Annotated in this window: 54 protein-coding genes (1 of these 54 only partly in view); 35 read left to right on the top strand and 19 right to left on the bottom strand. The window is 64.4% G+C overall.

Features of this window, described 5'->3' with window-relative positions; translation table 11 throughout:
• Positions 1-187: 187 nt before the first annotated feature.
• From nhaA to BN1233_RS05520, 11 genes are all read left to right on the top strand, one after another.
• Positions 188-1,408: a Na+/H+ antiporter NhaA gene (nhaA, locus tag BN1233_RS05470; protein ID WP_046862565.1), complete on the top strand. Its 1,221-nt coding sequence runs from the start codon at positions 188-190 to the stop codon at positions 1,406-1,408.
• A 396-nt stretch (positions 1,409-1,804) separates the two neighbouring features.
• Positions 1,805-4,015 (top strand): hydrogen gas-evolving membrane-bound hydrogenase subunit E, encoded by a 2,211-nt coding sequence (gene mbhE, locus BN1233_RS05475; protein ID WP_197094615.1) that lies wholly within the window; start codon positions 1,805-1,807, stop codon positions 4,013-4,015.
• On the top strand, positions 4,012-4,410 hold the full coding sequence (locus BN1233_RS05480) for an MnhB domain-containing protein (RefSeq protein WP_046862567.1): 399 nt from the start codon (positions 4,012-4,014) through the stop codon (positions 4,408-4,410). The genes mbhE and BN1233_RS05480 overlap by 4 nt, the downstream gene beginning before the upstream one ends.
• Before the next feature lies 1 nt (position 4,411).
• Entirely contained in the window at positions 4,412-4,816 is a 405-nt protein-coding gene (locus tag BN1233_RS05485; RefSeq protein WP_046862568.1) for an NADH-quinone oxidoreductase subunit K, read from the top strand.
• A complete protein-coding gene (locus BN1233_RS05490) occupies positions 4,816-6,360 on the top strand; it encodes a Na+/H+ antiporter subunit D (protein WP_046862569.1) in 1,545 nt (514 codons plus the stop codon). The genes BN1233_RS05485 and BN1233_RS05490 overlap by 1 nt, the downstream gene beginning before the upstream one ends.
• Complete coding sequence (locus tag BN1233_RS05495) at positions 6,357-6,689, top strand: Na+/H+ antiporter subunit E (protein ID WP_046862570.1); 333 nt, start codon at positions 6,357-6,359, stop codon at positions 6,687-6,689. The genes BN1233_RS05490 and BN1233_RS05495 overlap by 4 nt, the downstream gene beginning before the upstream one ends.
• Positions 6,686-6,979 (top strand): MrpF/PhaF family protein, encoded by a 294-nt coding sequence (locus BN1233_RS05500; RefSeq protein ID WP_046862571.1) that lies wholly within the window; start codon positions 6,686-6,688, stop codon positions 6,977-6,979. Before BN1233_RS05495 ends, BN1233_RS05500 begins: the two co-directional genes overlap by 4 nt.
• Entirely contained in the window at positions 6,976-8,169 is a 1,194-nt protein-coding gene (gene mnhG / locus BN1233_RS42610) for a monovalent cation/H(+) antiporter subunit G (RefSeq protein ID WP_082145206.1), read from the top strand. Before BN1233_RS05500 ends, mnhG begins: the two co-directional genes overlap by 4 nt.
• A gap of 57 nt (positions 8,170-8,226) precedes the next feature.
• Positions 8,227-9,639, top strand: a complete 1,413-nt coding sequence (locus BN1233_RS05510) for a sensor histidine kinase (RefSeq protein WP_048709405.1) — start codon at positions 8,227-8,229, stop codon at positions 9,637-9,639.
• On the top strand, positions 9,636-10,949 hold the full coding sequence (locus tag BN1233_RS05515) for a sigma-54-dependent transcriptional regulator (RefSeq protein ID WP_046862573.1): 1,314 nt from the start codon (positions 9,636-9,638) through the stop codon (positions 10,947-10,949). The genes BN1233_RS05510 and BN1233_RS05515 overlap by 4 nt, the downstream gene beginning before the upstream one ends.
• Positions 10,950-11,205: 256 nt before the next feature.
• A complete protein-coding gene (locus tag BN1233_RS05520; RefSeq protein ID WP_147707001.1) occupies positions 11,206-11,550 on the top strand; it encodes a hypothetical protein in 345 nt (114 codons plus the stop codon).
• Between the two features lie 13 nt (positions 11,551-11,563).
• Here BN1233_RS05520 and BN1233_RS05525 read toward each other — a convergent pair whose 3' ends face one another.
• From BN1233_RS05525 to BN1233_RS05540, 5 genes are all read right to left on the bottom strand, one after another.
• Entirely contained in the window at positions 11,564-12,484 is a 921-nt protein-coding gene (locus BN1233_RS05525) for a metal ABC transporter substrate-binding protein (protein WP_046862575.1), read from the bottom strand.
• Between the two features lie 24 nt (positions 12,485-12,508).
• On the bottom strand, positions 12,509-13,375 hold the full coding sequence (locus tag BN1233_RS05530) for a metal ABC transporter permease (protein ID WP_046862576.1): 867 nt from the start codon (positions 13,373-13,375) through the stop codon (positions 12,509-12,511).
• A gap of 72 nt (positions 13,376-13,447) precedes the next feature.
• Positions 13,448-14,182 carry a zinc ABC transporter ATP-binding protein AztA gene (gene aztA / locus BN1233_RS05535; RefSeq protein ID WP_046863099.1) on the bottom strand — a complete coding sequence of 245 codons (735 nt, stop codon included), beginning with the start codon at positions 14,180-14,182 and terminating at the stop codon, positions 13,448-13,450.
• A gap of 5 nt (positions 14,183-14,187) precedes the next feature.
• Entirely contained in the window at positions 14,188-14,340 is a 153-nt protein-coding gene (locus BN1233_RS46625) for a hypothetical protein (protein WP_154678251.1), read from the bottom strand.
• 257 nt (positions 14,341-14,597) lie between these two features.
• Positions 14,598-15,761 carry a mandelate racemase/muconate lactonizing enzyme family protein gene (locus BN1233_RS05540; protein ID WP_046862577.1) on the bottom strand — a complete coding sequence of 388 codons (1,164 nt, stop codon included), beginning with the start codon at positions 15,759-15,761 and terminating at the stop codon, positions 14,598-14,600.
• Positions 15,762-15,861: 100 nt separating this feature from the next.
• Here BN1233_RS05540 and BN1233_RS05545 point away from each other — a divergent pair, with 100 nt between their 5' ends.
• From BN1233_RS05545 to BN1233_RS05565, 5 genes are all read left to right on the top strand, one after another.
• The gene (locus BN1233_RS05545) at positions 15,862-16,770 is read left to right on the top strand and encodes a LysR family transcriptional regulator (RefSeq protein WP_046862578.1); all 909 of its coding nucleotides are present in this window, start codon (positions 15,862-15,864) and stop codon (positions 16,768-16,770) included.
• A 263-nt stretch (positions 16,771-17,033) separates the two neighbouring features.
• On the top strand, positions 17,034-18,287 hold the full coding sequence (thiO, locus tag BN1233_RS05550) for a glycine oxidase ThiO (protein WP_082145207.1): 1,254 nt from the start codon (positions 17,034-17,036) through the stop codon (positions 18,285-18,287).
• The gene (gene thiS, locus BN1233_RS05555; protein ID WP_046862579.1) at positions 18,284-18,496 is read left to right on the top strand and encodes a sulfur carrier protein ThiS; all 213 of its coding nucleotides are present in this window, start codon (positions 18,284-18,286) and stop codon (positions 18,494-18,496) included. Before thiO ends, thiS begins: the two co-directional genes overlap by 4 nt.
• A gap of 2 nt (positions 18,497-18,498) precedes the next feature.
• Complete coding sequence (gene thiG / locus BN1233_RS05560) at positions 18,499-19,269, top strand: thiazole synthase (protein WP_046862580.1); 771 nt, start codon at positions 18,499-18,501, stop codon at positions 19,267-19,269.
• Positions 19,266-19,913 (top strand): thiamine phosphate synthase, encoded by a 648-nt coding sequence (locus BN1233_RS05565; protein ID WP_046862581.1) that lies wholly within the window; start codon positions 19,266-19,268, stop codon positions 19,911-19,913. The genes thiG and BN1233_RS05565 overlap by 4 nt, the downstream gene beginning before the upstream one ends.
• 29 nt (positions 19,914-19,942) lie before the next feature.
• On the opposite strand, the gene BN1233_RS05570 is transcribed toward BN1233_RS05565, so the two are convergent.
• Positions 19,943-21,520, bottom strand: coding sequence for an OpgD/OpgG family glucan biosynthesis protein (locus tag BN1233_RS05570; protein ID WP_046862582.1), 1,578 nt, complete (start codon positions 21,518-21,520; stop codon positions 19,943-19,945).
• Positions 21,521-21,675: 155 nt separating this feature from the next.
• On the opposite strand from BN1233_RS05570, the gene BN1233_RS05575 reads away from it, so the two are divergent.
• Both BN1233_RS05575 and BN1233_RS05580 read left to right on the top strand, forming a co-directional pair.
• On the top strand, positions 21,676-22,644 hold the full coding sequence (locus tag BN1233_RS05575) for a TAXI family TRAP transporter solute-binding subunit (protein WP_046862583.1): 969 nt from the start codon (positions 21,676-21,678) through the stop codon (positions 22,642-22,644).
• 166 nt (positions 22,645-22,810) lie between these two features.
• A complete protein-coding gene (locus tag BN1233_RS05580; protein WP_046862584.1) occupies positions 22,811-23,185 on the top strand; it encodes a DUF1850 domain-containing protein in 375 nt (124 codons plus the stop codon).
• Between the two features lie 32 nt (positions 23,186-23,217).
• On the opposite strand, the gene BN1233_RS05585 is transcribed toward BN1233_RS05580, so the two are convergent.
• Complete coding sequence (locus tag BN1233_RS05585; RefSeq protein ID WP_046862585.1) at positions 23,218-23,436, bottom strand: hypothetical protein; 219 nt, start codon at positions 23,434-23,436, stop codon at positions 23,218-23,220.
• 131 nt (positions 23,437-23,567) lie between these two features.
• On the opposite strand from BN1233_RS05585, the gene BN1233_RS05590 reads away from it, so the two are divergent.
• The 4 genes from BN1233_RS05590 to BN1233_RS05605 all read left to right on the top strand — a co-directional run bounded on the left by BN1233_RS05590 (position 23,568) and on the right by BN1233_RS05605 (position 26,919).
• Complete coding sequence (locus BN1233_RS05590; protein ID WP_046863101.1) at positions 23,568-25,166, top strand: gamma-glutamyltransferase family protein; 1,599 nt, start codon at positions 23,568-23,570, stop codon at positions 25,164-25,166.
• A gap of 94 nt (positions 25,167-25,260) precedes the next feature.
• Positions 25,261-25,890 (top strand): nitrile hydratase subunit alpha, encoded by a 630-nt coding sequence (gene nthA / locus BN1233_RS05595; RefSeq protein WP_046862586.1) that lies wholly within the window; start codon positions 25,261-25,263, stop codon positions 25,888-25,890.
• On the top strand, positions 25,887-26,546 hold the full coding sequence (nthB, locus tag BN1233_RS05600; protein ID WP_046862587.1) for a nitrile hydratase subunit beta: 660 nt from the start codon (positions 25,887-25,889) through the stop codon (positions 26,544-26,546). Before nthA ends, nthB begins: the two co-directional genes overlap by 4 nt.
• Positions 26,533-26,919, top strand: coding sequence for a nitrile hydratase accessory protein (locus tag BN1233_RS05605; protein WP_425311680.1), 387 nt, complete (start codon positions 26,533-26,535; stop codon positions 26,917-26,919). Before nthB ends, BN1233_RS05605 begins: the two co-directional genes overlap by 14 nt.
• 112 nt (positions 26,920-27,031) lie before the next feature.
• Here BN1233_RS05605 and BN1233_RS05610 read toward each other — a convergent pair whose 3' ends face one another.
• From BN1233_RS05610 to BN1233_RS05620, 3 genes are all read right to left on the bottom strand, one after another.
• Entirely contained in the window at positions 27,032-27,427 is a 396-nt protein-coding gene (locus BN1233_RS05610; RefSeq protein ID WP_046862588.1) for a hypothetical protein, read from the bottom strand.
• Between the two features lie 120 nt (positions 27,428-27,547).
• Positions 27,548-28,567, bottom strand: a complete 1,020-nt coding sequence (locus tag BN1233_RS05615) for a nickel/cobalt transporter (protein WP_046862589.1) — start codon at positions 28,565-28,567, stop codon at positions 27,548-27,550.
• On the bottom strand, positions 28,558-29,211 hold the full coding sequence (locus BN1233_RS05620) for a DUF1007 family protein (RefSeq protein ID WP_046863103.1): 654 nt from the start codon (positions 29,209-29,211) through the stop codon (positions 28,558-28,560). The genes BN1233_RS05615 and BN1233_RS05620 overlap by 10 nt, the downstream gene beginning before the upstream one ends.
• A gap of 258 nt (positions 29,212-29,469) precedes the next feature.
• On the opposite strand from BN1233_RS05620, the gene BN1233_RS05625 reads away from it, so the two are divergent.
• From BN1233_RS05625 to BN1233_RS05645, 3 genes are all read left to right on the top strand, one after another.
• Positions 29,470-29,655, top strand: coding sequence for a hypothetical protein (locus tag BN1233_RS05625; protein ID WP_046862590.1), 186 nt, complete (start codon positions 29,470-29,472; stop codon positions 29,653-29,655).
• Positions 29,656-29,967: 312 nt separating this feature from the next.
• Positions 29,968-30,975: a DUF4142 domain-containing protein gene (locus BN1233_RS49060; protein ID WP_052763704.1), complete on the top strand. Its 1,008-nt coding sequence runs from the start codon at positions 29,968-29,970 to the stop codon at positions 30,973-30,975.
• A 403-nt stretch (positions 30,976-31,378) separates the two neighbouring features.
• Positions 31,379-32,185, top strand: a complete 807-nt coding sequence (locus BN1233_RS05645) for a hypothetical protein (RefSeq protein ID WP_046862592.1) — start codon at positions 31,379-31,381, stop codon at positions 32,183-32,185.
• A 489-nt stretch (positions 32,186-32,674) separates the two neighbouring features.
• Here BN1233_RS05645 and BN1233_RS05650 read toward each other — a convergent pair whose 3' ends face one another.
• Positions 32,675-33,535, bottom strand: coding sequence for a glucose 1-dehydrogenase (locus BN1233_RS05650; RefSeq protein ID WP_046862593.1), 861 nt, complete (start codon positions 33,533-33,535; stop codon positions 32,675-32,677).
• 274 nt (positions 33,536-33,809) lie between these two features.
• Between BN1233_RS05650 and BN1233_RS05655 the strand changes: the two genes are divergently transcribed.
• Positions 33,810-34,277, top strand: coding sequence for an HAD family hydrolase (locus tag BN1233_RS05655; RefSeq protein ID WP_046862594.1), 468 nt, complete (start codon positions 33,810-33,812; stop codon positions 34,275-34,277).
• A 253-nt stretch (positions 34,278-34,530) separates the two neighbouring features.
• On the opposite strand, the gene BN1233_RS05660 is transcribed toward BN1233_RS05655, so the two are convergent.
• Positions 34,531-35,409, bottom strand: coding sequence for a manganese catalase (locus BN1233_RS05660; protein WP_046862595.1), 879 nt, complete (start codon positions 35,407-35,409; stop codon positions 34,531-34,533).
• Positions 35,410-35,870: 461 nt separating this feature from the next.
• On the opposite strand from BN1233_RS05660, the gene BN1233_RS05665 reads away from it, so the two are divergent.
• A complete protein-coding gene (locus BN1233_RS05665; RefSeq protein ID WP_046863106.1) occupies positions 35,871-39,356 on the top strand; it encodes an indolepyruvate ferredoxin oxidoreductase family protein in 3,486 nt (1,161 codons plus the stop codon).
• A gap of 218 nt (positions 39,357-39,574) precedes the next feature.
• On the opposite strand, the gene BN1233_RS05670 is transcribed toward BN1233_RS05665, so the two are convergent.
• Positions 39,575-40,501 carry a bifunctional helix-turn-helix transcriptional regulator/GNAT family N-acetyltransferase gene (locus BN1233_RS05670; protein WP_046862596.1) on the bottom strand — a complete coding sequence of 309 codons (927 nt, stop codon included), beginning with the start codon at positions 40,499-40,501 and terminating at the stop codon, positions 39,575-39,577.
• Positions 40,502-40,803: 302 nt separating this feature from the next.
• Here BN1233_RS05670 and BN1233_RS05675 point away from each other — a divergent pair, with 302 nt between their 5' ends.
• From BN1233_RS05675 to BN1233_RS05705, 7 genes are all read left to right on the top strand, one after another.
• A complete protein-coding gene (locus BN1233_RS05675) occupies positions 40,804-42,786 on the top strand; it encodes an AMP-dependent synthetase/ligase (protein ID WP_046862597.1) in 1,983 nt (660 codons plus the stop codon).
• Entirely contained in the window at positions 42,786-43,586 is an 801-nt protein-coding gene (locus BN1233_RS05680; protein WP_046862598.1) for an ABC transporter ATP-binding protein, read from the top strand. The genes BN1233_RS05675 and BN1233_RS05680 overlap by 1 nt, the downstream gene beginning before the upstream one ends.
• 191 nt (positions 43,587-43,777) lie before the next feature.
• Positions 43,778-44,692 carry a branched-chain amino acid ABC transporter permease gene (locus BN1233_RS05685; RefSeq protein WP_197094617.1) on the top strand — a complete coding sequence of 305 codons (915 nt, stop codon included), beginning with the start codon at positions 43,778-43,780 and terminating at the stop codon, positions 44,690-44,692.
• An 8-nt stretch (positions 44,693-44,700) separates the two neighbouring features.
• Positions 44,701-45,786, top strand: a complete 1,086-nt coding sequence (locus BN1233_RS05690) for a branched-chain amino acid ABC transporter permease (protein ID WP_046862599.1) — start codon at positions 44,701-44,703, stop codon at positions 45,784-45,786.
• A 99-nt stretch (positions 45,787-45,885) separates the two neighbouring features.
• Positions 45,886-47,208 carry an ABC transporter substrate-binding protein gene (locus tag BN1233_RS05695; protein WP_046862600.1) on the top strand — a complete coding sequence of 441 codons (1,323 nt, stop codon included), beginning with the start codon at positions 45,886-45,888 and terminating at the stop codon, positions 47,206-47,208.
• 98 nt (positions 47,209-47,306) lie between these two features.
• Entirely contained in the window at positions 47,307-48,155 is an 849-nt protein-coding gene (locus tag BN1233_RS05700; RefSeq protein WP_046862601.1) for an ABC transporter ATP-binding protein, read from the top strand.
• Between the two features lie 144 nt (positions 48,156-48,299).
• Complete coding sequence (locus BN1233_RS05705) at positions 48,300-49,532, top strand: phenylacetate--CoA ligase family protein (RefSeq protein ID WP_046862602.1); 1,233 nt, start codon at positions 48,300-48,302, stop codon at positions 49,530-49,532.
• 81 nt (positions 49,533-49,613) lie between these two features.
• On the opposite strand, the gene BN1233_RS05710 is transcribed toward BN1233_RS05705, so the two are convergent.
• The 3 genes from BN1233_RS05710 to BN1233_RS05720 form a co-directional block, all read right to left on the bottom strand.
• The gene (locus tag BN1233_RS05710; protein ID WP_046862603.1) at positions 49,614-50,351 is read right to left on the bottom strand and encodes a hypothetical protein; all 738 of its coding nucleotides are present in this window, start codon (positions 50,349-50,351) and stop codon (positions 49,614-49,616) included.
• Between the two features lie 105 nt (positions 50,352-50,456).
• Positions 50,457-51,161 (bottom strand): uracil-DNA glycosylase, encoded by a 705-nt coding sequence (ung, locus tag BN1233_RS05715; RefSeq protein WP_046862604.1) that lies wholly within the window; start codon positions 51,159-51,161, stop codon positions 50,457-50,459.
• On the bottom strand, positions 51,158-52,687 hold the full coding sequence (locus BN1233_RS05720; RefSeq protein WP_046862605.1) for a bifunctional metallophosphatase/5'-nucleotidase: 1,530 nt from the start codon (positions 52,685-52,687) through the stop codon (positions 51,158-51,160). Before BN1233_RS05720 ends, ung begins: the two co-directional genes overlap by 4 nt.
• A gap of 244 nt (positions 52,688-52,931) precedes the next feature.
• Between BN1233_RS05720 and hemH the strand changes: the two genes are divergently transcribed.
• Positions 52,932-53,996: a ferrochelatase gene (hemH, locus tag BN1233_RS05725; RefSeq protein ID WP_046862606.1), complete on the top strand. Its 1,065-nt coding sequence runs from the start codon at positions 52,932-52,934 to the stop codon at positions 53,994-53,996.
• Positions 53,997-54,023: 27 nt separating this feature from the next.
• Here the strand turns inward: hemH and BN1233_RS05730 are convergent, their stop codons facing one another.
• The 3 genes from BN1233_RS05730 to BN1233_RS05740 form a co-directional block, all read right to left on the bottom strand.
• Positions 54,024-54,344: a hypothetical protein gene (locus BN1233_RS05730; RefSeq protein ID WP_046862607.1), complete on the bottom strand. Its 321-nt coding sequence runs from the start codon at positions 54,342-54,344 to the stop codon at positions 54,024-54,026.
• Between the two features lie 522 nt (positions 54,345-54,866).
• Positions 54,867-55,742, bottom strand: a complete 876-nt coding sequence (locus BN1233_RS05735) for an NAD(P)-dependent oxidoreductase (RefSeq protein WP_046862608.1) — start codon at positions 55,740-55,742, stop codon at positions 54,867-54,869.
• Between the two features lie 90 nt (positions 55,743-55,832).
• Positions 55,833-56,494, bottom strand: partial view of an amidohydrolase family protein gene (locus tag BN1233_RS05740; protein ID WP_046862609.1) — the 3' portion only. The gene runs 256 nt beyond the window's last position; only the last 662 of its 918 coding nucleotides appear in the window; its start codon lies beyond the right edge, outside the window — the gene reads right to left on this strand; it ends in the stop codon at positions 55,833-55,835.

Genomic DNA, 56,494 nt, shown 5'->3' on the forward strand with positions numbered 1-56,494 from the left:
GAGCACCTGGCGCGGGACGCGACGGTCGAAATCCTCTCCTTCGACGAGGCGCTCGTGCGCGCGCAGGATCTGCTGGGCCTCCGGATAGGCCTCATGGCCGCCTGACAGCGCCGTCGCCCACGGACCGAACAAATCCCGATCCACGATGATTTCAGGGGCTTTTGCCCCGCTGAGGTCGCCTTTTCACATGGATGCTCCCGCCCACCGCCCGCCGCCTTCGGTCCTTCGTAGATTCCTCGACAACGAGGCCTCGGGCGGTCTGGTGCTGATGGCGGCGGCCGCCCTGGCCCTGGTTGTTGCGAACTCGCCGCTGGCCCCGGCCTATTTCGGCCTGCTCGAGACCGAGGTGTTCGGCCTCAGCGTCCTGCACTGGATCAACGATGCCCTGATGGCGGTGTTCTTCCTGCTCGTCGGGCTCGAGATCAAGCGCGAGGTCCTGGACGGGCAGCTCTCCACCTGGCCGCGGCGCATCCTGCCCGGGGTCGCGGCGCTCGGCGGCATGCTCGTGCCGGCCTTGATCTATGTGGCCTTCAACCGGAGCGATCCGGCCACCCTGCGGGGCTGGGCCATTCCCACCGCCACCGACATCGCCTTCGCGCTCGGGGTTCTGTCCCTGCTCGGCTCGCGGGTGCCGGTCTCGCTCAAGGTGTTCCTGACCGCCCTGGCGATCATCGACGACCTCGGGGCGGTGGTGATCATCGCCCTGTTCTACACGGGGGATCTGTCGCGGCTCGCCCTCGGGAGCGCGGCCGCCGTGGTGGCCGCCCTCGTGGTGATGAACCGGAGCGGCGTCGTGTGGCTCTGGCCCTATCTGCTGCTTGGCCTCGTGCTCTGGTTCTTCGTGCTGCGCTCGGGGGTGCACGCGACCATTGCCGGGGTGGTCCTGGCCCTGACGATCCCCTTGCGTCGGTCGCCCGCCCGCCCCGACGACCTGGCGGGCTCGCCCCTGCACCGGCTCGAGCACGGGCTGCACAACGGGGTGGCGTTTCTCATCATCCCGCTCTTCGGCCTCGCGAATGCCGGCGTGTCGTTCGCGGGGGTGACGGCAGACGTGCTGTTCAACCCCCTCACGCTCGGCGTGGCGATGGGGCTCGTCTTCGGCAAGCTCATCGGCGTGTTCGGGAGCGGCTATCTGGTCATCCGTCTGGGCCTCGCGGATGTCCCCATGGGGGCCGGCAAGCTCCAGTTCCTGGGCATCGCGCTGCTGTGCGGGATCGGCTTCACGATGAGCCTGTTCATCGACATGCTCGCCTTCGCGGAGGACCCGCTGCTCCAGGAGGAGGCGAAGATCGGCATTCTGAGCGGTTCGCTGATCGCCGGCCTGGCGGGATGGGCCGTGTTGCGCGTCGCGCCCCGCGAGATCCCCCCGCCCGGATCCAGGAAGGGAGGCGTGATCCACAAGGCCTGAGTGCCGCGGACGCGCCGGGTCGGATCGCGTCGCGCATCCGCCATTGGGGCGAGGCCCCGGTGAGACCCGATGAAGCATGCCTCCATGGACCAGCGTCGACCCGGAGTCCTTCGATCGGACATCCGTTCAACTTCGTGAACACCGCTGCCCGGGGCCGTTCACTTTCGTGAACATCGTCATGTGCAGGTGCGGAGCGCGCTGCGCGGAAATGGGCCGAATTCCAGTGTTTCCCGGCCTGATTGCCTCCCGGGCATGAACTGGCACGAAAATTTCTAGGGGCTTGTCGAATGACGAAAGCCTCCGTTGATGGTCCTCCTTGCGTTAGTCGCCTTCTGCTTTGTCGCTGCACCCCTGGTGGGATGGCTAGGCCGACGCTCATCGCCACTGGTGGCGGTCGTGCCCGGGTTGCTGTTCCTGGGGTTCTGCACGTTGCTGCCCGCAGTCAGTGCCTGGGCAGTCGTCCAGGAGGCGCACGCCTGGATTCCGAGCCTCGGCGTCGCGGCCTCGTTCCGGGCGGATGGCCTGTCGCTGCTGTTCGCGTTGTTGATCAGCGGGATTGGGGCGGCAGTCTTCCTCTACGCCTCGTCCTACCTGCGGGGCTACGAACGTCTGGCCCGCTTCTACGTCGTGCTGACCCTCTTTATGGGATCGATGCTCGGTGCCGTGCTGGCCGACGATCTCGTCCTCCTCGTCGTGTTCTGGGAACTCACCAGCCTGACCTCCTTCCTGCTGATCGGATTTTCACCCGAGCAGGCTGAATCGCGCCGGGCGGCGCAGCAGGGCTTCCTGGTCACATTCGCGGGTGGGCTGGCGATGCTGGCCGGGGTCATTCTCCTCGGCCATGCGGCCGGCACATTCTCGATCTCTCAAATCCTCGCACGGGGCGACGTCATCGCCGCGCACCCGCTCGCGTCGGTCATCATCGTCCTGATCGCCGCGGGCGCGTTCGCCAAGTCGGCGCAGGCGCCGCTCCATTCATGGCTGGCCAATGCCATGGTTGCGCCGACGCCAGTGTCGGCCTTCCTGCATTCGGCGACCATGGTGAAACTCGGCGTCTACCTGCTGGCGCGCCTGAGTCCCGTCTTCGAGGGACACGGGCTCTGGGTCCCTCTGCTCATGACCTTCGGAGCCGCGACCATGCTGGTGGGCGCGGTGCTGGCACTGCGCGAGACGGACCTTAAGCGTGTTCTCGCCTATTCCACGATCGTCTCGCTCGGGACGATGGTGCTGATGATCGGCATTCCCGGCGACCTGTCGGCCATGGCCGTCGTCACCTTCCTGACCGTCCACGCGCTCTACAGGGCCTGCCTGTTTCTCGTCGCGGGCATCATCGATCACGAGACCGGCACGCGTGACAGCTCCGCGCTCGGCGGCCTGCGTCACTCCATGCCGGTCACGGCTGCAGCGGCCCTGCTCGGCGGGCTCTCCATGGCGGGGCTGCCGCCCTTCATCGGCTTCGCGGCGAAGGAACTCGTCTACGAGACGAGCCTTGGCGCCTCCGCATCGTGGCTGGTTGTAGGTGTGGCGCTCCTCGCCAACGTCGTCATGGTGGTGGTCGCCGGCATCGTGACGGTGCGCTGTTTCCTCGGCGGAGCCGCGCCAACCCCGAAGGCTCCGCACGACCCAGGGGCTGCCATGCTGGCAGGCCCGGTGGCGCTGGCGCTGCTGGGACTCACCTTCGGCATCGCACCCTGGCTGGCCAGCGGCAGCCTCGTGGTGCCGGCCGCGAGCGCGATTGCGGGCCACCCGATCGAGTACAGGCTCTCGCTCTGGCACGGCTTCACGCCGATGATCGCCTTGAGCGTGCTCACCCTCGTCTTGGGCGTGCTCATGTTCCGGCGGTGGGATGGCATGCGGGCGGCACTTGCGGGCGTCGTGCAGATCGATCTCTGGGGACCGGATCGGCTCTACGACCGAGGCATGGACGCGCTGCAGCGCCTCGCGCGCTGGCAAACCGGGGTGATCCAATCGGGAAGCCTGCGGACTTATGCCGGCCATACACTCACGGTCACCGCGCTGGCCGGGGCCGCGATGCTCTTCCTGCGAGATGGATGGGCGCTGCCCTCCTTCTCGGGAAGTCTGGCGCCCGATCTCGTGCTCGTCGTCCTGCTGGCGGCATCGGCCCTGGCCGTCACCGGCGCACGCAATTTCGTGTCCGGAATCGTGGCCGCCGGCATGGTCGGTTTCGCCATCGCCCTGGTCTTCCTGTTCAATGGTGCTCCGGATCTTGCGTTCACCCAGTTCTCGGTGGAAGCCCTCGCCATCGTCATCCTGCTCGCCATTGTCGGCCGCCTGCCGTTCCGCGAGCGGGACTACCGAAGCCGAGACGAGCGCCTGCGTGATGCTGCCATAGCGATCGGCACCGGCCTGGTGGCGACGCTCGTGCTCCTGAGCGTTCTGGCGCAACCCTTCGACGAGAGGCTCTCCGACTTCTTTCGGCAGGCGAGCGTCCCGCAGGCACACGGGCGCAACCTCGTCAACGTCATCATCGTGGATTTCCGCGCCCTCGACACGCTGGGCGAGATCACCGTGCTCGGGCTCGCGGCAATCGCGGCTGCCGCCGTGATCGTCGGATTGAGGCGCAAGACGGAAGGACGGCCATCATGAACTCCCTCATCCTGCGAACGACCAGCCGGGCGGTCCTGCCGACTGCCCTGATCTTCTCCATCTACGTGCTCCTTCGAGGGCACAACGAGCCCGGCGGCGGCTTCATCGGAGGGCTGATCGCGGCGGCGGGGCTGGCGGTCCACGCGCTGCCACGCGGCGGAGATGCGCTCATGTCGCTCCTGCGCGTCTCTCCGAAGGCGATCATCGGAACCGGTCTCTCCCTCGCGCTGATCTCCGGGCTGCCAGCCCTCCTCATGGCCGAGCCGTTCCTCACGCATCAGTGGGCGTTTCCCGGCGGGATCGCGATCAGCACGACGCTCATCTTCGACACCGGCGTCTATCTCGCGGTCATCGGCTCCGTCCTGACCTTCCTGTCCTACTACTTGGAGAACTGAGTTGGAGCCCGCCTTCGCTCTCGCCTTCGGGATTATGGTGTCGGTCTCGGCCTACCTGATCCTGTCGCGCAACGTGCTCAGGATCGTGCTGGGGCTGCTTGTCCTCGGCAACGCCGCCAATATGGCGATCTTCCTGTCGGGAAGGATCGGCACGCGCATCCCGCCTCTCGTCCCGGATGGCGGGATAACGATCGCAGCGAGCGCCAATCCGCTGCCGCAGGCCCTCATCCTAACGGCGATCGTCATCTCGTTCGCGTTGGTGGCCTTCACCGCCGTCCTCTTCGAGAGTGCGAACCGTCGCCTCGGGACGGTCGATACGGAGGCCATGCGCGAGGCCGAGCCGCGCGAAGACAGTGTGGCAGAACCCGAGAGAAGAGTGCCCATCCCGTTGCGGGAGCTGGCATAATGAACGCTCATCTGCTGCTCACCGCACCGATCGCATTTCCGCTCGGTGGCATCGCGCTGTGCGCCATGCTGTGGAGCCGTCCGCTTGCACAGCGCGCCGTCAGTCTGCTGGCGAGCCTGGGGCTGCTCCTGGCGTCCATCGCCCTGCTGGCGTCAGTTCGTGATGGGACGGTGCTCGCGACGCAGTTCGGCGCATGGTCGGCACCGTTCGGCATCACGTTCGTCGCCGACATGTTCGCGGCTGCCATGGTGCTGATCACCGGACTTATGGCAGTCGCCGTCAATATCCACGGAATGGTCGACGGCGCACAGGCACGCGAGCAGGCCTTCTTCCATCCGCTCTATCAGGGACTGTTGCTTGGAGTGACTGGCGCATTCCTGACCGGCGACATCTTCAATCTTTACGTCTGGTTCGAGGTGATGCTGATCGCTTCGTTCGGGCTTCTGACACTCGGCGGCACGCGAGCGCAGCTCGATGCCGGCGTCAAGTACGTGACGCTGAATCTCCTCGCGACGACGCTGTTCCTGATCGTCGTGGCGTTTCTCTACGGTGTCTCCGGAACCCTCAACATGGCCGATCTGGCTCGGGTTCTACCGACCCTCGAGAACCAGGGCCTGGTCACGACGATCGCCGTCCTGTTCCTGGTCGCCTTCGGCGCCAAGGCAGCGGCATTCCCGCTCTTCTTCTGGCTGCCGGCTGCCTATCACACGGCATCGGCTCCGGTCGCCGCGATCTTCGCCGCACTGCTCACCAAGGTCGGTGTCTACGCGATCATGCGAAGCTTCACGCTCCTGTTCGATGGGGATGCAGGAGTCACGGGGCCAGTAATCGGTGCGGTCGCGGCCGTGACGATGGTGACGGGCGTCCTGGGCGCGGCAGCGCATTTCGACATCCGCCGCATCCTCTCGTTCCACATCATCAGCCAGATCGGCTACATGCTGCTCGGCGTGGCCGTCGCCACGCCGCCGGCGGTAGGCGGTGCGATCCTCTACGTGATCCACCACATCATCGTGAAGGCGAACCTGTTCCTGATCGCCGGCACGATCAACCGGGCGGGCGGCTCCTTTGACCTGAAGGAGATTGGCGGGCTCTACCGCCACCTTCCATTCCTGGGCGTTCTTTTCCTCATTCCGGCATTGTCGCTGGCCGGGCTGCCACCGCTTTCCGGCTTCTGGTCGAAGTTCGTGGTGATCAAGGCGAGCCTGAATGCAGGACATGGAATCCTCGCCGCCACCGGTCTCGTGGTCGGACTTCTGACGCTTTATTCGATGCTGAAGATCTGGAACGAGGCCTTCTGGAAGGCTGCGCCTGAAGGCCAGGACATTGCCATGCGTGCCTGGCGCTCCGACAGACCGGTGCGGCTGGCCATGCTCGGCCCGATCATCGCACTGGCGGCCATAACGATCACCATCGGCCTCTTCGCGGAGCCGTTCGTCGACTTTTCGATGCGGGCTGGCGAACAGATGCTCGACAAGACGGCGTACATCAACGCGGTCTTTAGCGAGTCTTCGACAACCGAACGTGTGGCGGAGGTACGGCCATGAGACCATTCGCAGCGGCAGCAGGTGCCTGGATCCGCTTGGCCGCGCTCTTCTTCCGGGAACTCATCCTCTCGGTCAAGGACGTGGCGGCGACGGTGTTGCAGCCGCGACGTCCGATCCGCTCCGCGATCGTCGCGGTTCCCCTCGATCTCAGGAGTGACGAAGGCATCACCTTGCTTGCGAACATGATCACGCTGACGCCCGGCACCACCAGCCTGCATGTCAGCCAGGACCGGTCGACCCTCTACGTCCATGTGATGAACGCCTCCGATGAGAGTATCCGGCAGATCAAGAGCGGGTTCGAGAGCAGCGTAAAGGAGGTGCTCCCATGAGCGGGGTGGCCGTCCAAGTGGCGGGCATGGCGGTTTCGGCCGTGCTGTTGCTGACCGCGATGGTGTGCGCCGCCATTAGCATCATTCGCGGGCCTGGCGCACCGGACCGTGTCGTTGCCCTCGACATGCTGAGTCTGCTCGGCGTGGCAGCGGCAGGGATTGCGGCCCTGGTGTCCGGCGATACCGCATTCATCGACATCGCTCTTGGCGTTGCACTCGTAGGGTTCCTCGCGACCGTAGCCTTCGCGGGATTCATCGAGCGCGGATCGATTAACGAGGAGGAGAGATGATGGCGGCCTGGTTTGCTCCATTCTTCCTGGTCGGCGGTGCTGTAATCTGCCTGATCGCCGCCATCGGATTGCTGCAACTTCCGGATTTCTTCATGCGTATGCATGCCGCGACGAAGGCGGGCGTCGTGGGCTGCGGTCTTGTCCTGATCGGGGTGGGATTTGCCTATCCGTCACCGGTCATATGGATGAAGATCGCAATTGCGATCGTGTTCCTCCTGCTCACCACTCCGGTCACAGGTCACCTGCTTGCGCGCGCCGGCTATGTCGCCGGAGTACCGCTCTGGGGCGGGACCTTGCGTGATCAACTCGAGGGAGAATTGGAGCGGGGCCAGTTCGAGTGGCCTACCGCCATGACCAAGACGGGCTGGGATCGTCACTATGACCGAGAACGAGAGAGAGGGACGATCGCGAGGATTGTGGTTGCCTTGGCCAGTGGGCCGGACACGGATGCTGCGATCGGCCACGCAGTTGCGTTGGCGAAGACACATAGGGCGGAGCTGGTCGGGCTTGCGATCATCGATACCAAGCGGTTGAGCAATGTGGGCCCGGTGCCGATCGGCGGTGGCTACTACGCGGCCCAGCTTCGCAGCAGCCTGATCGAAAAGGCACGTCACGCTCTGGCCGAGGCCGTCCAGAGGTTCGAGCAGGCTGCGGGTGCTGCCGGGATTCCTTTCACGGTTGCTATGGAGGAGGGCGATCCTGCAAAGATACTCTCCGGCCAACAAAGTCCGGACAGCCTCGTGATGGTGGGCCGCCGCGGGTGGTTCGATCACGGCGTCTCCGACGCAGGAATCGAGCCGCTCCCGCATCTCGTGCGTCGCGGCATCTGGCCGTTAATCGGCGTTTCCGGGGCACCGTCGGAGGTGCGCAGGATCAGCTTCGTTCACGACGGATCCCGCCACAGCGACCGCACCTGGAAGTGGCTGCTCATGCTCGATCCCTGGCCCCAGGCAGCCGTACGCCTGATGCCCGACGACAATGCCGCACAAGATGACCTGCGGGAGGCACGTGCGATCGCGCATGGCCTGAGGCGGAGCTTCGAGGAGGAGCGCGGCGTCGCGACGGCCGGCCGGATTGCTGCATCCCAGGTCGTGATCTTCGGGAATGAGGGTCACGCCGGCTGGATCAACCGGGCCAGAATGGCCGCTCGCCCGCGCCTGGATGAAGTCCCCATCGTGATCTTCGGTTGAGCTCACGCCATGAGGCTGTAACTCTCCGTCCCGTATGAGCGCGTGGAGAGTCCCTTCGTGCAGACCCTGGCCTTCAGACTGCCGGTCACGTTAAGGCTGCCGCTGGCTGCCGCCGGCATGATCTTTGTCGCGGCTGTTGCCTCGACCCAGACCGCAATCGTCCTTATGGGGCGGCTCGCCGATCAACAGGTCGAGACCCTCGGCCAAGTCTACCTCGACGGGCTTTCCGCCGCTCTTCTGCCCCATATCTCCGGGGCCGACGGGGCCGCCATCCACGGAGTGCTGCACCAGGCGCTGGCGTTCCACCAGGGTGTCGTAGACCGGCGGCTGGTGTTCCTCGATCCCGCCCGGGATCTGGTGGTTGACGTCAGCAGACCGGACGCCGCGGACGATGCGGCAATGCCGGCCGACGTGGGCCGGACGGACAGCGGCATGACTCATTCCGACGGCGGCATCTGGATCTGGCGCGAGCTCGACGACGGGCCTACCAGGTACGGGATCGTCGCAGCAAATCTCGATACACGGGCTTTCGACGAGGAACGCAACCTGCTGCGTTGGCTCCTGCTGTTGATTGACCTTGCGTTCAGTGGCCTCTGCGCGGTCCTCGGCCACTTCATGGTCAGGCGTATCCAGCAGCCGATGACGGCAATCGCACGCCATCTTTACCAGGCCGCGCTCGGGATGCTCCGCCCCATGGAGGAGAGCGAGATGCCCGCAGGCGATCTACAGGCCGAGCGGATGTTTCATGCGTTCAATGCTATGGCCCATGCCACTCACGAGCGGGAAGGCCTCCTGTCCCACCTTGCCGACCAACAGCGGGATGCCGTGCTCGGCCGCCTCGCGGCGACGATCGCTCACGAAGTCCGTAATCCCCTGGGGGGCATGAAAACCGCGATCAGTACCTTGAGGCGCTTCGGCGATCGCCCCGACACGCGGGATGAGGCCGTCGGGTTTCTCGAGCGTGGCGTGCGTGCGCTCGAGGAAGTGGTCGACGCGACGCTGGAAAGCCATCGCTCACGCCCCGGCTGGCGGCGGCTTTCGCGACAGGATTTCAGGGATCTCGTCCTGCTCGTCGAGGCGGACGGCAGATCGCGCGACGTCTCGGTCGTCGCCGATCTCGGCATTCCGGACGAGATTCCCGTAGCCGCCCTGGAGGTTCGCCAAATCCTGCTGAACCTGCTCCTGAATGCCGTGCGCGCTTCGACCAAGGGAGGGGCGGTGACGATGAGCGCTACCGTTGGCGATGCGGAGTTGGTCGTCAATGTTCGCGATCAAGGAAGCGGATTGAGCCCGGGAATGGCGCGTGCCCTCGAGACCGGGAAAGCCATCGACGACGTGCCAGGGTTGGGCGTTGCCGTCTTGATCCGCCTGGTCGAGCGTCTGCGAGGGCGAGTGGCAATCGAGTCGAAGCCGGGCCTCGGCACTAGCATCACGTTACGCCTCCCGTTCCAGGAGGACGCATCCTCATGAGCGAGCGGGCCGCAACAGTTCTCATTGTCGAGGACGATACGATCTTTGGCGGCGCGCTCGCTCAAAGATTGAAGCTCGAGGGATTCGACGTCGATTGGGCCCAAAACTGTGCGGAAGCGATCAGCGCGTTGAAGCGACAGCGCCCTGACTTCGTGCTGTCGGACATCGTCCTTCCCGACGGCTCCGGCGAGGATCTCTATCGGAGATCGCAGATCTACCTAGGGGAAACGCCCATCCTGTTCGCAACGGCGTTCGGAGAGATCGATCAGGCCGTGCGGTTGGTGAAGGCCGGGGCGGACGACTACCTGACCAAGCCTTATGACGTCGACGATCTGGTCGAACGCATTCGCGCCCGTGTCGCGCACAGGGCGGAACGAGCGAGTGGACCGGGAGCGGTGGAGTTCGCGCTGTCGCCGACCACCGAGGTGATCGCCGAGCAGTTGCGTCGCGTTGCCGACACCGATCTCCCGGTGCTGATCACGGGCGAGACGGGCACGGGGAAGGAGGTTGCTGCGCGCTACCTGCACGGATCCTCACCCCATTCGGCCGGACCATTCGTGGCAGTCAATTGCGGCGCCATCCCTCGCGAGCTTCTGGAGAGTCAGTTCTTCGGCCATGAACGCGGAGCGTTCACCGGCGCAGCGCAAGCGCATGTCGGTTATTTCGAGGAGGCAAGAGGTGGCACGTTGTTCCTCGATGAGATCGGCGAGTTGGACACAAGGCTTCAGGTGGCGCTGTTGCGGGTGCTTCAGGACGGGCGCTTCCGTCCGATCGGTTCGCGCAAGGAACACAGCTTTGCGGGCCGCATCGTGGCCGCAACTAATGCGGAACTCGACCGGATGCGGGCGGAACGCAAGTTCCGCGATGATCTATACTACCGACTCTCGGTTGTGGAGGTCAGGATGCCGCCGCTGCGCGAGCGGATGGACGAAGTGGAGCCGCTCGCGATGCGGCTGCTGCATGAGGCTGCCGCTCGCCGAGGACGAACGGCGCAAAAGCTCTCGCCGGAGGCGCGGGCCGCGCTGCTGCATCATGACTGGCCGGGCAATGTCCGGGAGCTGCGCAATCGCCTGGAGCGGGCCAGCGTGCTCGCCCGTGCCGATATCTTGGAACCGGGTGACATCTTCCCGGAGATGACCCTGGACGAGCTGTCTGCCGAGACGCTGGCGGACGTGAGAAGGCAAGCCGAGGCCGAGCAGATCGAGCGGGCATTGGCGCTCTCGCAGGGCCGGGTCGGTGACGCGGCCAAACGACTGGGAATCTCGCGAACGACCCTGTGGAAGCGCAGGGCAAGGCGTGGAGACCAGTAGGCAGTGCTGGAAGTTCGCCGCAGGAGACCGGATCTGAAGCAGCTCTTTCTCGGTGTTGGCCGCAGCCCCGAGGCGCACGATCAGCTTTTCCCGAATTCCGGGCGTGCGGCGGGTGTGCATGACAAAGCATGCTCGTCCACGTTCAGACTCCGCAGAGCTTCCTTGGATTTGATGGTGTGAGGGTGCCGTGGGCCGTTATCGCTTCCACAACCCGGATCGTAGGTCCGCTTATTCCGACGAGAGGGGGCGTCCTTCGTTGAACCAAACGACAGACCCCGAGGAGATACGGGCTCCGGCTTCGGCACCGGAATGCGAGCACGACCCGCTGCGCTTGAGCCCCGGGATGCTGCGCCTCTTGAGGGAGGCCTCCGAGCACTGCGAGGGGCAGGTCAGGATCATCCGCGCGCGGCAGGGGAGTTGGCCCGACGAACTCCGCCTTTTGCGCAAGCTCGAGAGCGGGGGCTATCTCGAGTTGCTGGCCACCCGCGACGAGCCCCACGAGGGGAGGGTGACCGCAACCTATGCCATTACCGTCAAGGGCCGGAAGGCGGTGGCCTTCTGCCATGAGGAGAGCGGTCCCAAGAAAGCTGATGCCCGATAGATGACTTTAAGGCTCAGGAAGCGAGCGCCTGGGCGATCGCCCGGATATTGTGGCGAATCATGTCGATATAGGTCGGTGCCGGCCCGCCGGGCTCCGACAGAGCATCCGAATAAAGCCTCTCGCCGATTTTCGCGCCGGTCTCGTCCGCGATCCGCGCAATGAGCCGCCGGTCCGAGATGTTCTCCACGAAGACCGCGCCGATCTTCTCGCGGCGGATCTGCTGGATAATCCGGGCGACGTCCCTGGCGGAGGCTTCCGATTCCGTCGAGACGCCCTGCGGCGAGACGAAATCGAGCCCGTAGGCGTTCTCGAAATAGGCGAAGGCTTCGTGGGAGGTGATGATGCGTCGCCGATCGGCGGGAATCGCGGCAATCGTCGTCCGGACTTCAGCATCGAGCGCGTCGAGTTCGTCGAGATAGCGTTCGGCATTTGCCTCGAAGACGGGCCGGCTCTCGGGATCGGCAGTTGCGAGCGCGTCACGGATGTTCGCGACGTAGATCTTCGCATTGCTGACGTCCTGCCACGCGTGTGGATCGATGCTCGCCTGCCCGTGGCCATGTCGATGTCCGTGAACATGACCGCTCGATAGAGTTTTCACCCTGGCCGCGGCATCGACTATTCTAGCCTTCGTTCCCGAAGCCGTGACGAGCCGGCTGATCCAACCCTCGAAGCCCAAGCCGTTCGTAATGACGACATTCGCCTCCGCGAGCTGACGCCCATCGGCCGGTGTCGGAGAGTAGACGTGAGCATCCCCGTTCGGCCCCACGAGGGTGACGAGGTCGATCCGATCGCCCCCGACCTTCCGGACGAAGTCTCCGAGAATCGAGAACGTCGCCACGACCTTGAGGCGGCTCGGCTGGGCTGACGCCGGGAGAGCCACAACGGCCGCCAGGGTGGTCAGTAGTAACGTTACAACGTTGCGTTTCCCGCTCATATGGTATCTCACTGACGGCCAGGTTCAGGCTTCGAGGTGTTTGCGCGGCCGCAGGAGCCAAAGCAATCCACCTGCCGGGCCGATGATCAGCGACAGGATATAGATCCCGCCGGCGGTCAGGATGATGGCCGGTCCGGCGGGCAGCTCGAAGTGATAGGACAGGAGGAGGCCGACGAGGCCGGACACGAGGCCTGCCCCGACCGCTACGATCATCATGATGGTGATATCGGCGCTCCAGAAGCGGGCAGCGATTGCGGGCAGCATCATGAGCCCAACGGCCAAGAGCGTCCCGAGGGCATGGAAGCCGGCAACGAGGTTCAGGACCACGAGACCGAGGAACAGGAGATGGGTCGGAGGCCCGGCCCGGCTGACGGAGCGCAGAAAGGTCGGGTCGACGCATTCGAGGACCAGCGGCCGGTAGACCAGTGCAAGCGCGAGGAGCGTGACGGTCGCGACGCCTGCCAGGAGGAGAAGGGCGGCATCGTCGAGGGCCAGGACGGTTCCGAACAAGACGTGCAGGAGGTCGATATTCGAGCCTCGGACCGAGATGACGGTGACCCCGAGCGCAAGCGAGAGGAGATAGAAGGCGGCAAGAGATGCATCCTCCTTCAGGCTCGTGAGGCGCGCCACGAGCCCCGCGGCAACCGCAACGACGATGCCTGCGACGAGACCGCCGAGCGTCATCGCGGGCAGCGACAGCCCGGCCACGAGGTAGCCGAGTGCTGCCCCAGGGAGAATCGCATGGGCGATCGCATCGCCGGTCAGGCTCATCCGGCGCAGCATCAGGAAAATGCCGACGGGACCGCTCCCGAGGGCTATCGCCACGACTCCGACGAGCGCCCGCTGCATGAAGTCGAATTCGGCGAAAGGCGCGATGAAGGTGTCGTACATGTCTCAGCCTGAGCGCAGGGCCGCTCTGCGGGATCTCTATCGAGGACGGGTGGCTGGTCCGTTCGCGCCCGATCAGGTCCCTGTGCGGGCACAAGGCTCCGCCTGCGGATCATGGGCCTCGATCATGCGACGGGCCCGCAGGAGGTTGCGGGAATTGAGGACCGTCCCGGTCTCGCCCCAGGCGATCGGTTCCCGGGCAATCAGCAGGGTTTCCGGGAACACCTGCTTCACGAGTTCGAGGTCGTGGAGCACCGCGACGACGGTGCGCGCTTCCCGGTGCCAGCGTCTCAGGAGATCGAGAAGATCCGCCGTAGTCTTGGCGTCGATCGCCGTGAACGGCTCGTCGAGCAGGATGATCTCGGCATCCTGCAGGAGCAGCCGGGCGAACAGGGCGCGCTGCATCTGCCCCCCCGAGAGGGTGCCGATCGGGCGCCCTTCGAAGCCGGTCAGGCCGACGGCAGCAATGGCCTCTTCGATCCGGGCGTGATCCCGGCGCTGCACCCTTCCGAACAATCCCGTATGGGACCACAGGCCCATGGCGACGAGGTCGTAGACAGGGAGCGGAAAGCTGCGGTCGAGATCGGCGATCTGCGGCAGATAGGCGATCCGCGATCCAGAAACCTCGATACAGCCCTCGTGTGGCTGCAAGGTCCCAACGATTCCGCGCAGGAGCGTCGACTTGCCGGCGCCATTCGGACCGACGATGGCGAGCAGGCCGCCGGACGGGACTTCCCCCACGAGGTGGTGCACGGCAGGATGGCGCCCATAGCCGAGCGTGACGTTGTCGAACCGGATCGCCGTGGTCATCGTCATCAGGCCATCACGAGAAAAACGAGGGCCCACAGAGCCGCGAGCAGCACTCCGGCGCCGACGAACCGCTGTGCTGCGGAAAGACGCAGCAGCGAGAGCGTCGGCACCGACGCAATCGCGTGCCGGACTTGGCCGTGGCGATGTTCATGGCTCATGACCCTTCATAGTCCCTGCGCGATGCGCTTTCCAGAGGTCTGCCGCCTGACGACGGCCAAAGTGGGAGCATCATCAAGAACCATGCTCCCGCCGGATGCGCCTTGCCGTGACGTCTCTCACATCCCGTGAGGTGAGGGAGAGACGCCGAGGGAGCGCCGGATGATATAGGACAGTAGTAAAATCAATGCGATACGCCGACTGTCTTGTCGCTGGAACGGGTGAAGCCCACGGCGTGTGTGGCGCCGCAGGTACGGTCTCATTCAGCGAGCTGCCGCATGACCTTGATGAGGTCCGATTTCCCCTCGAACCCAATGCCCGGAAGGTCGGGCATGACAATGTGGCCGCCCTCGACGCGCACGCTGTCCGGGAAGCCGCCATAGGGCTGGAATAGGTCAGGATAGCTCTCGTTGCCGCCGAGCCCAAGGCCGGCAGCGATGTTGAGCGACATCTGGTGCCCTCCATGGGGGATGCAGCGGCTCGGGGACCAGCCGAACTGCGCCAGTACGTCGAGAGTGCGGAGGTATTCCACCAAGCCGTAGGACAGGGCGCAGTCGAACTGCAGCCAGTCCCGGTCCGGGCGCATCCCGCCGTAGCGAAGCAGGTTGCGGGCGTCCTGGTGCGAGAACAGGTTTTCGCCCGTAGCCATCGGGCCCGGATAGAACTCCGACAGAGCCGCCTGGAGCGCGTGGTCGAGGGGATCGCCGGCCTCCTCGTACCAGAACAGAGGGTAGTCGCGGAGCATCTTGGCATAGGCAATGCCGGTCTCAAGATCGAAACGCCCGTTGGCATCGACCGCGAGTTGCGCGTCCGAGCCGATCTCGGCGAGCACTGCCTCGATGCGGCGCCGGTCCTCCGCGATGGGCGCGCCGCCGATCTTCATCTTCACAACAGTGTAGCCCCGGTCGAGGTAGCCGCGCATCTCGGCCCGGAGCGCCGCATCGTCCTTGCCGGGATAGTAGTAGCCGCCAGCCGCATAAACGAAGACCTTCGGGTTGGCCTCGCGGCCTTTGCGTTCGGCCAGGAGGCGGAAGAGCGGCTTGCCGGCGATCTTCGCCACCGCGTCCCACACCGCCATGTCGAGCGTTCCAACTGCTACCGAGCGCTCGCCGTGGCCGCCGGGCTTTTCGTTCGTCATCATCGCGGCCCAGATCTTGTGCGGGTCGAGATTGTCGGCGTTCTCGTCGAGGAGGCTCTCCGGAGGGGCTTCGAGGATGCGGTCGCGGAAGCGCTCGTGGATAAGACCGCCCTGGCCGTATCGGCCGTTGGAGTTGAAGCCGTAGCCGACGACGCGCCGTCCGTCACGCACCACGTCGGTGACAACGGCGACGAGGCTCGTGGTCATCTTCGAAAAGTCGATATAGGCATTGCGGATCGGCGAGGCGATCGGTTGCGTGATCTCGCGAACGTCGATGATGCGCATAGGCGTCTCCCAGGAATGTGAGCCATGGGTCGCTTAGATCTGGACGGTGCAATTTGGCTAATGCCATGTTCGGATCCCCTTATGCGCGGGCGGCATCACCATGGATCTGGACTGGCTCAGGGATTTTCTGGCGCTGGCGGACGAGAAAAGCTTCTCGCGCGCTGCGGATGCTCGTCACGTCACTCAGCCCGCTTTCAGCCGGCGCATTCGCGCTTTGGAGGATTGGATGGGGACATCGCTCTTCCAGCGGACCGCGCAGGGAGCGACCCTCACGCCCGCGGGGGCCCATTTCCGACCGCTCGCCGAAGAGCTGCTGCGCGCCCTGCGACGAGCGCAGCGGGAAACGAGGGCGGTCGGCACACGCGAAACGGCGTCCCTGTCGATTGCGGCGACGCATGCGCTCTCCTTCACCTTCTTTCCCGGCTGGATTCGTAAGCACATCCGGCTCGAAGCATTCGGCACGCTCAACCTGATCTCGGACAGCATGGAGGCGTGCGAAGAGGTCATGCTCGCCGGTGAGGTCGATTTCCTGCTTTGCCACTATCACACAGGCGCGCCGACGCGTTTCGATCCCGACCGGTTTCAGAGCATTGCGGTGGGATCTGACACGCTCGTCCCAGTCAGCGCGCCCGATGCAGAAGGTCATCCCGTGTGGCCGCTCGTCACCGATCGCGAGAGACGGACGCGGCTGCTTGCTTATAGCCAAGCCTCGGGGCTCGGCCGGATCTTGGCCGCGCATCAAGTCGCAGGGGGCGAAGCCCCCGGCCTGGAAACCGTCTTCACATCCCATCATGCGGCGACGCTGATGAGCATGGCGCGGGAGGGTCACGGCGTCACGTGGTTGCCGCGAACGTTGATCGAAGACGATTTGGCATGCGCCCGCTTGGTCCGTGCCGGACCGGAACGCGCCGCCATAGAGGTTGAGATCAGGCTCTTCCGATCAAACGATGCGCAAAGTTCTGCCGCAAACGAACTGTGGACCCTCCTGGTCGGGTCCGCTGGTCTGTGACGGCCTTAATAGCCGCTCTGAGGGAGATTGTCGGGCTCTCTTGACCTGCACGACCCGATCACGCAACTTGATCCTGTTCCAGGGAGATCCCCGACAAGGGGCTGAGAAACCGCTGGGCTCGACGGGCTGGACCGTCCGGCAGCGCGGAAATCCTTCGAACCTGATCCGGTTTGCACCGGCGTAGGGATTGGACCGAGGCGCAGGCCTCCCGCGGTTCACAGAGCCGGGAACTCCGATCTCCCGCCGAACCCGTGGAGGTCTGAATGCCATTCCCGACACTCCAAACCCTGTCCATCGGCGAGCGCCTAAGGCCGCCGAGAGTGACCGGCCTTGCGGATTCCAGCGAGGCGAAGCCCGTCCCCGCGAGCGCCGACGTTGCTGTCGTCGGGGCCGGCCTTATCGGGCTGTCCATCGCATGGCGTCTTGCTCGCTGCGGCTTGGCGGTGGCGGTTTTCGATCGCGGCACGGCCGGCGACGGAGCGAGCTTCGCCGCGACGGGGATGCTCGCAGCAGCCGCCGAACTCGAGCCCGGGGGCGAGGATCTTCTGGCCCTCTGCCTCGAAAGCCAGCGGTTATGGCCCACATTCCGGGACGATCTCGAGGCCGCCTCCGGAATCCCGATCGACTATCGCGACGAGGGAACGCTTCTCGTGGCTCTCGGCCGTGAGGAGGTCGAGCGGCTGCGGTTCCGGCACGACCTGCAGTCCCGCGCGGGTCTGTCTGCTCGCTGGGTGAGCGGTCCGGAGGCACGCGCCATCGAACCGGGCCTGCGGCCGGCGGTCACGGCCGGGATCTTCTGCCCTGAGGATCATCAGGTCGATCCGAGATGCGTCATTCAGGCCCTTCGCCAGGCACTTCTGAAGAGCGGCGGAGATCTCGTCGAGAATGCATCCGCGGTGATCGATCAGGCAGGCGGACGGATCGCGGGTGTGCAGGTCGGCGACAACTTCTGCCGGGCGCCCGTCGTCGTGGTGGCGACCGGAGCCTGGACGGCCACCGATGATATCCTGCCGGCCGGACTGACGGTTCCGGTTCGTCCCCTCAAAGGGCAGGCGCTGGCGCTTCGCACGGATCCCCGGCTTCCGGCGCTGACGCACGTCGTCTGGACCGAGGACGTCCATCTCGCCCCGAAGGCCGATGGGCGCCTGATCGTCGGCGCGACCGTCGAGGAACGCGGCTTCGACGCAGCAGTGACGGCCGGAGGCCTCTACGCGCTCCTGGAGGGTGCACGCCGGGCTCTGCCCTCGATCGAGGAGATGGAGGTGGAGGCCGTCTGGACGGGCTTCCGACCGACCTCGGACGACGATGCACCGATCATCGGTGCAACGCCACTTGACGGCCTGCTGATCGCGACCGGTCATCACCGCAATGGCGTGCTGCTGGCCCCCATCACGGCGAAGGCCGTGGAGGAACTCGTCACGCGTGGCGAGGCTTCCGGAGCCGCGGCCGGCTTCGCACTCGATCGCTTCCCACCGGGAGGCTCAATTCAAGCCGAGAACCATGGAGGATTCCGATGAGGCTTACGGTCAATGGTGAAGAGCGCCACAGCCATGCTTCCAACCTTGCGGAGCTGTGGCAGGTGGAAACAGAGGGTTTCGATCTTCCGGGCCCGCAGGGCTTCGCGATCGCGCTGAACGGTTCGGTCGTCCGCCAGCCGGACTGGGCAGCCACGCGCCTGAGCGAAGGCGACCGGGTCGAGATCATCCGGGCCATGCAAGGAGGCTGAGGATGCGCGAGGACAATTTCATCATCGCGGGCCAGAGGCTGGCCTCGCGGCTCCTGCTCGGGACGGCCGGGTATCCGAACCAGCGGGTCCTCGCCGATGCCGTCCGGGCGAGCGAATGCGAGATCGTCACGGTGTCGATCCGGCGGATTTCCCTGAAGGGGCACGGGTCCGATACAGTGCGCCTGCTCTCGGGCTACCGCTTCCTCCCGAACACCGCCGGCTGCGAGACGGCCCGCGATGCGATCCTGACGGCGGAACTCGCCCGTGAGGCGCTCGGCACGAATTGGATCAAGCTCGAGGTGATCGGCGACCGGGAAACGCTCTATCCCGAGGTTACCGAGCTCCTCGAGGCGACCCGCGAACTGGTCGATCGCGGCTTCGTCGTGCTGCCCTACTGCACCGATGATCCCGTCATCTGTCAGCGACTCGCAGATCTCGGGGCTGCGGCCGTCATGCCGATGGGATCGCTGATCGGATCGGGCATGGGGATCGCCAATCCCTCCAATCTCGAGCTGATCTGCCGCCGCTCGCCGGTGCCGGTCATCGTCGATGCCGGGATCGGGACGGCTTCGGATGCCGCGCTGGCCATGGAGCTCGGGGCATCCGCGATCCTCCTGAACACGGCCGTCGCCAAGGCCGACGATCCCGTCCGCATGGCCTCGGCCATGCGGCATGCCGTGGAGGCTGGTCGGCTGGCCTATCTCGCCGGGCGCATTCCACGCCGGAGCCGGGCCGAGCCCTCGAGCCCGCAACTCGGTCTCGTCGGATCGTGAGCGCCATCCCGGCGCCGCTCCTCGTCGTCACCGATCGGCATCAAGCTCGTGCGCCGCTCCTGGAGACCGTCGCGGCAATCTGCGCGGCTGGCGGCCGCTGGATCTGGTTCCGCGACCGGGATCTCGATCCGGGCGAAAGACGCCGCCTCGCCGAGAGCCTGTCCGGTGTCGTTCGATCGTCCGATGCCTTCCTGACGGTAGGGGGTGATATCGAACTCGCGGCGAGCGTGGCGGCGGATGGCGTGCACCTCCCGTCGGGGGCGTCGGTCAGCGCGGCGCGGCGTCGGCTCGGCGCGCGCGCCCTGATCGGTGTCTCTGCTCACGGGCTGGACGATGTCCAAAGGGCCACGGAGGCCGGGGCGGATTACGTCACCCTCAGCCCGATCTTTCCGAGTTCCAGCAAGCCGGGATACGGCCCGGCCCTGGGCGTGAGCGCGATCGGGACCGCCGCGCGATGCGGTGTCCCGGTCCTTGCCCTGGGAGGAATCACGCCGAGCCGCGCCGGGGATTGTCGGCTCATGGGTGCGGCCGGTGTGGCCGTCATGGGCGATCTCATGCGCGCAGATGATCCCGCCCGCCTCGTCATGGCCCACCATGAGGCCTTCGCGGAGGGCGAGCACCGGTCAGCGCATAGAGAGCATTGACCGCGGCCAAGGCGATGCTTGGGCGCCGATCAGCCCGTCGGATGGTATTGATAGAGCCAGCTCTCCGTCAGCACGGAATCTCCGCTCCGGAGGAAGCAGCGCAGCTCGACGGGATCCGTTCCGGTCGCGGCGAGGTCGAACTGGGTCCGCCAATGCCCGGGCACATCGTTCGGGACTGCCTCGGTCTGGATATTGTGGAATTCTCCCCGCGAGGCCGTCAGCACCGGTTCCGGGATGACACCTGACGGCAGCTGCTCGAGCGGCTTGCCCTTGAACTCGACCATGAACTTGCGCCAGCCGCGCGGGCGCACGGTCCCGGCTTGGCCGCCATTGCCGAGACGCGTGGCAACGCAACGGGCGAGGGGAGTGGGGAAAGGCTCGTCCGCCCACCAGTACATGCGGTAGCGGAAGGAGAACTCGTCACCGGCCCTGGCGGGCTGCGCCGGAACCCACATCGCCACGATATTGTCGTGGATCTCGTCGTCGGTCGGAATCTCGACGAGCTGGATCGAGCCCTGACCCCATTCGCCCTGGGGCTCGACCCAGAGGGAGGGCCGCCGGTCGTAATAGACCCCGTCGAGGTAGTGATCGAAGCTCCGATCTCGCTGGAGAAGCCCGAAGCCGCGGGGATTCTGATCCGTGAATGCGGAGGTGATGATCCGTGGTGGATTGTTGAGCGGACGCCAGATCCGCTCTCCGGCTCCCGTCCACATCGCAAGGCCATCCGAATCGTGGACCTCGGGACGCCAGTCGATGGCCGTGGGCTTCGCCTTCTCCGAGAACCAGTACATTGACGTCAGCGGGGCGATTCCGAGCCGGGAAATGTCCTCGCGCAGGAAGAGGTTCTTATCGATGTCCATGGTCACGCCGGCCGCGCGGCGCATGACGAACCGGAATGCCCCGGAGATGCTCGCGCCGTCGAGCAGGGCAAAGACCGTGACGGTGTCGGAGCCGGGCCGCGGCGTCTCGAAATAGATATGCGTGAAGTCCGGGAACTCCTCGCTCTCGTTGAAGACCGCGACGTCGACGGCGACGCCGCGCGCGGAAAGCCCGTATTGGTAGAGTTCGCCGATCGCCCGAAAGTAGGACGCTCCCAAGAACGCAACCCAGTCGTTCTTGCGCCAATCGAGCTGGCCGCTCCGCGCCTCCTGGAAGCGGAAGCCTGCAAAACCCGAATTGGGCGGGAGCCCATGAGCCGGGGAGTCCGACGGCATGTCGAAATAGGCGCTGTCATAGACGATCTCGCGCGCCTGGCCGCCCTCGACGACATGCATCCGGACCGGCTTCTGGAAGTAGCGGCCGAGATGGAAGAAGGTCACCGGGTATTCGCTCGGGCCATGGGCCCAGAGCGCGAGGTCCGGCTTGAACCGGATCTTGCCGTGCGCGTCGTAGTCGATCTGGTTGAGGATTTCGGCGGACGGGCGCGGCGGTGGGGAATAGGGGCGTCTCGCCGATTCCTGGGCTTGCCTGCGCAGGCCATCCCATGAGAAATCGGCCGGAGCGCCAAGCTTGAGCGCTGCCTGGGCCAATGCAGAGGCTGGAAATCCGGCGCTTGCAAGTGCGGCCGTAGCAAAAGCGGAATGGAGGAAGACGCGGCGGTCGATCATGCTGTCCAGGCTGGAAATGCGTGACGGGACGTTCTGTCCGCGGGGGCGGGCAGGCCGGGGTGCAGCCTCATAATCGCTTGAGAACGGTTCGTCAGCCTCCATTCTACCCCAACCACCAGATGCGGCGAGAAAGCGCCGCTACCAGGGAGACGATCATGAAGTTCAAACCTGCCCGTATGCTCGCGGGCCTTGTGGCCGCCGCCGTGCTGATGAGCGCAAGCGTGCCGGCCCGCGCTCAGGATTTCATTACGGTGCTCACGGGCGGGACTTCGGGCGTCTATTACCCGCTCGGCGTCGCTCTCTCGAAAATCTTCGCGGAAAAGATCCCGGGAAGCCGCCCGACCGTCCAGGCCACCAAGGCCTCGGTCGAGAACCTCACGCTCCTGCAACAGGGGCGCGGCGAGATCGCGTTCACCCTCGGCGACAGCCTGGCCCTCGCCTGGGCCGGCGACGAGGAGGCCGGCTTCAAGTCCAAGCTTGCGAAGTTGCGTGGGCTGACGGCGATCTATCCGAATTACATCCAGGTCGTCGCCTCGAAGGATTCCGGCATCAAGACGCTGGCCGATCTCAAGGGGAAGCGTCTGTCGGTGGGCGCGCCCAAATCCGGAACGGAGCTGAACGCACGGGCGATCCTCGAGGGCGCCGGGCTCAGCTACAAGGACCTCGGCAAGGTCGAATACCTTCCGTTTGCCGAGTCGGTGGAACTCATGAAGAACCGCCAGCTCGACGCAACGCTGCAATCGGCGGGGCTCGGCGTCGCTTCGATCAGGGATCTTGCGACCTCCGTCGATATCGTCGTCGTCGAGATCCCGGCGAGCATCGTGGACAAGGTCGGCTCGCCTTACGTGAAGGCGATCATCCCGGCGAACACCTATACCGGTCAGGCCGAGCCGGTCGAGACGGCGGCCGTCGTCAATTACCTGGTGACGCATTCGGGCGTGAAGGATGAAGTCGCCTACCAGATGATGAAGGCCCTGTACGAAAGCCTGCCGGATCTCGCCGCCGCGCATGCCGCGGCGCGGGACATCAAGATCGAGAATGCGCTCCAGGGCATGCCGGTGCCTCTGCACCCGGGCGCCGAGCGCTACCTGAAAGAGCGCGGCATCGCCAAGAAGGACTCCTGAGCCCCGCCGGGCTGCCCACGCAGGCAGCCCGGATTCCTTTGGCCCGGGAAGCCATCGCCCGGCACACAGGGATGGCCGCGATGTCGCAAGCATCATCGCTGGCAGGGGCACGGGCTCTCGTGTCCGGTGGCGGCCGGAGCCGGGGCCGCCCCACGGCGGCATACCCGTGAGCCTCTGCCTTATCGCGGGAGCCGCGACCGTCGCGCTCCTTGCAAGCGAGATCACGCTCGCTTGGGATCATTCCGTCGAGCATGTTCGGTGGGAGGAGGACTGGCGGGCCGGATCGGCCGGCCTAGAACTCGTCGAGGCGCGGGTGCGCGGATCGGGAGCCGGCATGGACCCGCCGCCGGAGGCGCAGTTCCGGGATGGATGGTGGCGCTGGCGGCCCGCACTGCGTCCTCTGCCGGAAGTCGTTCTGCGGCGGTCGGGCGCCACGGCAGATTGGCGCATCTGCCGCGCCGGCGAATGCGAGCCGATCGGGCGCTTCGTGCCCCGTGATGCGGATCCCGTGATCCTGAAGCCCTGCGACGCCGCTCCCTGAAAGCTGCTCGCGCGTTTTCGCGCCGGATGGCTTCAGCTTCGGATCGGCTCGATCGCCGTCGAATGTCGCCACAGGGCGACCATGGCGTAGACGGCGAGAAGACCGAACAGGGCCATCAGGACGTAAGCCGCGATGTGGCCGAGTTCGAACAGGCCCGCGATGGCCCAGGCACCCGCAAACGCGACGCCGAAGACCTCGGTGCCCACCAGGATCATCACGCTCACCACGGTGATGAAATTCCGCCAGTTCATGTCAGACACTCATAGGTTCGGCTCGGGGTCGGTCCGGCTCGCCGGAGGCCGCTCCCGGGGGACTACCCTATCCAGGGAGATCCGTGCAAGCTGTGCGCCCGACCGCTGCGTCACATCCGACCTTTCGCCTCATGACCGACGAAACGCCCGTCTTCGCCACCGCCGCGGTGGCGGCGCCACACGATCTGGCAGCTGCTACCGGGGAGATCATCCTCGCCCAGGGCGGCAACGCCATCGAAGCCATGATCGCGATAGCCGCGACGATCGCGGTCGTCTACCCGCACATGAACGCGATCGGTGGGGACGGGTTCTGGCTCGTCCATGAGCCGGGTGGACGCGTGCACGCCATCGAGGCCTGCGGTCCGGCCGGCGGCCTGGCGACGATCTCGCGCTACCGCGAGCGGGGCTACGACATGATCCCGCCCCGCGGGCCCGATGCCGCTGTCACGGTGGCAGGAGCGGTGGCGGGCTGGTCCCTGGCGCTCGACATGGCCCGGGCCTTCGGCGGAAAGCTGCCGCGGGAACTCCTCCTGGCGGATGCGATCCGGCTTGCGCAGGAGGGTTACCCGGTCAGCAGCTCGGAGGCCGGCTATACCTACAAGGAGTGGGATGCCCTCGCCACCGCCCCGGGTTTTGCGCCTGCCTTCCTCTCGGAGGGCCGCATGCCGGAAGCCGGAACGCTGCGGAGGATGACTGCGCTGGCCGACACGCTCGGGCAATTGTCCCATGCGGGCTTCGACGATTTCTATCGCGGCGACATCGGCCGCGAGATTGCTGCCGATCTCGAGCGGATCGGCAGTCCCATTGTGCGCAAGGATCTCGAATCCTATCGCGCCAGGGTCGTGAAGCCTCTGTCTCTCGGGACGCGTCATGGAACCCTCTACAACCTGCCGCCTCCGACCCAGGGCCTCGCCTCGCTCCTCATTTTCGGGATCTTCGAGCGCCTCGGTGTCTGGAGCGGGGAGGGGATCGCCCACCACCACGGGTTGATCGAAGCGACCAAGCGGGCCTTTGCGATCCGCGACCGGGTCGTCACCGATCCGGATTTCGCGACCGAGGATCCCGACGCCTTCCTGACGGAGGCAGTCCTTGCCCGGGAAGCGGCTCGGATCGACATGACTCGTGCTGCGCCCTTCCCGTTGCCGCGAGAGGCGGACGGCGACACGGTCTGGATGGGAGCAATCGATGGAACCGGGCTCGCCGTCTCATACATCCAGTCGGTGTTCTGGGCGTTCGGCTCCGGCTGCGTGCTGCCGGCAACCGGGATTCACTGGCAGAACCGCGGGATGGCATTCTCGCTCGATCCGTCGTCCCGGAACCCGCTGATGCCGGGGCGGAGGCCCTTCCATACCCTCAATCCCGCGCTCGCGGTGTTTCGCGACGGCCGGGTGGCGCCCTATGGAGCGATGGGCGGCGAGGGACAGGCGCAGTTCCAGACACAGGTTTTCACCCGTTATGCCGATTTCGGCATGAGCCCCGCACAGGCGGTGGATGCGCCCCGCTGGCTTCTCGGCCGCGCATGGCAGGCTCCTGCACCGACCCTCAAGATGGAAAGTCGCTTTGATCCGGCCCTCATCCGCGCGCTCGCCGCCCTGGGCCACGATGTCGAGGAACTGGACCGTCCCTACGCGAACACGGTCGGCCATGCAGGGTTGCTCGTGAAGCATCCCGGCGGGCGCGTCGAAGCGGCTCACGACCCGCGCTCTGACGGAGGAGCGCGCGGGCTCTGACACCGTGAGATAGATCCGGAAGGGCAGTCGCCTCGACCCCGGCCTCGGGTTACGATCTACATCCGCCGATACGAGTTGTGGCATAAGGTGCTGCATGAGCGAACACGATCACCACGACGACCACGATCACAGCCATCTCTCGGAAATCGAGCTCCGCGTCCGCGCTCTCGAGTCGATCCTCGTTGAGAAGGGCTATGTCGATCCGGCTGCCATCGATGCTCTCGTCGAGACCTACGAAACGCGCGTCGGGCCGCGGAACGGCGCGCAGGTCGTTGCGAAGGCCTGGAGCGATCCGGGCTTTCGCGATTGGCTGAAGAAGGATGCAACGGCTGCCATTGCATCGCTCGGTTTTTCAGGCCGACAGGGCGAGCACATGGTGGCGGTCGAGAACACCGAAGACGAGCACAACCTCGTCGTTTGCACATTGTGCTCCTGCTATCCATGGCCGGTGCTCGGATTGCCGCCAGTCTGGTACAAGTCGCCGCCGTACCGCTCGCGGGCGGTCATCGATCCGCGCGGCGTTCTTGCGGAGTTCGGCGTGACGCTTCCGGAGACGACACGCATTCGCGTGTGGGATTCGACCGCCGAAGTCCGGTATCTCGTCATCCCGCGGCGGCCCGAGGGGACGGAGGGCATGAGTGAGGAGGAACTTGCGGACCTTGTCACCCGTGACTCGATGATCGGGACAGGTCTCGCACTTTCTCCGGAGGATGTTGCGCGATGAACGGAGCGCAGGATCTCGGCGGCATGATGGGATTCGGGCCGGTCGAGCGTGAGCCGGACGAGCCCTGGTTTCATACGGAGTGGGAGCGTCGCGCCTTCGGGCTGACCCTCGCCATGGGAGCGATTGGAGCCTGGAATCTCGACATGAGCCGACACGCGCGGGAAACATTGCCTCCCGCCGAGTATCTGTCTTCCAGCTACTACGAGATCTGGTTCAAGGGACTCGAGAAGCTCGTACGGAAGACCAGGCTCGTGACAGAGGACGAGTTGCGGGTCGGGCATGCCCTGCAGCCACCTGCGCCGATAGCGCGGGTGCTGATGGCGGCCGACGTGCCGGCATCGCTGGCTCATGGCAGTCCGACGGATCGACCTGCGACAGCGCCGGCGCGGTTCGCTATTGGAGATCGGGTCATCACCCGCAACATGCATCCAACCGGCCACACCCGGCTGCCGCGCTATGCGCGCGACAAGGAAGGTGTGATCGAGTCGCTGCATGGCGCTCACGCCTTTCCCGATTCCCGGGCGCAGGGGCAGGGAGATAATCCGCAATGGCTCTACACGGTGCGCTTCTCGGCGCGGAAATTGTGGGGCGAGGAGTCGGATCCGGCGGTCTCCGTTTCGATCGATGCTTGGGAGAGCTATCTTGAGCCAGCCTGACGAAGCGATAGTGGAACTTGCCAGGGTCGCGCCTCTCCCGATGGATGAGGACGGCGTGGTCTTTCGCGAGCCCTGGGAGGCACAGGCCTTCGCGCTCGCAGTCGCACTGCATGAGAAAGGCGTGTTCACATGGAGCGAATGGGCGTCCACGCTAGGGGCCGAGATCAGGCGCGCTTCATTGACCGGCGAGGATACGGACGGCTCCGGCTATTACCGGCACTGGCTTAAGGCGCTTGAAGCGCTGGTGACGCGGCACGGCGTCACGACAGCTAGCGATCTATCGGAGCGTCGCGACGCCTGGGATCGCGCGGCGCATGCGACGCCGCATGGACAACCCATTCTTCTGGAGAACGATCCGCTAGCGCGATCCTGAGCGGCGCTGTGATCTACTTCCACTACATGAGAGAGCCCGCGGTTCTGCACCGCGGGCTCTCTTTCAGGAGTAACGGGGTGATGCGCCCTGTCTCGACGCATAGCCCCTATCGTCACCAGCCGTAATACGGCCGACCGTAACCATAGGCCGGAGCATATCCATAGCTCCGCACCACGCGCCTGACTGGGCGGTATTCCTCCACGTAGTAATCCGGCTCGTAGCCATAGGTCGTCGTCACGACCTGACGGGGTGCATACGGGCCATAGCCATAGCCGTAAGCCGGGGCGTAGCCATAGCTGTAGGCGGGTGCATAGCCCGGCGCATAACCATAGGCCGGCACCGCATAGGCATTCGACGCTGCCGCGCCGATCAGGGCTCCGGCCGCCAAGCCACCGATGACGCCGGCGGCCACGGCCGCACCGCGGCGGCTGCGAGCCTCGGCGTCGGTAGAGGCGAGCGCGCCAAAGCCGATGAGCGCAACCGCCGAAAGAACAGCCAACTTCTTCATGGTCATCTCCTGACGGCAGTATCGCCGGGAAACAGGATTGCATCGTGATCGGGACGGCTTGAACGGCGCATGAATGCACAGGGGCACCCAGACGCGATGGGGAAACGCCGAACCGGTTCCTCAAGTCCTGGCCGAGAATGTCCAGAAGCCGGCGAGGAGGCCGATGCCGAGGACGAGGACGAAGGCTGCGGCCAGGAGCTCCACGGCTGCGAGAATGATCTCACCGGTCGCGCCGCGACCGCCGGCCATCCGGAGTGCAAGTCGCTTTCCAAAGACCGCGATCGCCGCAATCGATCCCGTCGTCAGGGCCGTGCCGATGGCCATCGTGAACGTCGCGGCGATACCGGCCGGCAGAAGGCCTTGGGACAGCGTGAAGACGAGGACGACGATCGCGCCGGTGCAAGGCCTGATCCCTGCTGCAGCAACCACGGCCGCCGTCTCGCGCCACCCACGCAGCCGCTCCACGAGCTCCGGCCCGGGAACGTGGATATGGTCACATTCCGCATCATGGGGGACGGGAATGGTTCGGCCGGAGAGAAGGCCCATGAGCTTGCCGGATTTGCGCCAGGTCAGGATTGCTCCGAGGAGAGCGACGGCCGCGAAGCCAGCAATCTCGACCATTCCGGCCATTCCCTGCATGGTCGCTGCCGTCGCGTGCAGGATGAGGGCTGCAACGATGACGATGAGACAGGCGACAACCGCCTGAAGAAGGGCCGCAGCAAAACTGAGAGCCACCCCTCGCAGAAGTGCGCGCTCGCTCGCAACGACATAGGCGGCAATCACCGCTTTTCCGTGACCCGGGCCGGCGGCGTGAAAGACCCCGTACGCGAAACCGATCGCGAGGAGCAGCGGCAACGCGGCGCCGTCACTCTTGAGAGCCGAGATGGCCTCCTGCAGGGTCCGATAGAAGCTGGCCTGAAGCGAGAGGATCCAGGCCGCCAGTCCCCCGGCCGGAGCGGCTTCCCGTGTCCCGAGACCGAACGGCGCCCGGGTTGGCGGCGTCGCCGACCCGAAGGCCCAGGCCAAGAGGGCAGCCAATCCGGCGACCGCCACGATCGCGGCGCCCGCCAGCACGAGACGCGACCAGAAGGCCGGTTGCGCCTTCGGGGCACTCAGGAGGGCCTCGACGTTCAGGGACATGCGATGAGTGCGCGATTGGCGAACTGCACGCCGAAGTCGGAGGCGGCGGTCAACGTCTCGAAGAAAGCCTCGGAGAGGTTGCGCTGCTGTCCGACGTCGATCGGTTTGGGACGGCTGATGGTCGTCGCGCAGCCCTTCGGGGCGCCTCCCGCGAGCACGACCGCGTCTTTCCCGTCTGCCATCGCAAACGCGACGAAAAAGGTGGGGTCATAGATTTCGAGCGACAGCACCTTGCCGGCCGCTACGGGGCTCTTCAGGGGCAGGAGGTATGCCAGCGTGACCTCGCCATTCTCGAAGGTCATCCGGGCGTCACGGGGAGCATCGAAGGGCTGCTTTGCGCCGTTGGCCTTGACGATCGTGAAGTAATCGAACTCGACCAGGGACTCCGTGTTCTCGTTGGCGAGCTGCTGGAGTTCCTCCGGGGAAAGCGCGCCATCCCTGTTGGTGTCGAGACCCTGTGTCACGAAGGCGGAATATGCCTTGTCGAAGGTCCAGGCATGCCGGATGGCCGAGACCTTCCCCTCCGGGCTGAACACCATCTCGGCGCGAGCGGTGATCCAGACGTGGGGATGCGCAAGCGCCGTGGTCGTCGCCGAGGCCAGGAGGGCGGCGCAAAATCCGAGCGTCGCGAATCTCAATGTCATCGAAGTCTCCAGCGCCTGAGACCGATGGCGGCCTCTTGCGGCAAGATCAAGTCTGCTCTGGTCGAGCTGAACGCCGCAGGCCGTAGCGCCTTCCGAAAGCCGGAGTTCGGAGGTTACCCTCGGCGCGTACCCGGACGGGAGATCCAGCATCCGAAATTGCTCCCCGGTACAAGCGGTATCATTCTTTCGATTGCGTTGCCCTTCGACCGATAGCCCTCCACATCCATGGTGAAGTGTCGGCATTGACGGAGCCAAGCCATGGCACCGGTCGATCGCGGCCCTCATCCCGGTTCTTCTGATTCGCATCAATCCAGCGCGCCCGCCAAACGTCGCCGCGAGCACCTGCGCCACATTCATCAGCTGACGCGAGAGCAGCAACTGGCCCTCATCGAGGAGGCGCGTGCGGCACGCAAGAGGGCGGAAACGGACGACGAGTCGGCATAGCTTGGGCCTGAACCCGTGCATGACTGCATGGGTGCCATAACCGTGCAGCTCGGATGCGCCTGGTTCAGGGGCCGTCATGTGTGCGTTGCACCATGACGAGCCGGGCCCATAGGATTCATGCGCTCCATTCGCTGCAGCTTTCTTGAGGCTGCGCAGGTCCTCCAAATCTCCCGAAGGAGACACCGTCTCGAGGGCCGGCGTCTGGCTGCATGCAAACATTGCGGCTCGTTTCCCATTTCCCGCGAACAAAAGCGAAGGCCCGGAAGTTGTCTTCGAGCCCCTTCGACCGGGCGTGATCTCAGGAGTAGGACGATGCTGAAAAAGCAGATGGCTGCTTGGCTCGTGGCGACCACGTTCATGGCCGCTCCGGCCTTTGCCCAGACGGGGACCGCTCCCGCCGGAAATCTGCCGGCCGGCGCAGCCGCGCCAGCAATGCCGATGCAGAATGTGAGCGCTGCCGAGTTCGTCAACAAGGCCGCGAACAGCAACATGTTCGAGATCCAGTCGAGCCAGCTTGCACTCGACAAGACGCAGAACGATCGCATCCGCAATTTCGCCCAGCGCATGGTGCAGGACCACACGCAGGCCGGCGACAGGATGAAGGCTGCGGCTCAGGGCCAGACGGTTCCGACGAGCCTCGACCAGGAGCACGCCCAGATGCTGCAACAATTGCAGCAGGCATCCGGTGCAAGCTTCGAGCGCTCCTATGTCCAGATGCAGTATGACGGACACCAGAAGGCGGTCGCGCTGTTCGAGAGCTATGGCCAGAGCGGCGACAACCCACAGTTGAAGCAGTTCGCTGAGCAAACTGTGCCGACGCTTCGCGAGCATCTGCAGATGATCACTCAGATCCGCAGCGAGGTCGTGGGCGCTGCGCAGGCCGCTTCTGGCGGGACGGCTCAGCAGGGCCAGCAATTTCTGACTCAGGAGCAGCCGGGCATGTGGCGACTCTCAAAGCTGAAAGGCCTGAACGTCTATAACAACAACAACGAGAAGATCGGGGACATCCGTGAAGTCGTGGTCGATCGCGGCGGCAAGGTGGAGGCCGTCGTTATCGGTGTCGGCGGCTTCCTGGGGCTCGGCGAACGCGACGTCGCCGTGCCGTTCAACGCCCTTCAGTGGTCGATGAGCGCCTCGGATGATCGCGCGAGGACGAACCGGACTGGGGCGGCGGGCGATACGACCGCATCCACCACTCAGGACCGCTCGGCCGGCAGTAGCAGCCAGAACCAGAGCGCGCCTGACCGTGCAATCCTAGCGAACGCAACCAAGGACGAGCTCAAGAACGCACCGGAGTTCCATTACGGCGGCTCACGGTAGAGTGCCGTTCCGCCGGTAGATACGATCGGATTTGGCGCGCCGCAGGTTCTTCTCGGAGAGCTCATTGACGCATGCGCTCCTGCTTGGAGCGCATGCGGTCCGATTCGTGAAACCGCTGCACGCGATGCGCCATGAGCCAAGCGGCGAGATCGAACCTATACATAGCACGGAGGGCATTCCGGCCGTGAAAGCGGCCGTCGCGGCGCTGTTGGCCCCAGCTCGCGGAGGCGGCGAAGGACAAAGCAGCCGTCATCCGCAGCCGTGATCTCGAACTGTTTTCTTTGCTCATTGGCCCGTCGTGATGTTGTGGTCCGCTGTCTCTCGATGCTGCGGGTTCTCGTAGCAGCATGCGCTTAGACTCGAGAGGATCACCATCGTGGCCCACCACTAACCCGGAGGTAGAATGCAAAAGCCAATCGGTATTCGTTGGACGATCGGAGATGTGTCGCCTCTTGGCTTCGAGGCGCTCCGCCTGTCTCTCTGGGGTGCCTATCGCGTTTTCGGACCTGATGCGGCATTGGCGGTCTGCGTGAATTCCCTTTCGCTCGACGACGTCCGGCATCGCACCGGTCCGGTTCCGGATTCCGTCGAGTGGCGAAAGGCGGGCGACGTCCCGGATTTCTTGCGGCGTCACCTCGATGGCTCGATGGCTGGGGGAGTTGCCTGGAAACTTGCTCCTTTGCGTCTTTTTCCCGGCCGTTACGAGCTCTCGCTCGACAACGATTGCATCCTCTGGAGATTGCCCGATGCGATTGGCGCGTGGCTCGAAGAGGAGAATCCGCGCTGCCTGATTGCGGCAGACGTGACGCTGGCGCACGGTTCGTTTACGGAGCTGACGCGGCCGGAGCCGCGCAACACAGGGATTCGTGGCCTGCCGCCGCACTATGACCTGGGTGCCGCCCTGGCAACGGTTCTCGATCGTCATCCGGCTCCGCTGCGCTCCGAGTTGGATGAGCAGGGCTTACAGGTCGTCGCGCTCGACCTCGACAAGCCAGCGCTTGTCGTCACCGTGGATGATGTCACCATCTGCTCGCCGTTCTGGCCGCATCAGCCTCGTCTCGGCCGGACGGGTGCACATTTCGTGGGGCTGAATTCCCGCGAGTTGCCATGGATGTACTATGATCGTCCCGCAACGGAGTGCGTCGAGGAGAACTGGCGCCACCATCGGCCCGAACTGTACAGCAGGGTGGGGTTGCCGACACCGTCATGAGGAATAGGTTCGATCAGGAGGTACTCTGCCGGGAGATGATCTCGGTTGAAGGTGCGCGATATCAGGTGCATGGAACTCGGCGTGGACTGCGCTTCTCCGAGCGGCTCGGCTGGCGTAGCGTCGAGTTTCCAAGCAATTTGAACAGTAGCTCCTGACCTAAGACCTATCGTGCCTTGCGCGGCGGCGTGATTGCGTCATTAGGTCCGTGTAACTCCCGGACTGCTTCGCTTTTGGTTCTCAGTGACGGTGTGGTTCAGGCATCACTCCGTTTCCGGCAGTGCTCCTCGCGTTTTCACGCTCTCTTCGTCATCGTGAGCGGAGCGAAGCGATCCAGGAGCACCTCTGTCGACGGGTAGATTGCTTCGCCTTCGGCTCGCAAGGACGGCAGTGCGGAGGGAGGGGCAGTGCATCACGCTCCCAATAATGAAATCGATGTGGCAGGAGATTTGACCTAGTCCAACACTCGTAGCCAAGGCTGTCCACGCTCGTCTAAATGATGGGCTTGCCTCCTGTCACGGCGACTGTCGCACCTGAGACATAGCTTGCATCGGGATCCGCAAGCATGACGTAAACGGGGGCAAGCTCCTTAGGCTGACCCGGGCGCTTCATCGGTACTTGCGAGCCGAACTCCTTCACCTTTTCAGGCGGCATGGTGGACGGGATCAAGGGCGTCCAGATCGGGCCCGGAGCGACGCAGTTCACGCGAATGTCCTTCTCGGCCAGCAGCTGAGCGAGTCCGCCGGTAAAGTTCTGGATCGCTCCCTTGGTGGTCGCATAGGCGAGCAGCTGCGGGCTCGGTGTATCGGCATTGACCGATGTGGTGTTGATAATGGCGCTGCCGGGCGGCATGTGCGGCACCGTTGCCTTCGTGAGATAGAACATCGCGTGGATGTTGGTTCGGAACGTGACGTCCCACTCCTCGTCGCTGATCTCTTCGATCGATTGGAAGGTCGCCTGGTGGGCCGCATTGTTGACCAGGACGTCGATGCGGCCGAACTCCTTGACTGCGCGATCGACAATGGCGCGGCAGTGCGCCGGGTCCTTCAAGTCGCCTGGAGCGAGGATCGCTTTGCGACCGGCGGATTCGACGAGGCGCTGGGTCTCGCGGGCATCCTCGTCCTCATTATAGTAGCTGATCAGGACATCAGCCCCTTCGCGCGCGAAAGCCAAGGCCACTGCTCGCCCGATGCCACTGTCCGCCCCGGTAATGATGGCTTTCTTGTCAGCCAGTCGCCCGGAGCCCTTGTAGCTGTCCTCGCCGTAATCGGGCTGGGGATTCATCGCCGCACTGCTGCCGGGCATAGGCTGATGCTGCTCCGGAAACGGCGGCTTCGGAAGGTCATTGGCCATGGTTTCGTTCCTTCGACGAATCGGTCGGATCGGCACGCCAGAGAGCAACGGCGCGTGATGTTTCGTGTTGGCTCAGCCAATGCCCTCAGGGCTCGGGAGGTTCCCGGGCTTGCCGCAAGTCACGCCGGAAACGAGAATTATCGAGCAGCTCCGCCAGGGTGAAGCCGCTCACGGCATCCATGAACGGTCCCTTGCGGCTACGCGCGGCAGCCGTGGCCTTTCTGAAGGCAACGATCATATTGGATCGTATCGGCAACATCCGGAGGCAACTGCTATGCCGACCGTCTTTCTCGACTGCGATGGCGTGCTGGCAGACTTCGATAAAGGCGCTATCGAAGTCCTGGGGATGCATCCGCGCGAGTACGAGCGCCGGTTCGGCCCCAAGCGGTTCTGGTCCGCACTGGCGTCGACCCCGGACTTCTTCGAGATGCTCGAGCTGATGCCGGACGCGATGGAACTCTATGAAGCACTGCGTACCCTCGATCCGGTGATCCTGACCGGATTGCCGCGCGGGACTTGGGCCGAGCCGCAGAAGCGGCGTTGGGCGGCACGGCACTTTCCGGGCGTGGAGGTGATCACGACCAGCTCAGCCCTGAAGCGCGAGCACTGTTCTCCCGGAGACGCTCTGGTCGATGATCGCGACAAGTATCGCCATTTCTGGGAACAGGCCGGGGGTGTCTTCATTCATCACCGGAGGGCAGCCGCCTCGATCGCGCAGTTGCACAGGCAAGGCTTTCTGTAAGGCTGCGACATTGGGCAATGGCCTCACGGGCGCCGGCTGTCCGATGTGGCTCGCTGAATAGGCGCCGGGTGAACTCAGATCGCCAATTCCTTGATGCTGCGAGGCTCCTCGAGCGGACGACCGTTCTCCTTTCGCTTGATGTAATCTCGTCTGCCTGTAAGGGTGAGAAAACGCATGGTAAAGAGCCGTGGATCCTTTCCTGCGCGGCTCTCCAGCCGCGCAGGACTCTCGCAGCTCGGGAATGCTCCGTGCTCTACTCCGCGGCTGCTGGGGGAACTTGCGTCTTCGGTGTGCCGTAGAGGCGCGGATCGACCGGGGCAGCCTCGGCTTGGTCGGTCGAATGCTTCGGCATTTCCACGTAAGTGAACTGGCCCTTGCCGTCCGGGCTCGCGCCCTTGGCCCAGCGGCCACCGGCGCTCTCGACCCCCTCCGAGAAGTTCATGAACTGATAGGCGACTTCTGAGAACTCGCGTTCCTGCGGGAAGTTCGAGGGCACCGGCGTCATCTCGAGCCCGTCGGCTTCCAGTTCCTCGATTGCGGCGAGCCACTGGTTCTGGTGCATGGTGTCGCGCGCGATCAGGAAGGAGAGCATGTCACGGACACCCGGATCCGTGGTGAGATTGTAAAGCCGGCAGACCTGCAAACGTCCCTGGCTCTCGGCCGTGACGTTGAACCGGAAGTCCGCCAGGAGATTCCCGCTCGCAATCGTGTAACGGGCATTCCACGGATAGCCGACGCTGTCCGTCGGCGTCGCGCCGAGGCCCGAGACGATCGCATGCTGCGGGTTCATGCCGGCGACGATCGCATCCTCGAGGCGTGCGCCTCCCATGACAGCGCCGATGGCTGAGTTCTTGGCCGCGTCCTCCTGCGCCTCGACCGGCGAGGTCTCGAGAAGCCTCGCGATCATGGTCGCGAGCATCTCGACATGGGCGATCTCCTCGGTCCCGATGTCCAGGATCATGTCCTTGTATTTCTGGGGAGCACGGCAGTTCCAGCCCTGGAAGAGATAGGTCATCATGACGCTGATCTCGCCCCATTGGCCGCCGAGCACCTCCTGGAGCTGCTTGGCATAGACCGGATCAGGCTTCTCGGGCTTCGCGTGATATTGCAGATGACGATTGCGGAAGAACATCTGGCCGCTCCTCTGGGTTCGGGATACACCCAGAATCCAATGCGCCGCCCTTGCAGTGCCGAGCGGGCTCGGCACTGACCTGAAGTGGGGGCTGCATTGAAACCGGGTCGCAATATAACAATCGGCTGTGATGCCGGTTCAGTAGGTGCGGTCGTTTCTTTGAGACCGCTTGGGAGCGGAGAAACGCATGAGATCAGCCTTAGCTATTGAGAGAGCCTGCCGGGTAACTCATGACGGCCAGCTCTTTGGGCTCTCCTTCGGGAACCATCCCGGTGTATCTCCCAGCCTCTGAGGCCGGTCGCTCCGGCCGCGTCTTGCTGCCTCATCGCAGAAGAGTGAGAGGCAGATACCGTTGACGCCTTGGGTTGATTATGTCAGCGTTGCTGACCAAAATCAGAACCGGGAACCCGGCGGTCCAGGAAGCTTGAGATGAGAGGAGCCGGGCGATGGCGGTAGATGGCATGGCGCTCCGGGACGTCACGCTCGACGACAAGTTCGACCTCGCCAAGGATCGGGTGTTCATCACCGGCACCCAGGCCGTAGTCAGGCTTCTGCTGATGCAGCGCGAGCGGGACCGTCTCGCCGGGCTGAACACGGCGGGTTTCGTCTCCGGCTATCGCGGTTCGCCGATCGGCGGCCTCGATCAGAACCTGCAGCGGGCCAAGAAGTGGCTCGACGCGTCGCATATCGTCTTCCAGCCGGGCCTCAACGAGGAGCTTGCTGCGACGGCCATCTGGGGCACCCAGCAGGCCGAAATGCGGGGCGAGGGTCGCTATGACGGCGTCTTCGGGATGTGGTACGGCAAGGGCCCCGGCGTCGATCGCTCCGGCGACGTGTTCCGCCACGCCAACATGGCCGGCACCTCGCGCTATGGCGGCGTCCTTGCGCTCATGGGCGACGACCACACGGCCGAATCCTCGACGGTCGCTCACCAGTCCGAATTCCACTTCGTCGACGTGATGAGCCCGATCTTGAACCCGGCCGGCGTTCAGGAGATCCTCGATTACGGGCTCTACGGCTATGCGCTGAGCCGGTACTGCGGCACCTGGGTCGCGCTCAAATGCGTGAAGGAGAACATCGAGTCGACCGCCTCGGTCGACGGCTCGATCGACCGGGTGAAGATCATCATCCCGGATGACTTCGCGATGCCGCCTGGGGGGCTCAATATTCGCCGCGGCGACGGCATCCTCGAGCAGGAGGCGCGGCTCCAGGATTTCAAGCGCGACGCGATGCTCGCCTTCCTGCGCGCGAACAGCCTGAACCGGATCATTCTCTCGGGCGGCCGGCAGCCGAAGATCGGCGTGATCACTGTCGGGAAGAGCTACCTCGACGTGCGGCAGGCTCTCGACGAGCTCGGGCTCGACGAGGTCAAGGCGAATGACATGGGCTTGCGTCTTTACAAGATCGCGTGCCCATGGCCGATCTCACGACAGGAGCTCGTCGAATTCGCGCATGGCCTCGACCTGATCATCGTGGTGGAGGAGAAGCGATCCCTCATCGAGGTGCAGGTTCGCGAAGAGCTCTACGGCACCCCGAACCAGCCGGTCTGCATCGGCAAGAAGGACGAGAACGGCGCTTGGCTCTTCCCTGTGAAAGGCGCTCTCGATCCGAACGATGTCGCGATCGCCATCGGCGAGCGCCTGCTGCGCTACCACCGCAACGACGATCTCGCGGGCCGTGTCGCGCGCCTCAAGGACGCCCAGCGCGTCCTCGCCGAAACCGGTGACGTCGCGACGCGCATCCCGCATTTCTGCTCGGGCTGCCCGCACAACACCTCGACGAAGGTTCCCGAGGGCATGCGCGCTTATGCGGGGATCGGCTGCCATTTCATGGCGCAGTGGATGGACCGGTCGACCGACGGCTTCACGCAGATGGGCGGTGAGGGCGCCAACTGGATCGGTGAATCCAACTTCTCAAAGCGCCAGCACGTCTTCCAGAATCTCGGTGACGGCACCTACAACCATTCCGGCATTCTCGCTCTGCGCTGGGCGATCGCGACCCGCACGAACATCACCTACAAGATTTTGTTCAACGATGCCGTCGCCATGACGGGCGGGCAGCGGCATGAAGGCGGGCTCACCGTCGACATGATAGCGCGTCAGGTGCGCGCCGAAGGTGTCGACCGGATCGCGCTCGTCACGGACGAGCCCGATAAGTATTCCACGGCGGTGCAGTTCCCGTCCGGGATGAGCATCCATCACCGGGACGAGCTCGACAGCGTGCAGCGCGACCTCGCGCAGGCTCCCGGCGTCTCGGTCATGATCTACGATCAGACCTGCGCCTCCGAGAAGCGCCGCCGCCGCAAGCGCGGCGAGTTCCCGGATCCCGACAAGCGCGTCATCATCAACGATCTCGTCTGCGAGGCTTGCGGAGACTGCTCCGTGCAGTCGAACTGCGTCGCTGTGCAGCCCATCGAGACGGAATTCGGTCGAAAGCGGCAGATCGACCAGTCCAACTGCAACAAGGATTTCTCCTGCGTGAAGGGCTTCTGCCCGTCCTTCGTGACGGTGCACGGAGCGAAGGTCCGGCGAGCGGTGCCCGCCACCGTCGCGACGGACGGCCTTGCGACAGGCGAGCTTCCCGAGCCGGCCATTCCCGCGATCGACCGCACCTTCAACGTGATCGTCACGGGTGTCGGCGGCACCGGCGTCGTCACGATCGGCGCGATCCTCGGCATGGCCGCGCATCTCGAGAGCAAGGGCCTCGGGATGATCGACATGGCGGGCCTCGCGCAGAAGGGCGGGGCGGTCTACAGTCACGTGCGCCTTGCGAACAATCAGGACGACATCAATGCGATCCGGGTGACGGCCGGTGCCGCCGATCTCGTGCTCGGCTGCGATCTCGTAGTGACCGGCACAAAGAAAGTGCTCGCTGCCGTGGACGAGGGCCGCAGCGCGCTCGTCGTCAACACCGCCGAGGTGATGCCGGGCGATTTCACGCGCAATGCGGATTTCTCCCTGCCGGCCGAGCGGATCAAGCGGGCCGTCGTGAAGGCCGCCGGGACGAATGCCGTCCACTTCGTGGACGCGACGGCCGTGGCGACGGCGCTCCTCGGCAATGCCATCGCGGCCAACATGTTCATGCTCGGCTACGCGTATCAGAAAGGTCTCGTCCCGCTGACGGCCGCCGCGATCGAGAAGGCGATCGCGCTCAACGGAGAGGCGGTCCAGATGAATCTGGCCGCTTTCGGGTGGGGGCGTCGCACCGCGGCGGATCCGGAACTCGCCACGAAGGTGCTCGCCGGGCAGCGTGAGGCCTCCTCGTCGCGGCAGCTCTCCGAGAGCCTCGACGAGGTCATCGCACGGCGCGAAGCCTTCCTGGCCGACTACCAGGACAAGGCCTATGCCGAGCGCTATCGCGCGATGATCGAGCGCGTCCGCTCAGCCGAGAGAAAGTCGATGCCGGGCTCCACCACTCTGACGGAGGCTGCTGCGCGCTCGCTCTTCAAGCTCATGGCTTACAAGGACGAGTACGAGGTCGCACGCCTCTACACGAACGGCAATTTCGAGCGTCAGATCACTGCCACCTTCGAGGGCGAGAAGCTGCGCTACGAGTTCCATCTCGCCCCTCCGCTCCTCGCTCGCCCCGATCCCGAGACGGGATCGCCGCGGAAGATGAGCTTCGGGCCCTGGATGATGACGGCGTTCCGTATGCTCGCGCGCCTGAAAGGGCTGCGGGGAACCCCGTTCGACGTCTTCGGCTACACCCAGGAGCGGCGCACGGAGCGTCGGCTTGTCGGCGAGTTCGAGGCGCGCCTCGAGGAGATCCTGCAGGGGCTCACCCCGGCCAATCACGCTGTCGCAGTCGGACTCGCGGGCTTGCCGCAGAAGATCCGCGGCTACGGGCATATCAAGGAGCGAAACCTGACACTTGTCAGGAAGGAAGAGGCAGATCTCCTGGCACGGTGGCGTGCGCCGGATCAGCCAATGCCGGTTGCAGCAGAGTAGCGTTCGGATCCGGGCGTCTGCCAAAATGCGCAGAAGTCTAAATTGCTTCGCCTTCTCGCAATGATCGAAGTGGACCCGGCGTCAGTTCCGTTTTCGGCAGTGCACCTCGCGCCCTCAGACCCTCTTCGTCATTGCGAACGAAGTGAAGCAATCTACCCGTCGAAGGATGAAGCACTTCGACCGCAACTCACCATGGCTCGCGAATACTCCGCGAACTCTCACTCCAACTCGAGTTCCCACGTTTCACCGACGAGATCGTGGCCGAAGCTGTGGTGCTGCTCGGTGGCGATGAGGCGGAAGCCGGCTGTCTTGTAGATGTGTCGGGCCGCATGCAGGACATCGTTCGTCCAGAGCATGATCCGGCGGTATCCGGCCGCCCTTGCAAACCGGACGCATTCGTCGACTAAGTGCCGTCCAATGCCGAGCCCTCTCGCCTTGGGTTCCACATAGAGGAGGCGGAGCTTCGCGACTTCGTCCGAAGCCTTGACGAGGATCACCGAGCCGACGATCTCCCCGTCGATCTCGGCGATCCAGCTCCGTTCCCGTTTTGGATCGAAGTCCTTGATGAAGCTCGCGGCGATCTCCGCGACGAGCGCTTCGAACCGTTCGTCCCAGTCATATTCCTGCGCATAGAGCGCCCCGTGGCGATGCACGATCCAGCCGATATCACCGGGCCGATGCGGCCGCAGCAGATAGGTGGGCGGCGCGGTCTTCGGCTCGAGGAGGCTCTCGACCGTCGCCATGGCCTCTACGAGGCGGCTCTGCTCAGCTAGGGAAAGCGGAGCGAGCAGCCCGGATACCTGCGATCTCGAGGCATCGTTCAACAGCCCAAAAGCCTCTCGTCCAGCCTGTGTCAGCGAGAGATGGCTTCGTCGGCCGTCCTCCCGTGAGCGGAGCCGCTCGATCAGCCCCCGTGTTTCGAAGCGGCGCAGGATCCGGCTGAGATAGCCGGCATCGAGGCCGAGCGCCTGTCCGATCTCCGTAGCCGCCGGCCCATCGCGGGTCGCCAGCTCATAGAGGACCCGTGCTTCCGCCAGGGAGAACTGGCTCCCGAGGAGACTCTCCTCGAGTGTGCCGAGGCGGCGTGTATAAAATCGCGTGAACCGCCGAACGCGTTCGACGAGGTCCTGCAGGACTCGATCCATAGTCGGCAGACTGGACGATTGCTTGACGGCGTCAAGTTAATTTTGTGGTCGAGCAACGGGCACGAAGGCGTTCCCTGCCCAATGATCTGGAAGTTCCGCACGAACTGCGACGCTTTGCGCGTCTCTGAGTTGGGAAATCTGCACAGGTTCGACTCTTGTCGGGGTCCCGTTTAGTGTGACAGATCGAGTATATCGAGCCGTTGAAAGGACCGGGCGCCGCCCGGACGAGCGCGGACCAACCGCGTCGGCAGAGGAAAATTCGGGGCTGCGGACCCGCGGCCCATCGAGGGAGGAAGCCGTTCGTGACGCCCGCCGTCGCCGCACGCGAGGATACCTTTCCCAAGCTGCTCGTTCGCAACGCCCAGGTGCGCCCCGAGCGCGTCGCCTTCCGGCACAAGGACCTTGGAATCTGGCAGTCTTGGACCTGGGGCGAGGTCCACGAAATCGTTCGCGCTTATGCGGCCGGCCTGAGCGCGATCGGGCTGAAGCGCGGGGGCAAGATCGCGATCATCGGATACAACCGGCCATACCTCTACTGGACGATGGCGGCGGCGCAATGGATCGGGGCCATACCGGTGCCCGTCTATGCGGATTCGGTCGCCGACGAGATGGCGTATGTGCTCGCGCATGCGGAAGTCACCCATGCGGCCGTCCAGGATCAGGAGCAAGTCGACAAGGTCTTGTCCGTCGCGGATCGGGTGCCCCTGCTGACGCACATCCTCTACGACGAGGAGCGTGGTCTTCGCGACTACGACCGCAGCCGGCTTCATCCGATCAGCGAGATCGTCGACGAGGGACGCAAGCGGCTTGCTGACCCAGGCGCCATCGAGGCTAGCGAGGCGGAACTCGCGCGAGGCAAGGGCGCCGATCTCGCGATCATCCTCTATACCTCGGGCACGACCGGGCGCCCCAAGGGCGTGATGCTGAGCTACGACAACGTGATCGCCGCGGCGCGCATCGGCTGCGACTTCGACCATCTCGGCGAAAGCGACGAGATCATTGCGTATCTGCCGATCGCCTGGGTGGGCGACCACATCTTCTCCTATGCGCAGGCCATTCTCGTCGGTCTGTGCGTGAGTTGCCCGGAAAGCCCCGATACCGTCGTCGACGACCGGCGAGAGATCGGGACCACCTATGCGTTCGCGCCGCCGCGGGTGTTTGAGAACATGCTCACCCTCACAATGGTGCGCATGGAAGATGCCGGCGCAATCAAGCGCCGCATGTTCCGGTTCTTCATTGATCACGCGAACCGGGTCGGCGAGGAGATCCTCAATGGCGAGGCGGGCGTCTCCGCGTGGGATCGCTTTCTCTACCGGATTGGCGACATCCTCGTTTACGGGCCTCTGAAGAATCGCTTCGGGCTCACGAAGATCAAGGTCGGATACACCGCAGGGGAGGCGATCGGGCCCGAGATCTTCCGCTTCTACCGGGCCATCGGTGTGAACCTGAAGCAGCTCTATGGGCAGACCGAGGCTTCGGTCTACGTCACGATGCAGCCGGACGGCGAAATCCGCGCCGATACGGTCGGGCGTCCGGCGCCGGAGGTGGAGATCCGGATCGACGACAGTGGCGAGGTTCTCTACCGCTCGCCGGGCGTCTTCCTCGGCTATTTCAAGGACGAGGATAAGACTGCGGAAACGAAGACACCGGACGGATTCGTGCGCTCGGGCGATGCGGGATTCTTCGACAACAGCGGACATCTGCGGATTATCGATCGCGCGAAGGATGTCGGGCGGCTGACGGACGGCTCGCTGTTCCCCCCGAAATATGTCGAGAACAAGCTGAAATTCTACCCGAACATTAAGGAGGCGGTGGCGTTCGGGGACAAGCGCGATTTCGTCACCTGCTTCATCAACATCGATCTCATCGCCGTCGGGAACTGGGCCGAGCGCAATGGCGTCACCTACGCCTCGTACCAGGAATTGGCAGGCCACCCGCTCGTCTATGACATGATCGAGCAGCATGTCGACGAGGTGAACCGATCGCTCGCGGGCGAGCCCAGGATGGGTGGCGCTCAGATCCGGCGCTTCCTGATCCTCCACAAGGAACTCGACGCGGATGACGGGGAACTGACCCGCACCCAGAAGGTCAGGCGAGGCTTCATCGCGGAACGATATGCGCCTCTGATCACGGCCCTCTACAGCAGTGCTACGGAGGCCGACATCTCGACCGAGGTGACCTTCGAGGACGGCCGCAAGGGTGTCATCGCGGCCCGCGTGAAGATCAGGGATATGAAACTCCATCCGGTCGCGGAACAAGTCGGGCTCCTGGAGGCTGCCGAGTGATGCGTGCGCCCGATACTCCTATCCTCACGAAGGGCGATGTGCTGCTCGCGGTCGAGAGCGTGTCTCTCGGCTTCGGCGGCGTGAAGGCGCTCACCGATGTGTCCTTCGACATCAAGAAGGGCGAGATCCGGGCGATCATCGGGCCGAACGGCGCCGGCAAGACCTCGATGCTCAACTGCATCAACGGCTTCTACCATCCGACCGATGGCCGCATCACCTTCAAGGGCAAGACGCGCCTGAAGATGCGCCCCTCGGAAGCCGCACGAGGCGGCATCGCCCGCACCTTCCAGAACGTGGCCCTCTTCAAGGGTATGTCGACGCTGGACAACATCATGGCGGGACGCTCGCTGAAGATGACGTCCAGCTTCTTCTGGCAGCTCTTCCGGCACGGGCCGGCCATGAACGAGGAAGTCCGGCATCGCCGGGTCGTGGAGGACATCATCGACTTCCTGGAAATCCAGCACATCCGGAAGGTACCGGTCGGTAAGCTGCCCTACGGGCTGCAGAAGCGGGTGGAACTCGGGCGGGCGCTTGCCATGGAACCCGATCTGCTCCTCCTCGACGAGCCCATGGCCGGGATGAATCTCGAGGAAAAGGAGGACATGTCCCGCTTCATCCTCGACGTGAACCAGCAATACGGCACCACCATTGCGCTCATCGAGCACGACATGGGCGTGGTGATGGACCTCTCCGATCGTGTGGTCGTGCTCGAATACGGACGCAAGATCGCGGACGGGAAACCCGATGACGTGAAACGCGACCAGCGTGTCATCGACGCCTATCTCGGCGTGGCGCATTGAGGGAGGGACGCGTGGCGGAAACGGCAGCTCCGGCTCTGCGCAGGCCTGGCCTCGACTCCAAGAGGACGCGGCACCTTGCCATCGGCGGCAGCATCCTGGCGCTGATCATCGCACTCGTGGTCGCCGTGCAGACGGGCGCGATTGCGAGCGGCAACATTATCTACAATGTCTTCGTTGATCCCTTCGTCCTGATGGTAGATGCGCCCGACCTCCTGGTGCAGACGCTCTGGGAAGGGCTCGTCTCGGGCGTGCTGTATGCGCTGATTGCGCTGGGTTTCGTGCTGATCTTCAAGGCCTCGGGCGTGTTCAATTTCGCGCAGGGAATCATGGTGGTGTTCGCCGCCCTGACTCTCGTAGGCCTGCACGAGATGGGCGTGCCGTCGCTGATCGCGCTCCTCCTCGCAGTTGGGGTGATGTTCATCCTCGCTTTGGCCGTGGAGCGGGTGGTGCTCAGGCCGCTCGTGAATCAGCCCGATATCATCCTCTTCATGGCGACCTTCGGGCTCACCTATTTCCTGATCGGGCTCGGTGAGATCATCTTCGGGGGGAACCCGAAGCAGATGATCACCAGTGAGCTCTTCTTGCCATCGGGTGCCAGCGAGGTGGAGATCTTTGGCGGATCCGTGCGCTTCCAGCACATCGATATCGCAGCGACCGTCATCGCTTCCGTGATGATCGCAGGCCTGGCCGTGTTCTTTTCCAAAACGCGCATCGGCCGGGCACTGCGCGCCGTTGCCGACAGTCACAAGGCGGCGCTGTCGGTCGGCATCTCGCTCAACCAGATTTGGGTCATCGTCTGGTTTACGGCCGGCATCGTGGCCCTCGTGACGGGCATCATGTGGGGCGCGCGCTCCGACGTCTCTTTCGCTCTGCAGATTATCGCACTCAAGGCCCTTCCGGTCCTGATCCTTGGCGGCTTCACCTCGATCCCGGGCGCGATCGTGGGCGGTCTCATCATCGGCATCGGCGAGAAGATCGGCGAATTCTACTGGGGACCGCTCCTGGGCGGCGGCATCGAGACCTGGCTCGCCTATATGATCGCCCTTCTGTTCCTGCTGTTCAGGCCGCAGGGCCTGTTCGGCGAGAAGATCATCGAACGCGTGTGAGGTAAGGCGTGCTCTACCGCGAGGCCGGTCAGTTCAAGTCCAACTATGCCGCCGATATGGCGGTGTTTCCCCTCCGGCAGGACCGGGTGGGGCTCGCGATCATCATCGCCGCGGCTTATGCGCTCGCCTTCCTGGGCAATGACTTCCTGCTCCAGGCGGTGATGATCCCCTTTCTGGTGTTTTCGCTGGCCTCTATCGGTCTCAATATCCTCACCGGCTATGCGGGCCTCCTGTCCCTCGGCACTGGCGCCTTCATGGGCGTCGGCGCCTACGCCTGCTACAAGCTGACGAGCATCTTTCCCGACGTGAACGTAATCGTCTGGATTCTCGTGTCCGGGCTCTTTTCGGCGGCGGCCGGCGTGATTTTCGGCCTGCCCTCCCTGCGCATCAAGGGGTTCTACCTCGCCGTCGCGACGCTCGCGGCGCAGTTCTTCCTGCAATGGACCTTCATCCGCGTACCGTGGCTTGTGAACTACAACGTGTCCGGCGCGATCGAGGTGCCCATTCGCACGCTCTTTGGCATCCCGATCATGGGAGCGACAGCGACTTCGCAGACGCGCTACCTCGTCGTCCTCACTCTCGTGATCGTCCTCACTTGGTTCGCCTCAAACCTAGTGCATGGCCGCATTGGCCGCATGTGGATGGCGGTGCGCGACATGGATATCGCGGCCGAACTCATGGGCATCAGGCTCCTGCCCACCAAGCTCCTCGCCTTCGCGGTCTCGTCCTATTACTGCGGCGTCGCCGGAGCGCTCCTGGTGTTTCTCTGGTACGGCGGCGCCGAATACGACGTGTTCAACATCAACCAGTCCTTCTTCATCCTGTTCATGGTGATCATCGGGGGACTGGGCAGCCTCATCGGGTCGTTCTTCGGTGCTGCCCTGATCTTCATCATGCCTATCGCTCTCGGCATCGTGCTACCGGCTCTGCTCGAACCGTTCGGCATCCATATCGGGGCCGAGACCATCGAGCACCTGCGGTTCATGCTGGTGGGCGCGCTCATCATCTTCTTCCTGATCGTCGAGCCGCACGGTCTCGCGCGGCTTTGGCAGATCACCAAACAGAAGCTTCGGGTCTGGCCGTTCCCCTATTGACGGCGGATCCCGCGCCGCGGGAACGGCGCGCCAAGGAGACGTGAATTCTATCCAGAACGTCCGCCTTCCATGCGGACATCAGCAGGAGGAAAAATAAGAATGTCGTTCCGAAAACTCGGCATCGGTGCCGCGGTTGCAGCACTCATCGGAGCCACGGCGCTACCAGCCTTGGCACAGGAGACGATTTACGTCCCGCTCTTTACCTACCGCACCGGTCCCTTCGCGGGCTCGGGCATTCCAATCGCGAACGGGTTGAGCGACTATCTCGCCATGCTCAACGAGCGCGACGGCGGCATCGGCGGCGTCAAGCTCGCGATCGAGGAATGCGAGACGGGCTACGACACCAAGAAGGGCGTCGAATGCTACGAAGCCGTGAAGGGCAAGAACCCCGTCATGGTAAATCCCTGGTCCACCGGCATTACCCTGCCGCTGATCCCACGAGCTGCCGTCGACAAGATCCCGATCCTATCCATGGCCTACGGGCTCTCGGCCTCGGCTCGCGGCGACATCTTCCCATGGGTGTTCAATCCGCCGAACACCTACTGGGATGGGGCCTCAATGATCATCAAGTATATCGCGGACCAGGAGGGTGGCCTCGACAAGCTCAAAGGCAAGAAGATCGGCTACATTCATCTCGACGCGAGCTTCGGCAAGGAGCCGATCCCGCTTCTCGAGCAGCTCTCGAAGGATTTCGGCTTCGAGCTGAAGATGTACCCGGTCGGCGCGCAGGACATGCAGAACCAGTCATCGCAATGGCTGAGCGTCCGCCGCGATAGGCCCGACTACATGATCATGTACGGTTGGGGCGCCCTCAACAGCACGGCCATCAAGGAAGCAGTGCGCATCGGCTATCCGATGAAGAAGTTCATCTCCATCTGGTGGCCGAGCGAGGATGACGCGCGCGGTGCCGGTGACGGCGCCAAGGGCTTCAAGACCCTCAACTGGCATGCGACCGGCACGGATTTCCCTGCCATTCAGGACATCATCAAGCACGTGGTCGACAAGGGCCATTCCAAGGTGTCGAAGGACAAGGTGGGCGAGGTTCTCTACAACCGCGGCGTCTACAACTCGATGCTGATCGCCGAGGGGATCCGCAACGCGCAGAAGCTCACCGGCAAGAAGGTGGTGACGGGCGAGGACGTGCGGCGCGGCCTCGAGTCCATCAACCTCGATGCGGCCCGCTTGAAGGAACTCGGGTTCGAGGGCTTTGCATCCCCGATCGCGCTGTCCTGCACCGATCATAACGGCCACCGTGCTGCCTTCATGCAGGAATGGGACGGTGCCAAGTGGGTGAAGATCACCGAGCCGATCGAACCCATGACCGACCATGTCCGCGCTCAGCTCGACGCCGCAGCCAAGGATTATGCCGAGAAGAACACCGGCTGGCCCAAGCGTACGGAAGCCTGCGACAAGGCTTCGTAGGACCTCATGGGCCGACATGAGGCAAGGCCGCAGCCTCGCCTCCATGAGCCGAACCGCGGCGCACGCGCCGCGGAATTTCGTCAGGAGATGCGAAATCCATGACTGCCGCCGTGCAGACCGCGCCCGCAACCAGCGCCTCGCCTGCTGAAACGATCCTGTCGGTCAACAACATCGAGGTGATCTACGATCACGTCATTCTCGTCCTGAAGGGTGTCTCCCTGGCCGTGCCGCGCGGAGGGATCGTGGCGCTCCTCGGCGCCAACGGGGCCGGCAAGACCACGACTCTCAAGGCGATCTCGAATCTCCTGCGGGCCGAGCGCGGCGAGGTCACGAAAGGCACGATCGTATTCGACGGTGAGCGCGTCGACCGCCTGTCGCCGAACGAGCTCGTGCGCCGCGGCTGTATTCAGGTTCTCGAAGGCCGCCATTGCTTCGGCCATCTCACGATCGAAGAGAATCTTCTAACCGGTGCCTTCACGCGCCGCGACGGCAATGCTGCGATCAAGCGGGATCTCGAGCGGATCTATGAATTTTTCCCGCGCCTGCGGCAGCGTCGCACTTCGATGGCGGGCTATACCTCCGGCGGCGAGCAGCAGATGTGCGCGATTGGACGCGCGATGATGTCCCGGCCGAAGATGATCCTGCTCGACGAGCCCTCGATGGGCCTCGCGCCGCAGATCGTCGAGGAGATCTTCGAGATCGTCAACAAGCTCAATGCGAGCGAGAATGTCTCGTTCCTGCTCGCAGAGCAGAACACCAACATGGCGCTGAAATACGCGACCTACGGCTACATCCTCGAGACCGGCCGCGTCGTGATGGACGGGCCCGCGAAGATGCTGCGCGAGAACGAGGACGTGAAGGAATTCTATCTCGGCGTTGCGGAGGGCAACCGCCGCTCGTTCCGGGAGGTCAAGAGCTACAAGCGCCGCAAGCGCTGGCTCGCCTGATTGCGGTAACGCCGCTTTCTTCGCAGATTGCCCGAAGCGCAATACGCCATCGAGCGGTAATCGTGTGCAGATCATGTATCTGCTGCGGGCGCGCGAATGAGATCGTCGGGTGGCGAGCGCGAATCACGAACAAGGGAGAGGTCCATGCCGGAATTGTACGATGATCGCGAAAGCCATGCGCCGGAGGAGCGGGAGCGGGAGCTGTTCGGGCGCCTGCCCGAAATTCTCCGTCGCGCCATGAAGGCGCCGGCCTATGCAGGGCACCTCGCCGGAATCGATCCCGGCGCGATCACCAGCCGCGAGGCGCTCGCGACGTTGCCGATTATCCGGAAATCGGACCTGCCGAGTCTCCAGAAGGCGACGCCACCCTTTGCGGGCTTCGTTTCGGCGGCACCAGGGAGCTTTGCGCATCTCTTCACCTCGCCGGGACCGATCTACGAATCGGAAGGAACGCAGGCCGACCCCTGGCGCGCCGCCCGGGCGCTCTTTGCGGCCGGTTTCCGAGCCGGCGACGTCGTGCTGAACACCTTCAGCTATCACCTCGTCCCGGGCGGTCTCATGCTTGATTCCGGGGCACGGGCCCTCGGCTGTGCCGTGATCCCGGCCGGGCCCGGCAATACCGAGCAACAGCTCGAATTGATCGAAATCTACCGGCCGGCGGCCTATTGCGGCACGCCCGATTTCCTCAAGATCCTCCTCGATGCCGGCGCCACGGCCGGACGGGACGTCTCGTCTCTGAAGCGGGCGGTCGTGTCCGGGGCCGCGTTCCCCCGCAGCCTGCAGGAGGAGATCGCCGACCGTGGCGTCGAGGCGATGCAGGCCTATGCGACGGCCGATCTCGGGATCATCGCCTTTGAGACCGAGGCCCGCGACGGTATGATCGTGAACGAGGACATTATCCTGGAAGTCGTGCGGCCGGGCACCGGGGATCCGGTTCCGGACGGGGAAGTGGGAGAGGTCGTCGTGACCTCTCTCGACCCGCACCATGCCTGGATCCGCTTGGCGCTCGGTGATCTGACGGTGGTCCTCCCGGGAGTGAGCTCCTGCGGCCGTACGAACATGCGCATTCGCGGCTGGATGGGACGTGCGGACCAGACTACGAAAGTCAAGGGTATGTTCGTGCGCCCGGAGCAGGTGGCAGAGGTTGCACGCCGTCATCCCGAGTTGAAGCGGCTCCGGCTCGTCGTCTCGCGCATGGGAGAGATCGATACCATGACTCTTCGCGCGGAGGCGGAGCAGACGAGCACGGCGCTCTCGCACGAGGTCGCCGAAACGCTGCAGACCGTCATGAAGCTGAAAGGCACGGTGGAACTCGTCCCTCCGGGAACACTGCCGAACGACGGCAAGGTGATCGCGGACGAACGCAGCCAGGGGTGAGGGCTGTGCCTTTGCGCCTGCGGCCCGCAAGGACGGAAGTGCGGCGGTAGGGGCAGTGCATCGCGCCTGCAGCTCACAGCGCTACGGCGCAATCGAAGCGTGCTCGACGGCGGCGCGGCGCGCCTTTGCGCGGCCGCCGGCCTCTCCGGCACATTTGATGGTGTGAGCCTCGCGGGTGACCACCTGCAAATTCGGAATGCCCCAGAAGGCCAGAAGATCCGGCCATGGCTCATGACGGTGCTCACGCCAGACCTGGAATAATGGCACCTTGTGATCAACCTGTGCGCCGCGCAGGAGCCGCTTGCGCGTGACTGCGCAACGAAGCCTTTGCCGCTTCTTGAGCAGCACCGCATTCGCATGCGGCGCCGTCCAGAACTTCCACGCGGTGACACAGGCCTGGTGCCAGGTTGCCCGTCGGCTCGGGCGGCCGTCGCCCCAGATGTCCCGATGCCAGCCATAGCGGTAGACGGGCTGCCCGCAGACGCAGCAGACGCCGTGCCCGCGCCAATGTGCGGCCTCGCGATAGGGCGCCGGCGGCGTCCGGAAATGGGTCGGAAGCCCGTCGCGGCGGTCGATATCGAGAGTCCACGACCATCCGTCCGGAGCGCCCGTCTGCGCCGCGAGCGCGCGCGCGAGTCGGTCGGCACGCAGCGGATGCGCCTGCCAGTAGGCCTGCACGGCCTCCGATAGCGTATCGGGAACGCGCCGCATCGAGACGACCTTCCGCCAGACGGCATTCGGAAAGCGCGGCGGCAGCTGTGAATAGAGGCGCGCGAGAGCGAGTTCGTTGCGGTGTGCGAATCGAGTCTGGCGATTCATCGTATGAGTATGAACGCGGTGTTATGGCGGGAATGCGCAATGGAAGACGGACAATAGTGCTTCGCGGGTTAGCGAAACTTGAACCGTGATCGGGGTGTCGAGAGTCTAATCCAGCCGCCAGTCGATCGTTCCGCGCCCCTTCTCCTCCAGGAACGCGTTCGCACGGCTGAAGGGATGGGTTCCGCGGAAATCGTTCTTGCGGTTGAGCGGGGAGGGGTGCCCGGACTCGATGACGAGATGCTTGCGGTCATCGATGAGCCCACTGCGGGCGCGGGCCGGCTGACCCCAGAGGAGAAAGGCGACAGCCGGCTGATGGGCCGAAACCGCAGCGATCACCTGATCGGCCAAGGCCTGCCAGCCGAATCCCATATGGGCGCCCGAACTGCCGGCCTCGACCGTGAGTGCCGTGTTGAGGAGGAGGACGCCCTGTTCCGCCCATCGGCTCAGGTCTCCCGAGGTCGGCCTCGGGAGATCGAGATCGGCCGCCATCTCGGACAGGATCACCCGCAGCGAGGCCGGCAGCCGCCGGCTGCCGCGGTACGAGAAGGCGAGGCCATGCGCATCGCCAGGCGTCGGGTACGGATCCTGACCCAGGATGACAGCACGGACGCGGGAGAGCGGAGTCTCGCGCAGGGCGGCGAGGACGTATTGTGGCGGCGGCAGGACCACGGCACCGGCGGCGATGCGCTCGTCGATGCGCGCCGCGATCGCGACGGCCGTGCCGTCGCGGAAGAACGGCAGATCCCGCCACTCACGAGAGGCGGGATCGGCGCAGAAGGCCGCGACGGCATCCGAAACCGGACCGGTCATCGGATCACGATACGACGTTCGACCTTCGGATCGACCGTTCCCTTGCTGCGCACATAGATCATCACTTCGTTCGCGAGGAGGTTCCCATCCGTTGCGCCGATGAGAACGCGCCCGCGGCCGAATGCCAAGTAGCCGTCACCTCCGGCGAGCATGAAGTTATTGGTAGCCACCCGGTATCTTTTCGCGGGGTCGAGCGGCTCGCCGTTCACCTCGATCTTCACGATGCGCGAACCGACAGGCGCCTTTGCGTCGACTTCGATCCGCAAGCCGGAAACCTGGGGAAAGCGGCCCGCGCCTTGCTGGAAGCGCGAGACACCGTTCTCAAGCGCGTCCTTGATGTCGATACCTGCCATCTCGACCATGCTGGTCGTATTGCCGAAGGGGAGTTCGGAAAGAATGTCGCGACGGGTCAACTGCGTACCGGCGGGATAGAGCCTGTTGGCACGAATGCCGCCGCCATTGGTGATCGCGACATCCGCACCGGTCAATGCGCGGATCGCGTCGGCAATCAGATTGCCGATTGCCGCCTCCTGCGAGCGAACCGTGATCGAGCGGCTGTCGAGCTCCGTCACGGTCGTGCCGATCTCGACATCGAGCTCCTTGGAGAGCATCGCCTCGTAACGTTCGACGGCTGCGAGCACCTCCGGATCGGGATCGAGGGTGGTGGAATCATGTACGCGGAAACTCGGAGCCCAGGTGATTTTCCTTTCGCTCCCTCCGTGGGTCGCGGAGACGACGAAATCGATCGCCGTCACGAAATTTCCTTCCTCGCTCGATTCCACCATGACGGTGCGGCCATCGTAGCCGATTGCGAGATCGTGGTCGTGCCCGGTCAGCAGGATGTCGACGAGGCGCGAGCGCACGATCGCGTAGTCGGTCTCGCGATCCGCGTGCGCGACGCAGACGACGAGGTCTGCTCCTTGCTCGCGCAACTTCCCGGCTTCGGATCGCAGGGTTTCGAGCTCAGCCGCAAATCGTAAATCGCCCGGCTGCGACATTCCCGGCGTCGCCGCGAGCGCCAGCCCCACGACGCCGACCTTCACGGACCCGAGCGTGAAGATCTCGGAATCCCTCACTCCCGGAACGGGCGTTCCGTCGGCCTGGCGCACATTGGCGGCGAAGAATGGAAATTTCGCTTCGCCCATTCGCTGCAGGTAGATGTCCTTTCCGAAGTCGAATTCGTGATTGCCGGGAACAAAGACATCCGGCCGGATCATGTTCGTGAGCTCGACGATGTGGGCGCCCTGGTCGAAGCCGGACATGAGCGACGGGGAGAAGGTGTCCCCGGCATGGCAGAAGAGCATCGGCACCCCGCGGGCCCGCTCCTGCTTCACGACCGCCGCGAGCTTCGCGAAGCCTCCGCGCCCCTTCACGCCGGACATCTTGTAGATGTCGTTCACGAGCAGCAGGCTGAACGTCGCGTCAGATGGCGCGGCGGCGGCCTCGTCACGGCTGCCGATCATCGTGACCGACAGTCCGGCTCCGAGTCCCAATCCCAGCGTCTGGCGGCGCGAAACTGTCGCCATGGTGTGCTCCCCCTGCGAGCGCTCGAGGATGCGGTCCCGCGCCTCGACTCGCAAGGGAGATGCGTTACCTCGAGTTGCCCGACCGAGAGGGGCAGGCCGGCATCCCGGACCGAGCTCATCCGTGACGCCGTGACGCGCGGCTCGAGCACTGGCTGATTTGCACAGTGAGGCGGACGCCTTATGTATTCCGACGTCGAGCGCGGCTTTCGCAAGGGAGCCGCGCTGTGCGTTGGGAGAGCACCCTATGAACAGCCAGGCTGATCCGTCCTCCTTCGAGGCCTCGGGCGTGCGCCCCGTGGACCATCCCGTCGTGCGGACGGGCCGGATCGGGGTCCTCCTGATGAATCTCGGCACCCCCGAGGCGACCGATTACTGGTCGATGCGCCGCTACCTCAAGGAGTTCCTCTCGGACCGGCGGGTCATCGAAACCCCGAGGCTGATCTGGTGGCCGGTTCTGAACCTGATCGTCCTCTCGACCCGGCCCGGTCGGAAGGGCCGCGATTACGAGACGATCTGGAACCGGGATCGCAACGAAGGTCCTCTCAAGACCATCACTCGCGCCCAGGCCGAGGATCTCACGAGCCATCTCCGCGCCGTGGCGGGCGACCGGGTCAGCGTCGATTGGGCCATGCGCTACGGAAAGCCCGAGGTAGGCCCGCGCATCCAGGCGCTGCTCGACCAGGGTTGCGACCGCATCCTGCTCGTGCCGCTCTATCCGCAATACTCGGCAGCGACGTCCGCGACCGCCTGCGATCAGGCGTTCCGCGCCTTGATGCAGATGCGCTGGCAGCCGACGATCAGGATCTCGCCCCCCTATCACGACGATCCCGTCTATATCGATGCCGTCGTGGCCTCGATGCGCCGGGATCTCGCGAAACTCGATTTCGAGCCTGAAGTCATTCTCGTGTCATTTCACGGCGTGCCGAAAGAATATCTCCTGAAAGGGGATCCCTATCACTGCCAATGCGTGAAAACCTGGCGGCTCATGCGGGAGGCCTTCGGCTGGCCGGAGGATCGCTTCCGGATCAGCTTCCAGTCGCGATTCGGGCCCGACGAATGGCTCAAGCCCTATACCGATGAAACGGTGAAGAGCCTGGCAGAATCCAGTGTGAAGCGCATGGCGATCGTTGCGCCCGGGTTTACAGCCGATTGCCTCGAGACCCTCGAGGAGCTCGATGTCGAAAACCGGGAGATCTTCCTGCACAATGGCGGCGAGTCATTCGCCTATCTGCCCTGCCTCAACGACAGCGAGGACGGGATGCGCGTGATCCGGCACATCGTGGATCGCGAATTGCAAGGCTGGATCTGAGGCCTTCCGGTTACGCGCCTGCTCCCGTCAGCTCCAGCGGCGGCGAGCAGGCTCTTCCTTGGAAGGGCGGAGGCTCGCCAGAGCCTGGAACTGGAGCTCGGAAAGATAGCGCAGGCAAGGGGCACGCCTGCGTGAATAGGCTTCCTCGAGCCGGATCCGGAACTGCCGCTTCAATTCGGGATGAGTTGCGCTCGACTCGAGCTGCGCGAGCTCTTGTTCGTGCTCGAGCGCGAGGTCTGCAAGAAATTTGAGCGCCGACTGCATGGCGGGGAGCAGCTCCGGCGGATAGGTTACGCTCTCGCCGTACTGGTCCGACTCGACACGCAACACACTTTCGCCTTTGAGCATATTTCCCTCCCGCCCTCGATCTACTTTCATTCTTATTGTGGGAATCCTGGCATAGGCCACAGGTCGAAGCAATGAATATTACGTAAAGGAATGTCAGAAAGGAGACGCAACTGCCAAGGTTGAGAAGGAGCCTTACGTGCCGCGAGCCATTCGACAGCCAAATCGGCTCGTTTCGACGCGTGAGTCAGCTCTCGGACGCGGGAGAAGGCCGAAAACCGGCCATCGGTGTCACTGCGCGGCCAAAGTGGCGGTCGGGTGTGTGGCGATCGGTCTCAAGCCGGAACGGGCTGCGCAGCGGACCAGTCAGGACTCTGCAGCGAATCGTGAACGCCGCTCGCAGCGCTCCCTTCCAGGCTCGAGGCCCCACATACAGTAGATACGGACGGATGCTGCATAGGCTCCATCCGGAGATCCCCGGAGCGCTGCGCACGAAATCGTTTCCAGGCGCATGAACAAGCCCTGTCTGTAGGGCGCCCTTGGCCTGAGACGGATCTGCCAGGGTGCAGGATCTTTAGGTTCAGCTCAGTCTTCTCTGAGTTCCGGAAGAAGGCTCACGATCGCGGCGCCGTCCAATTCGCTGCTGCCCTGCGCGACCAGAAACCTGAACAGAGTTGTCGCCATCGAAGTCATCGGCATCGGCAGATGCGCTGCCCGGGTGGCATCGTGGAGCATTTCGAGATCCTTGAGGATCTGACGCGCATAGCCCCTGGGGGCGAAATCACGTTCGACCATGCGCGGGAAGATAGCCTGGAGAACGGCGGAGTTCCCGAGACCCGGAGCGAGCGCCGCCGGAATCTTGCGGGCATCGACGCCGTATGCTTCCGCGAGCCGAAGCCCTTCCGCGACCACGCAATAATTCGTCAGGCACAGGACCTGATTGACGAGCTTGGTTGCCTGGCCTGCTCCGGTCGGGCCCATATGGGTCACGAGGCCGAGCTTCTGGAGCACCGGTCGTGCGGCCTCGACCGAGGTCTCGTTCCCGCCCACCATGATTGCCAGGGTGCCTTCCTGCGCGGCCCCGGGGCCACCCGAAACGGGAGCGTCGATTAGAGCCGCGCCGGCAGCACCGAGCTTCCCGGCGAGGCTCTTCGTCGTCTCGATTTCGGTGGTCGAGAAGTCGACCACGATGGTCCCTGCAATCCCTTCCGAGCTCAGGAGACCGGATGGGCCGGCAACCACATCCTCCACGGCGCGGGTGGTCGTCACGCAGATCGCGATGATATCGGCCTTGGTAGCCACTTCCGAAGCAGAGCCCGCGAGGTCGATGCCCCACTCCGTTGCGGCCGCTCGTTTTTCGGGATCGATGTCCCAGCCGATGACGTGATGTCCGGTTGCGACGAGGCGCTTCGTGAACCCCGTGCCCATCAGTCCAAGCCCAATGAAACCGATCTTGGTCATATCCTTCCTCCCTGTTCCCGATTTGGGTCGCCGAACTTGCCGACCGCTTGTCTGACATGTCTCCTCGCCGGAGATAGGCACGCTCGCCTCTCAGAGCCGGTAGAGACGCTCTGCGTTCTCCCTGAAGAGCCGCCGCTGATCGGCTGCCGGGAGATCCGCTACGATTTCAGCAAATCCTTGCATGATCTCCGCGAAGGAACCCGCAAGTCGATCCACGGGATAATTACTCGCGAACATGCAGCGCCCGACTCCGAAGATCGAAATCGCGTCGCGGACGATCGGTCCGTTGGCTTCAACGGTCCAAGGCCGGCCGACTTGGCCGAGCCCCGAGATCTTCAAGGCAACATTGTCGAATGGCGCGCAGAGCTCCAGTGCGCGGCGCCAGCCGGCCCTCCCTTCCGGGCTTCGGTCGGATGGAAGAGCCGTGTGGTTGATGATGATCTGGGTATCCGGGAAATCACGGGCCAGATCGGCCGCGGCATCGAGATGCCACCACGGTGTTTGCAGATCGAACGAAAGCCCGTGACTCTCGAGAAGCGCGAAGCCTCGCCGCCAGGCAGGATCGTCCATGGAGCCGGGCGTCCCACGTCTCGCCTCCGATGGTGAGGCTGCAGCCCGGGGCTTTTGACGGATGCCCCGGACGAGCGGGCGCTCGCTCTGCCGGGCCAGCACTTCGCCGACATCACCGCGACCGAGCCAAGCCTGCGCGACACACGCTGTGGGAAGGCCCTCCTGTGCCGAGAGCCTCTCGA

It is taken from the genome of Microvirga massiliensis, from assembly GCF_001006805.1.
In the GTDB taxonomy this organism is placed as follows: Bacteria; Pseudomonadota; Alphaproteobacteria; order Rhizobiales; family Beijerinckiaceae; genus Microvirga; species Microvirga massiliensis.

Bases quoted from the DNA above. Each gene is read 5' to 3' on its own strand.
- nhaA (WP_046862565.1), top strand. From the start codon at position 188: ATGGATGCTCCCGCCCACCGCCCGCCGCCTTCGGTCCTTCGTAGATTC.
- BN1233_RS05480 (WP_046862567.1), top strand. From the start codon at position 4,012: ATGAACTCCCTCATCCTGCGAACGACCAGCCGGGCGGTCCTGCCGACT.
- BN1233_RS05490 (WP_046862569.1), top strand. From the start codon at position 4,816: ATGAACGCTCATCTGCTGCTCACCGCACCGATCGCATTTCCGCTCGGT.
- BN1233_RS05495 (WP_046862570.1), top strand. From the start codon at position 6,357: ATGAGACCATTCGCAGCGGCAGCAGGTGCCTGGATCCGCTTGGCCGCG.
- BN1233_RS05500 (WP_046862571.1), top strand. From the start codon at position 6,686: ATGAGCGGGGTGGCCGTCCAAGTGGCGGGCATGGCGGTTTCGGCCGTG.
- mnhG (WP_082145206.1), top strand. From the start codon at position 6,976: ATGATGGCGGCCTGGTTTGCTCCATTCTTCCTGGTCGGCGGTGCTGTA.
- BN1233_RS05515 (WP_046862573.1), top strand. From the start codon at position 9,636: ATGAGCGAGCGGGCCGCAACAGTTCTCATTGTCGAGGACGATACGATC.
- BN1233_RS05525 (WP_046862575.1), bottom strand. From the start codon at position 12,484: ATGAGCGGGAAACGCAACGTTGTAACGTTACTACTGACCACCCTGGCG.
- BN1233_RS05530 (WP_046862576.1), bottom strand. From the start codon at position 13,375: ATGTACGACACCTTCATCGCGCCTTTCGCCGAATTCGACTTCATGCAG.
- aztA (WP_046863099.1), bottom strand. From the start codon at position 14,182: ATGACCACGGCGATCCGGTTCGACAACGTCACGCTCGGCTATGGGCGC.
- BN1233_RS46625 (WP_154678251.1), bottom strand. From the start codon at position 14,340: ATGAGCCATGAACATCGCCACGGCCAAGTCCGGCACGCGATTGCGTCG.
- BN1233_RS05540 (WP_046862577.1), bottom strand. From the start codon at position 15,761: ATGCGCATCATCGACGTTCGCGAGATCACGCAACCGATCGCCTCGCCG.
- BN1233_RS05545 (WP_046862578.1), top strand. From the start codon at position 15,862: ATGGATCTGGACTGGCTCAGGGATTTTCTGGCGCTGGCGGACGAGAAA.
- thiO (WP_082145207.1), top strand. From the start codon at position 17,034: ATGCCATTCCCGACACTCCAAACCCTGTCCATCGGCGAGCGCCTAAGG.
- thiS (WP_046862579.1), top strand. From the start codon at position 18,284: ATGAGGCTTACGGTCAATGGTGAAGAGCGCCACAGCCATGCTTCCAAC.
- thiG (WP_046862580.1), top strand. From the start codon at position 18,499: ATGCGCGAGGACAATTTCATCATCGCGGGCCAGAGGCTGGCCTCGCGG.
- BN1233_RS05570 (WP_046862582.1), bottom strand. From the start codon at position 21,520: ATGATCGACCGCCGCGTCTTCCTCCATTCCGCTTTTGCTACGGCCGCA.
- BN1233_RS05575 (WP_046862583.1), top strand. From the start codon at position 21,676: ATGAAGTTCAAACCTGCCCGTATGCTCGCGGGCCTTGTGGCCGCCGCC.
- BN1233_RS05585 (WP_046862585.1), bottom strand. From the start codon at position 23,436: ATGAACTGGCGGAATTTCATCACCGTGGTGAGCGTGATGATCCTGGTG.
- BN1233_RS05590 (WP_046863101.1), top strand. From the start codon at position 23,568: ATGACCGACGAAACGCCCGTCTTCGCCACCGCCGCGGTGGCGGCGCCA.
- nthA (WP_046862586.1), top strand. From the start codon at position 25,261: ATGAGCGAACACGATCACCACGACGACCACGATCACAGCCATCTCTCG.
- nthB (WP_046862587.1), top strand. From the start codon at position 25,887: ATGAACGGAGCGCAGGATCTCGGCGGCATGATGGGATTCGGGCCGGTC.
- BN1233_RS05610 (WP_046862588.1), bottom strand. From the start codon at position 27,427: ATGAAGAAGTTGGCTGTTCTTTCGGCGGTTGCGCTCATCGGCTTTGGC.
- BN1233_RS05615 (WP_046862589.1), bottom strand. From the start codon at position 28,567: ATGTCCCTGAACGTCGAGGCCCTCCTGAGTGCCCCGAAGGCGCAACCG.
- BN1233_RS05620 (WP_046863103.1), bottom strand. From the start codon at position 29,211: ATGACATTGAGATTCGCGACGCTCGGATTTTGCGCCGCCCTCCTGGCC.
- BN1233_RS05625 (WP_046862590.1), top strand. From the start codon at position 29,470: ATGGCACCGGTCGATCGCGGCCCTCATCCCGGTTCTTCTGATTCGCAT.
- BN1233_RS49060 (WP_052763704.1), top strand. From the start codon at position 29,968: ATGCTGAAAAAGCAGATGGCTGCTTGGCTCGTGGCGACCACGTTCATG.
- BN1233_RS05645 (WP_046862592.1), top strand. From the start codon at position 31,379: ATGCAAAAGCCAATCGGTATTCGTTGGACGATCGGAGATGTGTCGCCT.
- BN1233_RS05650 (WP_046862593.1), bottom strand. From the start codon at position 33,535: ATGGCCAATGACCTTCCGAAGCCGCCGTTTCCGGAGCAGCATCAGCCT.
- BN1233_RS05655 (WP_046862594.1), top strand. From the start codon at position 33,810: ATGCCGACCGTCTTTCTCGACTGCGATGGCGTGCTGGCAGACTTCGAT.
- BN1233_RS05660 (WP_046862595.1), bottom strand. From the start codon at position 35,409: ATGTTCTTCCGCAATCGTCATCTGCAATATCACGCGAAGCCCGAGAAG.
- BN1233_RS05665 (WP_046863106.1), top strand. From the start codon at position 35,871: ATGGCGCTCCGGGACGTCACGCTCGACGACAAGTTCGACCTCGCCAAG.
- BN1233_RS05670 (WP_046862596.1), bottom strand. From the start codon at position 40,501: ATGGATCGAGTCCTGCAGGACCTCGTCGAACGCGTTCGGCGGTTCACG.
- BN1233_RS05680 (WP_046862598.1), top strand. From the start codon at position 42,786: ATGCGTGCGCCCGATACTCCTATCCTCACGAAGGGCGATGTGCTGCTC.
- BN1233_RS05685 (WP_197094617.1), top strand. From the start codon at position 43,778: ATGGTAGATGCGCCCGACCTCCTGGTGCAGACGCTCTGGGAAGGGCTC.
- BN1233_RS05695 (WP_046862600.1), top strand. From the start codon at position 45,886: ATGTCGTTCCGAAAACTCGGCATCGGTGCCGCGGTTGCAGCACTCATC.
- BN1233_RS05700 (WP_046862601.1), top strand. From the start codon at position 47,307: ATGACTGCCGCCGTGCAGACCGCGCCCGCAACCAGCGCCTCGCCTGCT.
- BN1233_RS05705 (WP_046862602.1), top strand. From the start codon at position 48,300: ATGCCGGAATTGTACGATGATCGCGAAAGCCATGCGCCGGAGGAGCGG.
- BN1233_RS05710 (WP_046862603.1), bottom strand. From the start codon at position 50,351: ATGAATCGCCAGACTCGATTCGCACACCGCAACGAACTCGCTCTCGCG.
- ung (WP_046862604.1), bottom strand. From the start codon at position 51,161: ATGACCGGTCCGGTTTCGGATGCCGTCGCGGCCTTCTGCGCCGATCCC.
- BN1233_RS05720 (WP_046862605.1), bottom strand. From the start codon at position 52,687: ATGGCGACAGTTTCGCGCCGCCAGACGCTGGGATTGGGACTCGGAGCC.
- hemH (WP_046862606.1), top strand. From the start codon at position 52,932: ATGAACAGCCAGGCTGATCCGTCCTCCTTCGAGGCCTCGGGCGTGCGC.
- BN1233_RS05730 (WP_046862607.1), bottom strand. From the start codon at position 54,344: ATGCTCAAAGGCGAAAGTGTGTTGCGTGTCGAGTCGGACCAGTACGGC.
- BN1233_RS05735 (WP_046862608.1), bottom strand. From the start codon at position 55,742: ATGACCAAGATCGGTTTCATTGGGCTTGGACTGATGGGCACGGGGTTC.